Raw genomic sequence first — 57,671 nt, forward strand, 5'->3', positions numbered from 1 at the left:
GGCAGTGTGCTGATGAAAATGATGGCTTATTTCGTGAGCCATGATAAACCGCTCCGCCCAAGGCGACCCCTTGCCCATTTTTTTCATGAAACTATTGCGATAGAGGATGTATTTGTTGTTGTCGCACATTAGGGCTTTGGCATTGGCTGTACACCCTACTTCAATCACATTCTGAATTTTTTCGCCAACCAACTGCGCTAATTCTGTAACTACTTTAGTGGCTTCCTGCGAACTTCCAAATGAATTTGAAATACTGATACATTTACAATCTTCTTGGATTCGAGCTAGTAAAAGGGGATCAGGGTTTTGGCACCATCCGTTAATTGTTAAAAATAACCCTCCCAAAAATAAAGAATAAGGTTTTTCAAAAAATGAGATTTTCATAGGTTAGAGTTTGAAGGTGGAGGTTGATTTCAGGGGGAAATGCGTTTGAGTTGACCACGATCAGGTTCTTTTTCAATCAACTTATAGGAAATAGAATCGCAATCGAGCCGATAGCTCGTGGCTAGAGATACTAATTTGATTTTTTTAGCACTCACTATTTCTGGATCGGGATTGTAGATGCTGAGGACCTTGCTTTTATAAGTATAACTATTAGGTTCGGAGCGAGGATATTCAAACAATTGTAAGGTAATGTTCTCAGAGATAGATTCTTCGCCCTCGTCAAAGGCATTGTTTGGGTCAGGTATAATGGCCTTTTCAATGTTTTTAGTCAAAAGAAGCGTTTCGGTATTGTAGGCATTCCACCATATCCATGTACCAATACCTACCATAATAACCACTGCGATTTGAGCGGCGTATTTGGTGACGAAATATCGAACTCTTTCTATGGCTTTAACCTTAGTAATAACTGTTTGATGGTTATTAATAAAAGATAGCATTTCCGCCCGCATTTCTATTTCTTGAAAGCGATGTTCATAAAAATTCTTAATTCCTAATTGATACTGTACTTGTTGATAAAAATTATCGTCCACTGCCATTCGATGTTCAATTTGAGCATTTTCATCGTCAGAAAGTGTGCCGTCTAGGTAAGCTTCGATTAGGTCGATATTATTTGGTTTCATTGAGATTCCTTTTATCGTTAGATTGTTTTTTTTGAATTCTAGCAAGCTCAATTTCTGCTTTCCTTCTGGCGACCTCTTTTTTTATGTATTCTTTTGTGAATAATGGATTTTGAAACCATTGGCTATTTTTGGAGAGTTTTTCTAAATGGTGTGCTACAAAATCTCGGTAACATTTTCTGAATTTATTTTCTGAGGATTTAGGATTTTGATAACTTAAGTTTTCTCCTACTTTATGGATAATACTGGTTTTTAAATGTAATAAATCTTGGCTATGAATCGGTTCGTTTGCAACAATAATATTAAAAAGTTTGAAGCTGTCACGTAAAAAATCCTCGCATTGTTCACCTTTGGTGTTTTTTAGGGAAGCGTACAAAAAAGAAAAAAAACGACTAAGGTCTGTAGCGTTTACAATTAAGTCCCAACGAAATGCAATATCATGTGATATTTTCTTGTGATGAGTGTTAGGCTTCCGAATCAATTGTTTGACAACAATTTTAGCAATACCATCGATGTAAGTTCTGAGCGTAGAATAGAGCCTAAATTGCCGTTTTTTAATATTGTACAAAAAAATATTAAACACTTGTCTTTTTGCATCGTCTATCAGGTCGTCCCAACTAGCGAAGTCGCCTGGTGAATGACCGTAAGCTTTTTCGAGCTGAGCGTGTATTTCACAAGCGTTATATATATACCTGATAGTTGTACTCAAATGTTCCTCTATGACCTCTATGGGGGGCACTTCTTGAAGCTTCCGAAACCTTCTTAGCAAAGCTTGGTCTAGGGTATATTCTTTAATGGCATCCTCTAGCATGTCTTCATTGAAATAAGGATCTTTTTGGGTCCTTAATACTAGGGCAGCTAAAGTGTCACGAGTAGCTGCTTTGGTTGTTTTGATAGGGAGATTGTGTGCCTCAGCGTAAGATAAGACAATTTCTTTTTGTAAAGATTTGAATTTTTTTGAGGCCACATAGCCCTCTCTAATGGAGGCCAAAAGCTGGGTAAGGGTGACTTGGCTCATAGCATGTGTTGGATAAGAATTGTAGGGAGTTGCAATATCTATAAAAATCTTTTCAGTATATTAGAGGGTCTGAAAAATATACCTAATAAAATATGAAGCAAGTAGCATATCTTCTGGCTTTGATTTTTTTCGTTAGTTCTTGTGATGTCCAAAAAGAAGGTGCAGAACCAATCCCAAAGCCTGCGCCACCGCCAATCGTAGGGCAATGGAAAATGAAAAGCTACAAAGTAGACCCTCCTGTGTTGGGGATTATATCGGATTTGACGGGCGTACTTAATCCATGTATTCTGAAAGTTACGTTTCATTTTCGGGAAGATGGTACTACTACCTTACTCAATGTACCCGCCGATTGCGAAGCTGATTTGGTAGGTATTGATTTGGATAAACAAGGGATTTCGAAATGGGAAATCAAAGACAAAAAACTTATTATTTCGAGTGATGATACTGGGCAAAAAAATGAATATGATTTTGTGGTAGAAGGCACAAAAATGACTTGGACCGAAAAACGAGAATTGCCGATTCCAGTAGAGTGGGGCGGAAATCAGAAAGTGAACACCATTCTCACTTTTGAAAAAATATAGGATTGGCCTTGAATATTAATAAATGGAGATGAGACCAAAAGCACAATAACCCCCTTTTTCAGACCTCAATAAGTACCTCCTTTCAAAGCTCGGAAGCTTAGTCTTCTGAGCTTTTATTATTTTTGTGGCTATGAATCTATCAGCTTACGCTCTTCAATATCGTCAAGACCTTTATCAGCGCTTGATTCCGTTTTGGTTGGAGTTTGGAATAGACCCTGTTTATGGAGGGTATTTTTGTGTAATCTCATCCAAAGGAGAAGTGTGTACTTCTGACAAATGGATAGAGTGGCATGCTAAACAAGCTTGGGCTTTTGGCAAACTATATCAACAATCTTCGGATGCTCAGTACTTAAAGTGTGCTTCGCAAGGGGCAGATTTTTTGTTGCAATATGGTATGGATGCCAAAGAAAACTGGTGGGCAGTAGTTGATTGTATGGGGCATGGCGTGAGTGAAGTTATAGATACCAAAGCAGAAGCAGCAGCGGTGTCGTGTTGGAGTGTATTGTACCAAATCACTCAAGAGGAGATATATGCCGAGAGTGCCAAGAAAACGTTGACCAAAGCGTTTCGTAAACGTGAAAAAAGACTCCAAAAACGAGCCGATGATTTGATGTCGGGTAGGTATCTGAAAAATATCAGTGAGTTGAGTGCTTTGGCGAAAGCATTGGTAAGTGCTAAGCAAATCATCGGTGAAAAAATATTTAAAGAAAAGGCCGAGCAATTATTTCAGGAATTGATGAAGCATTTCTGGGAGCCTCGTGCCGATATTCTTCTTGAAAATGTATTTTCGGAAGGGGGATATTCGGACTGCTTAGAAGGGCGGCATATTCACCCCGGACGAGTGTTTGAGGCTTTTAATGCCTTTTATGAATTGACCAAAATAACCAATAAAAGACGCATCCGACAACAACTAGCTCAGCATGTAGCCTACCTTGCCGAGACCACTTGGGACGAAGCCTATGGGGGGTATTTTGGTTGGTTGGATGTAAAAAGCCTGCCCCCTACTCAACCCGAGGCATATTATAAATATGCTTGGGTGCAGTTGGAAGCCACTACGGCTCTACTGCGCGCTTATCAAGTACTCAATGACCGAACACTTCTCAAACATTGGCAGCGTGCCAATGATTATATGTGGCAGCATTTTGCCGACAACTCCAAGGAAGGGGAGTGGGTGGGGGTATTGAGCCGCCACGGTGAGCCGCTTTTTGGGATGAAAGCTACTCCCGAAAAAAGTGCTTTCTATCCCGTCAAAAATTTGCTCGAAAGTGCCGATTTGTTAGAAATACTTCAGGATATAAATACTCCATGATTTTCTGAAACATATATCCCTAAAAATTTACTTTGCGCTGAGTGTCTAGCAGTTGACTTTTGCCATTTTTTCGTAGCAACACATAGATACTATATTCTCCTGTGGCTACCGATGCCCGATTGAAACCGGCGCTAAAGCCTTTTTCCCAATACCACCCTCTTCTGATGAAAGTTTTGAGTGGTAACGCTTGCTGAGTCCCCGCACACATATAAGTATGAGCCAATGATGATAAGATGACATACGCACCGTCGTCAAAGCTGTGGGTAGGTCTGATGAAATCTTTGGTATAAAGTATCTGTAGATTGTTTCCCACAAAATAGACCGAATCAAGCGCAAAAGTTTGGCCTTGGGTAGGTACAAGGGGAAAGGTAAGCTCACGCTGGAAAAACAAATTAGGTTGATATAGTTTTTGTAAACGTAAAAAATCCTGACCCGTCAAATCAAACATTTTCAGACCCAGCAAATCCTCGTTGTACATAGAATTGAATTCTTGAGCTACGGCCGCACGTCGGTTATTGACCGCAGGAGCAATAGCATAATACAAAACCAACAAGTTGAAAAAAATGCTCGTGGCCACTAAGCTCGGGAATACCCACTTTTTGGGTTTGGACAAATGACTAATTACCAAAAGATAAGCTGATAAGATACCCCAAGTAGGATACATTCGATAGCGTCCTTTAAACATCCCAACAAGTCCGTCGCCTTCCGCTCGCTTGTAGACTACTCCCAAGGCAGACAAGCAGACAAACAGAAATAAAAACAAAGCAAATAGCTCTATTTGATTGAATGACAGGGACTTGTTTTTTTTGAATGAGCCTACAATTTTGGGCGTGATAAACCACAGCATCGTAGCTATTAAGACGGCCCCCCAGCCTACCGACAGCCACATCGTAAGTGAAGTAGGAGCATAAGCATCAAAGTTGACAGACGACCCAATAAAAGCCAAAAAGCAACTCAGAGCATGGAGGTAATTGGAGGGTTGGGTGAGGTCCAGACCACTAGGCGAAGCATGTGCGCGCGTAAGCGCATAAAGGAGCATCGTAAATACAAAACCGCCTAGGGTATAAACCGCTTCGCGCCAGCGCTGAGTAACTAAAAAAAGCAATATGCCAATCAGAAACGTAAGAAGGCCATTGCCATAAGTGAATGTTGCCAACAACGAAAAAAGTAACGCCCAAGAGAGAGACCGTATAGATGATTTAGCATAGAAATAGCCCGCTGCCATCACAAAAAACAACAATCCAAAATTGCCAAGCGAGCTTGTTCCCCAAAATATATTTTCGAATGAATGTACGTTTAATACAATCCAACAGACTGGGATAAAATAAAAAAGTGGTAAGGTGATTTTTTTGAAAATTTGATACACAAACACTAATTGGCTTATCCAAAGTAGATTGCTAATCATCATCAAAGACTTGAAATTGACAGTACCCGTCAGAAAGTAAGACAGCAAAACTACCATACGCGTAAATACAATCCGGTGCTCGGGAAAGCCCACCGTAAGCCAATCGAGCTTTTCGTGCCAAGTGGCAGCGTGTTGCCATTGCTCTACGATTTGGAGTACGTGGATGTCGTCATATGCCACGTAATTGACGTTGAGGGCAATCGCCCCAAAAAACAAAGCATACAGCACCAAAGGCAATAAACAAAGAGCTATGACAAAGTAGCGGTTTTGGAAGAGACGTTCAAAATAAGCCATATATTAAGTTTCTGACCGCTAAAATTAGTAAGTTAGTGGGCGTTTCTTGGTATTAGTCGCCGTAATTGTTCAATTTTGATTCGTAATTTGTTGACTATCAATAAAATGAAATATCTCTCCTACTTACTTGGATTGCTATCTTTTGTTTCTGTGGCACAAAACCCCTACTTATCTCTTCAAAACGACCAACTAAGCCTCACTCCTCAAGGGGCTTCGTTTTTGGCTAAACTCCCCCTGCATTGTATTCATGTAGAATATCCTAACAAAACAGGGCATTCGATAGAAGCCGAAGCAGACGCAAAAATGACGCCCAAAGAATTGCATCCTGCTTTTTATGGGTGTTTGGATTGGCACTCGTCGGTACACGGGCATTGGATGTTGGTGAAGTTGTTGAAGAATTTTAAGAATTTGCCCGAAGAAGCTGAAATTCGGAAGGTATTGGCCGAAAGTTTTGGGGCCGACAAAATGAAAGCCGAAGCCGCTTATTTTACTAAATTCAAGCTCTCTCGTACTTTCGAGCGTACGTATGGCTGGGCATGGCTGTTGAAATTGGACGAAGAACTCTATACTTGGGATGATCCCCAAGCGCGTGAATGGCACCAAAATTTACGCCCTCTGACGGAGCAAATCGTAAATCTCTGGACGGCATTTTTGCCCAAACAAACCTACCCTAATCGTACCGGTGTGCATCCCAATACGGCTTTTGGGCTGGTGTTTGCGTTGGATTATGCTCGTACCGTCAAAAACACAAATTTTGAAAAACAAATAGTAGAGAAAGCCAAGTACTTTTATCTTAACAATACCAACGCCCCCGCTATTCAAGAACCTGATGGCTCAGATTTCTTGTCGCCAAGTTTGGAAGTGGCCGATTTGATGCGGCGTATTTTGCCCCAAGCCGATTTTCTGAAATGGTTCAATGGATTTATGCCAGCGGCAGGTCTCAAAAATATTGCTCAACCGCCCGTGGTGAGCGACCGCAGCGATATGCAGATTATTCACCTCGACGGTTTGTCGCTGAGTAGGGCGTGGTGTATGAAGGGAATTGCTAAGGCATTGCCCAAAAACGACCCGCGTAGAGCACAGTTGCTCAAAAGCGCCCAAAATTTTATCAATCTCACTTTACCCCAAATTGCCAGTGGCGAATACGGCGGAGAGCATTGGCTAGGTTCGTTTGCGGTTTATGCTTTGAGTAAAACCCCTAAGTAGCGCTAATACACAGCTTCATGGTCTATCACCAAATCTTGCTTCTCCCACTTGCCTTGGGAGATGTGAATGGGGTTGAGGTTCATGGCATCGTCAAAAAGATTGGCGTACAATCCTTTGTCTTCTTTGACAAACACCGAATAATAACCTGGAGCTAAGCCAACACAAAAATTTCCCTTTTTATCAGACTTCACTTTTTTGATGAGTTTTGTCTGAATATTTTTATAAAATACCCCTCCTTCGTCTGTCTCGGCTTGTTTTGAAGACGTGAGTTCATAGATATACACCTCTCGCACCACGGGTGTGCCTGTAACCAAACGGCTTGGTGCGTCGGGAGAAGGCATGAGATTGCCGGCTTTCCAAATTACTTTTCCTTTTATACCTTGTTTGAAGCTTTTCTTTTGGGCAGAAGCCTCTATATCTATGGCAAGAAAGGCTACCATAAGTAACAAACAAATTTTGCTCGTAACAACAGTGAGCGTATTTAGAAGGAATAACTGCATTGGAACAAGATTTTAGAAAAAATCCTCGCTTGGGCGAGGATAATGTCTGATATTAACGAAAACTTACAACGAAGATTATACCATCTCCAAAGCATACACCTCCGCCACTTCTTCCAAGATGGCCACGATTTTTTCGTAGGTAGGAGCTTCTACCAACCGCATACGGTAGGGTTTGAAATTAGTGAGTCCTTTGAAATAAGTAGCGTAGTGACGGCGCATCTCAAAAATACCCGTTTTATCGCCTTTCCAGCGGATTGAAAAATCAAGGTGTTTGCGACAGACACGTACGCGCTCGGCCGTGGTAGGAGGGGCCAAATGCTCCCCTGTTTTCATAAAATGCTTGATTTCGTTGAAAATCCACGGGTATCCAATACTCGCTCTTCCAATCATAATACCATCTATACCAAAGCGATTGCGATATTCTAAGGCTTTTTCGGGGCTATCGATGTCGCCATTGCCAAAAATCGGGATTTGAATGCGTGGATTTTCCTTGATTTTGCCAATCAATGTCCAATCAGCCTCTCCTTTGTACATCTGTACACGGGTGCGCCCATGAACAGTAAGTGCCTTGATACCAATGTCTTGTAGGCGTTCGGCTACTTCTTGAATATTTTTGGTGGACTCATCCCAGCCCAAGCGTGTTTTGACCGTCACGGGCAGGTGAGTTGCTTTTACTACGGCTTCGGTCATTCTGACCATTTTCGGAATATCTTGTAACAAAGCCGCCCCAGCCCCTTTGCAAGCGACTTGCTTGACCGGACAGCCGTAGTTGATATCAATCAAATCAGGACTAGCTTTGGTCGCAATTTTGGTGCATTCGCCCATGGTTTCGATGTCACTCCCAAAAAGCTGAATCCCAATGGGGCGCTCGTACTCAAAAATGTCTAATTTTTGTACACTCTTAGCCGCATCTCGAATCAGCCCTTCAGATGATACAAACTCGGTATACATCAAATCGGCCCCGCCTTCTTTACATACTGCCCGAAACGGAGGGTCGGATACATCCTCCATGGGAGCAAGAAGCAATGGAAACTCACTCAGTTCTATATTTCCTATCTTTACCATATGTTGTCAGTTATTTAGCGGCTATGTGTATAGTAGCTAGTTATTTAGTCAAAAAAATAACGGTTAATGGATAACATTTAACAGATAACTAATCTCTGTAATCAATTACAAATTTCGCTCTTTTTTCTTTATCTGTGAAAATAACCTAAATTTGTTCCCTAAAATTCATCCTTCGGAGAATACTTCAAATAATTATACTTTGTAAATCACAAAATAGAATGTCTTATTTATTCACTTCAGAATCTGTATCGGAAGGCCATCCCGACAAAGTAGCTGACCAAATCTCAGACGCTCTCATTGATCACTTCATGGCGTTTGATCCCACCTCAAAAGTAGCATGTGAAACCCTTGTAACGACCGGGCAGGTTGTATTGGCAGGTGAAGTAAATACCAAAACATATCTTGATGTTCAGCAGATAGCCCGCGAAGTAGTGGCTAAGATTGGTTATACCAAAGCTGAGTATATGTTTGAAGCACACTCTTGTGGTGTTCTTTCGGCTATCCATGAGCAATCAGCCGATATCAATCAGGGGGTTGACCGTAAAACCAATGACGATTTTGAAAGCAAAGCCAATGCCCAAGGGGCTGGTGACCAAGGGATGATGTTTGGGTATGCCACGCGCGAAACCGACAACTTCATGCCTTTGGCGCTCGATTTGTCGCACAAGATTTTGGAAGAACTTGCGGCTATTCGTCGCGAAAATAAGCGCATCAAATACCTCCGCCCCGACGCTAAGTCGCAGGTAACTATCGAATACTCTGACACCAATAAGCCTATTCGTATTGATACTATCGTAGTATCGACGCAGCACGATGATTTTGCAGAAGACGAAGCTATGCTTGCTACGATTCGCAAAGACATCATCAGCTACGTAATTCCCCGCGTAAAAGCAAAGTTGAAGCCTTCATTGCGCAAATTGTTTAATGACCAAATCACTTACCATATCAACCCAACTGGCAAATTTGTTATCGGTGGCCCTCACGGAGATACGGGTTTGACAGGCCGTAAAATCATCGTAGATACTTACGGTGGCAAAGGCGCTCACGGTGGTGGTGCTTTCTCAGGTAAAGATCCTTCAAAAGTAGACCGCTCGGCGGCTTATGCTACGCGCCACATCGCCAAAAACTTGGTAGCAGCGGGTGTATGTGATGAGGTGTTGGTACAAGTATCATACGCTATTGGGGTGGCTAAGCCTTGTGGTTTGTACGTAAATACTTACGGAACTGCCAAAGTAAAAGGCGAAAATGGTAAGAAATTGAGCGATGGCGAAATCGCAAAAATCGTAGAAAATGTATTTGACTTACGTCCTTACGCGATTGAGCAGCGTCTTAAACTTCGTAACCCAATTTATTCAGAAACCGCCGCTTATGGTCACATGGGCCGCGAGCCAAAAGTGGTAACCAAAGTATTTGAAAACGCCGGACAACGGGCTGAAGTGGAAGTAGAGCTTTTCACTTGGGAAAAACTTGATTATGTTGACGCCGTAAAAGCTGCGTTTGGCTTGTAATCAGGCTACTCATAGAATAAACATGAGTTACCCCGAATTTAGATGATTCCTAAAAAAACCTTCTGATTTGTATTTGAGTAGGCTCAAACTCTCGAATGTAAACAGAAGGTTTTTCTGTTCTTAATCACGTATCATGGAGGTTATTGTAACTATCTTTTTACAAATTTCCTTTGATTCACTTCTGCGCTTTTGTTTAACTTCTCCCAAGTCTTTTGTTTTTTGGAATTGGTTATCTACAAACTTTCAGCCTCTCTGAGGCAGCAAATAAGGATGTTGTTATGCCAGAATAGCTTCGGAGAAGCTCAATCTTTGTAGTATAAGGTTTTCATCTTTATAATAAGGACTTCGGAGAAGTCAAACATAAACCTTTGTGACTACAAATCTTGAGCTTCTATCTGAGACGTCTTGTATGCTAGTGGTTAAATTTTCCAAGAAAACGCATGTATATATCAACCCAGGGGTCGAAATCATGCCTCCTTTTTGAAGAGCTTTGCATCGGCCCAAAAGGTACCAAAAGGAATCACAGAGGCCAAAAGCGCTAATCCTGTTTTTTTGGTTGACCATTGGTACTCAATTTTACATTGTATCACGGCCAATACATACAATACAAACAAGACGCCATGTGCCATTCCGATGATTTTGTTGGGCTGTGGCATAGCAGCGTAGTATTTCAACGGCATTGTCACAAAAAGGATTAACAAAAATGAAACCCCTTCTATAAAACCAATAATGCGTAGCCGTCCAATTTGAGTTTTGAGTAAATTCGTCATTTTTAGAATATTGTGGTGAAAACGCCTTCTTCAAAGGCACTACAAAGAAAATCAATTTGGGCCTTGTTGGGACGCGTATTCACCAAAAAATTAAGGCGGACCAAATAAAATCCCCGTTACTTCGCGCCAGTTTTTGGCTTTTCGCACATCCCTAGCGATGTCGCGCCATTCATGAAAATTGAGATAAACCACATTCTTAGAGGTCACAGGTTTTGTAAGACCATACACGGGCTTTTCGGTTTCTTCTTGAAATGTCCCAAAAAGTCGATCCCAAATGATGAAGGTTGTTCCGAAGTTTTTATCAAGATAAGCTTCGTTCTTGCCATGATGTACGCGGTGATGCGAGGGAGTCACAAAAATATATTCAAACCAACGGGGTAGTTTGTGAATCACTTCGGTATGTATCCAAAATTGATACAGCAAATCGAGCTGATAGCAAGTAAACGTAATGACAGGATGAATACCAGAAAGCCAAACGGGTAAGAAAAAAATGATTTTTATGTGCTGTGTCCATGAATTACGGAAAGAGGTCGCTAGATTGAGATGCTCTGACGAATGATGCGTGACGTGCGTAGCCCACCAAATCCGCTGCTTGTGAGCAATAAAATGCGCAAAATAATTGCAAACGTCAATCCCTAAATAGGCCAATACCCACGCCCACCACGTATTTGGAATACGCCAAGGGGTGATTTCGTAACAAAATAAACTCAATCCCACAATGAAGGCTTTGAGGAGACCATTGATAACTAAACTTCCAATCCCGATGCCAACCGAGGCTTTTAGGTCTTCGGTATCGTAGTGGTGGTGGTCATCGTGCTTCAGGAGCCAATATTCAATCCCTACACATAAAAAAATCAACGGAGCCGCATACAGCAATATCGGCTGCAAATCTTGTTCAAATTGCTGAGGAGTCATACTAAGAAAAACAAAAATTTTGAAAAAAAATGGTTTTGGAGGGCTGTTAGAAAATCATAAAATCGAACCCAAAATATCAGACATAAATGCGTTCATAAACGGCTTGGTTTTTGACAGAATCGAAGCCAAATAGTTCGATATAAGCTACTTTCGGAATCAAGGCGGTGGAGGCAAGTTGTACAAATACCTTTTGTAAAGAAGCCCTACAACCTTTGATTTGGGTAAATGCAGCCAATTTGCCTTGATGATAATCAAGGGTAATAGGGCGATTTTTGAAGGCATTGAGGGTAATCTCTACGGTGTTAGAGGTAGAATTGGCAGTATGGGTTTTATAACCATAAGCAAGTTGCCATTGGAGATTGGAAAGGTCTTCTTTTTGGCCTTTTTCGGCGTACCTTATCCAATATACGTCAATAGGTTTTTGGAGATTGAGCTTTTTGTCGGCGATCAGGTTGGCATCATAAATCACCGTATTGGCGTTGTTGCTGCGCTGAATATAAAAAAGGCGATTGGCCGACGTAGGCGGTTCGGGAAAGTTGGTTTTGGGCGAACGAGTGTTAAACCCAAAAAAGACAAAACTTGTGAGGACTGTTAAAAAAATGGTTTTCATGGCTGTACAAAGTATGGTTTTTATTGATACTTATGTCTTAATGACAACCCACGCCACGGCTCCCCCTATTGAAATGATAAAAAATTAGGTGACGTCTTTAAAACAAAAGCATTGAATCTGTTCTTTTATAAAAAAAACAAAGTAGCTTGCCTCCTTTCTGAGGGAGCCGAAGAAAGGGGAGAGGCTGACAGAAAGAATGACACCTTTTTTGTAAAAAGAATGTTGTGAATAAGTAATGTTGGACACGCATATTAAAAGATGACGATTGAAAATAAACTCACTCAAGTAGCTTTAAGGCCCGAAGCGGGCTGGCAGGCGGCACAAGAGTTGGGGTGGGCGGCGGTTTTGTGGCGGTTGCCCCGAGCCAAAGAAAAACAGCTCATCATCAATTTTAACCCAGAGTTGACCCAAACTAAGATTGTGCTAGAGGATTTACCGGCGGGTTTTGCGGTAAGTCCTTTTCTGAATTTAGAAGGCAATGATTCGTTTTTTATAGAAGCCGATTTGTATTTTCGTTTTGGGGTTTCCGATGAAGTATTAGCGGAGCAAAGCAGCCGCCCCCTTACCGACCCCCAAAGGGCAACTTGGGAAAACCGCGCTCATTTGGTTGATTTGACTCCTCATCATGAAGTTCACCCTTTGGTGCATCGTACCCACAGCGATGTGGCCTCATCTTCATATATTCAGTCGGTACAAGAGGCCGTAGCGGCTATCGAAGCAGGAAGTCTTAAAAAAGTGGTTCTTTCTCGTACCAAAGAAATAGAACTACCCACAGGGCTTTCGTATGTGCAGTTGTTTGAACGCTTAAACCAAAAATATCCCAACGCTTTTGTGTCGTTGGTATATTTACCTCACCTCGACCAAGTATGGCTCGGCGCTACGCCCGAAACACTCGTTAGTGTAGACAAAGAGGGTATTTTCCGAACGGTGGCTTTGGCCGGAACTCAGTCTGCTTTTGATGGAAATGGGCAGTTGATGTCGCCTAAAAAAGCACCTTGGACCCAAAAAGAAATCGAAGAACAAGCCCTGGTGAGTCGGTACATTATCTCTTGTTTTAAAAAAATCAGGGTTCGAGAATACGTAGAAGAAGGCCCCAAAACGATAATAGCGGGCAATTTGATGCACTTGTGTAGTGAGTACGCCGTAGATACCAAAGAAATCAACTTTCCCGAAATAGGCACCGTCATGCTTGAATTGTTGCATCCCACGTCAGCCGTGTGTGGAATGCCCAAACAGGCGGCCTTGGACTTTATTCAAAAGCACGAAAACTACGATAGAGCTTTTTACAGTGGTTTTTTGGGGCCGGTAAATGTCGAAAAAGAAACAAATTTGTTTGTCAATTTGCGTTGTATGAAAATACAGCAAGGGATTGCCACTCTGTATGCGGGCGGAGGAATTACGGAAGACTCCGACCCCCAAAAAGAATGGCAAGAGACCGAACTCAAATGCCATACCATGCTGTCGGTATTGGCCGAAACCTAAAACAATCACCGCTTTTTTGGCGTTTTATGAGTAATTTTGCCAAGGAAATTCTGAAACTGTAAACCATCATCTGATTCATGCTAACGCTCAACGACACCGTATCGCTCCAAGACGCGATAAAGTCGTATCAATATGCCAACTCGCTTACCGAGTATTCGCGTCGTAAAACCATCACCGTCAACATTGGGGGAGTGCCTATGGGGTCTGATTATCCTATACGAGTACAATCCATGACTACCGTCGATACGATGAATACGGAAGGCTCCGTAGAGCAGGTGATTCGGATGGTAGAATCGGGCTGCGAATATGTACGTATCACGGCACCGAGTGTCAAAGAAGCCCAAAATTTAGAAAATATCCGTAAAGAACTGCGCGTGAGAGGCTACACCGTACCTTTGGTGGCTGATATTCACTTTACGCCCAATGCTGCCGAATTGGCCGCGCGAATTGTAGAAAAAGTACGTATCAATCCAGGGAATTATGCTGATAAAAAACGTTTTGAATTGATAGAATACACCGAGGACGAATACCAACGGGAATTAGAAAGAATCCGCGAAAAATTCATTCCTCTTATCAAAATATGTAAAGAATACGGCACTGCCATGCGGATTGGTACCAATCATGGTTCGCTTTCAGATCGTATCATGAGCCGCTACGGCGATTCACCGCTTGGGATGGTGGAGTCGGCACTGGAATTTTTACGAATTTGTGAAGAATTTAACTATCATGAAGTGGTGCTTTCGATGAAATCAAGCAATCCCGTAGTGATGGTGGAAGCTTATCGATTGCTGGTCAATAGGCTCGATGCCGAAGGGCTTCAACCCTATCCTCTGCATTTGGGCGTAACCGAGGCCGGAGAAGGCGAAGATGGCCGTATCAAGTCGGCAGTAGGAATCGGGACCTTGCTCGAAGATGGCTTGGGCGATACAGTGCGTGTATCCCTTACCGAAGATCCCGAATTTGAAGCGCCTGTGGCTAGGGCACTCATCGACCGCTATACGCACCGTTCGGAACAATCAACACCGATTCAAGCAGTGAGTGGCTCGCCTATCAATCCTTTTCAATATAGCCGCCGCAAAACCCAGGAAGTATATAATTTGGGCGGTAGCAATGTACCAAGAGTTATTGCAGATTTTTCCCAAATCAACATTGACAAGTACGAAGATTTGCGGAGTATAGGGCATTATTATTTGCCCGTACCCGACAAGTGGAAAATGAATGACTTGGGGGTTGATTTTATTTATACTGCCCAGCAACCCGCGCCTTTTATGCTCCCAATGGGCCTCAAAGAAATCGTGGATTATGAAGTGTGGCTCTCTTTGAAAGACCAAGACAATAAATTTCCTTTGTTGACTTGGGCACAATGGCAAAACAAAACCACGGTAAGTTCTAAACTCAATTTTGTGGCGCTAAATGCTACTCAATTGGACGACATACAGGATTTGAAGGCAGAAAATGTAGTGGTACTTCTTCGTACCGACAATGCCCACGCTATGCCAGCGTTGAGACGGTTTATGTTTGAATTGACTACGAAAGGCGTCGATTGTCCTGTGGTGATTCATCGTTCCTACGATACCGCTCAAGCTGACGAACTTTCTCTTTTTGCGGCTACCGATTGTGGAGGATTGTTGGTCGATGGTTTTGGGGATGGTATCATGCTATCGGCTCAGGTAGAAGCCTCGCTTGATACGGAATCAAAACTCCAAATGGCGTCCCAGCAAAACAGCATTGGCTTCGGTATCTTACAGGCGGCTCGTACGCGTATGTCAAAAACCGAATACATTTCGTGTCCTTCGTGTGGACGTACCTTGTTTGATTTGCAGGAAACGACCGCCATGATTCGGAAGCGTACCGACCACCTCAAAGGCGTAAAAATTGGAATCATGGGCTGTATCGTGAATGGCCCTGGCGAAATGGCCGACGCTGATTATGGCTATGTAGGTATTGGGAAAGATAAAATTTCACTGTACCGAGGTCAACAAGTGGTCAAAAAATCGGTAACTGCCGACAAAGCCGTAGATGAACTCATAGCCCTTATCAAAGAAGACGATAAGTGGTTTGAGCCCGAAGAAATAGAGGCTTTCTGATAAATGATAGAGAGTTTTGAATAAGTAGTAGTACAACATAAGACTTTGCCGTCTGCCGTTGTCGTAAGCTTTAAGTGGAAGATTATCAACTTGGGAAGTCGATTTTTGGGCAAAAACTTAAACAACAAAACAATTTTTGTGATGAAACGCTTGATTCAATTTTTTCAACTTAGTGAAGTCTTCGGATATTTTGTCCGGGTATTTCAAAAACCCGACCCTTCGCGGCCCAATACATCCTATTTGAGAATGATGCACGGTATCAACCGTATCTCTATCATCATGTTTTTGTTTTGTATTGGGGTGATGTTATACCGATTTTTTACCCGATAAAAATGAACATTGAAACTTTTCAGGCGTATTGTTTGGCCAAAGCAGGAGTGACCGAGGAGTTTCCTTTTGGGGAAGAGACAATGGTCTATAAGGTAATGGGCAAAATATTTGCGCTCACTTCACTTGATACTAGTCCGTTTAGTATCAATCTGAAATGTGATCCTGAGAAGGCTTTGCTTCTTCGTGAAGAATATGACTGTGTGAGACCGGGGTATCATATGAACAAAAAACATTGGAATACGATCATCGTGGATGGCTCCGTAAAATCAGGCGTCATTGCCGAATGGATTGACCATTCTTACGAGTTAGTGGTGCTATCGCTTCCCAAAAAAATACGTGAAGAGTTGATAAAACAAAAGTAGAAGGCATCAGCTGATACCCCCGAAATCCCCTTCTCTTTTAGGATGATATGAATATCAAAACGACCCGCGATTCACTGCTTTCGCAACTAGCCCAAATACGCCAAACTTACGATGAAAAGTTGGCTCCTTTGAGCGAGCAACAGCTCCTTTGGAAACCCTCACCTGACCGATGGGGGATTCTGGAATGTTTGGCTCATCTCAATATGGCTAGTCAGTATTATGTAAGACAGCTTCAACTAAAATGGGAACAAAATTCAACTGCTGGTACCCAAACTAGTGAGTTTGAGATGAGCATAAATGGAAAGTTGATTTTGCGTTTTTTGGACCCTAAATCTAGCGTAAAGATTCCTGCTCCAAGCATGTTTAAGCCCAAACCTTATCATTTGGATGTGCCCAAAGTGAAACAGACATTTGTTGAGGTTCTGGAAGATTTTTCAAATTTTATCGAAAAATCGGATCGTATAGATTGGAATCTTAGGGTGCTTTCTCCTTTTAGTACGTGGCTAAAATTTCGCCTAGGAGACGTTTTGATTTTTGTTACGGCTCATCTTCAACGGCACCTCAATCAAGCTCTAAAAGTCATGCAAGAGCCTGCCTTTGCAAAGGTGTTATAATAGCCCCAAAAAGCCCATTTTTAGGCTGTTATGCCCTTTTTTTTGAAAAATGTTAGATTTTTTTTTGAATTCTAATTCTTTGTTAATTGTCTGATTATCAGTGAATTGGACTTTTTGGTATATTTGTCTTTTATAAAATTGCACTATTTTCATTAATTTTTTACTTTTTTCTGTTGCGTTTAAAAGTAGAATTACTAAATTTCGGCTAAATGACGCTATTTTTGGCGTTTTTGGAAACATTTTAAAAACCAAAATTTGTAAATTATTATGGCAAAATTTGATGAAGTCAAAAACTTGATAATGAGTCTAGAAGGGGACTTTGATAAGTTTTATAACAAAGGCAATCAAGCAGCCGGCACTCGTGTTCGTAAAGGAATGCAAGACCTTAAAAATTTGGCTCAAGCGATTCGTGCAGAAATACAAAATACCAAAAACACTAAAGAATAAGGAATCGGCTCACTGAAAACACCGAACATCAACAAAGAGGGGACCTAACAGCTAGTTAAGTCCCCTCTCTTGGTTTAAGCACTAAACGTTTGGGCGATTTTCATAGCTACTGCCATATCTCCTTCTATCTTCAATTGACCCGACATAAAGGCGGTCATGGGATGAAGCTCGCCGCTTAAAAGAGCCAAAGCATCGGCTGTAGAAATATCGAAAGTGCAATCGGCTTCCCCGTCTTGGGTACTTACCACATTGGGCACTTGCTTAGCATCTACTAAAATAACACCATCTTCAGTAACAAATTTGATGGAGGCGTCGAGGCCACTATCCGAGCCGACAAGGGTTGTGATTTTTTCAGTGAGGGATTGGAAGCTCATGCTGAAAGTTGGTTTTTAGATTGAAAAATACGAATTTGGGAGGCAAGTTAGGAGTCTTATTTGTCAATAATTAAAAACCAAACCTATTTTTATGAAAAAAAACATCTTTACTTTATTTTTCCTTTTTAGTACCGTCTTCTGCATCGCTCAAAAGAAAGTCATCCAAACAGACCAAGCACCTGCTCCGATTGGGCCTTATAGCCAAGCGGTAGAGGCCAACGGGATGGTTTTTGTGGCGGGGCAAATTGGCCTCAATCCCCAAACTCGACAGCTAGTAGCGGGTGGAGTAGAGGCAGAAGCTGCCCAAATAATGGACAATATCAAAGCCATTTTGAAGGCTGCTAACCTTAGCTTAGCCGATATTGTAAATACGACTATCTATGTCAAAGATTTAGCTCACTTTTCCAAAATCAACGAAATTTATGGAAAGTACTTTGAAGGTAATTTTCCTGCTCGTGCTACCATTGGGGTTGATAATCTGCCAGGAGGGGCTGCCCTCGAAATTGCGGTGGTGGCCGTAAGAGGCCCCCGCAAAAAATAACAAACAAATCTAGTATTAAAATTGTTGATTGTAAAGTGTTGATAATCAATTCGTAATGTGGTTGGTTGTCAATGATGTCTTTCTCCAATTTTCCTTTTTTTGAGTTTTTACTAAAAATTTAGTTAAATAATTTGGAAAACTAATATTTTAGTTTTTACTTTGAATCGTATTACTACCTATCACAAACCACTATGAGAGAATTAACAAAAGCCGAAGAAGAAATCATGCAAATCCTGTGGGATTTGGGAAAAGGCGTAGTATGGGATGTCATTGAGCATTTGCCCGAACCTAAGCCTGCTTACAATACAGTCTCTACATTCATCAGGATACTGGAGCAAAAAGGGTTTATTGATCACCGAGCTATCAGTGGTAAAACCTACGAATATTTCCCAATTGTGACCAAGGAGGATTATCGTGCGTACGAAGCCAACAAGCTCGTTAACAATTATTTCTCAGGTTCTTTGAAGGAATTGGTTTCGTTTTTTGTACAAGACAACAATTTGAGCCTTAAAGATGCCGACGAGATTATAAAAATGTTACAAAATAAAGATTAGCAAAAAAGAGCTGTGGGCTCATACCCACAGCTCTCTATACTCCCTAAACCTCCCGACTAATATCCATGGAACACTTAACCTATCTTTTAAAAGTAAGTGGAGGCATGATTGCCCTCTATACAGTGTATTGGCTTGTATTGCGCAAGCATACTTATTTTAGTTTCAATCGATTTTATCTATTAGCAGCCTTGTTGTTGTCGTTTGGAGCACCTTGGGTGACTTTCACCGAAGAAGTAAAAATAAAATCCAGTAGTACACCTATCTATTTAGATCCTGAGCTAATGACCGAGGTAGTTCCTCAGGCAGAGCCTGTTATATCGACCGAAGCAGTGCTGTTAGGCCTGTATGTGATAGGGTTATTAGTGATGTTGGGGAGACTAGGATACCGATTGTGGCATTTGAGCAGGCTCATCAATGAGGGGTATAAACAACGTATAGGGGGCTATGTACTCGTCAAAAATACAGCGGCTGATGTTTCCTCTTTTTCGTTCCTCAATTACTTGGTCATTGCCGAAAAGGATTCGTCGGCCTATGCTGATGTGATTTTGAGACATGAGCTAGTACATATCAAACAACGACATAGCTGGGATTTACTTTTGATAGAAGTCGTACAGGCATTGTGTTGGTTTAATCCGATATTGATTTACTACAAACGTTCGCTCAAAGAAATTCACGAGTTTATTGCGGATGAGCTTGCTACCGAAGGCGACCGCTTTGGCTATGCAAGGAGGCTGGCGAGTTATGCGCTAGGTGTGCCGCCTCAAGTATTGACCAACAACTTTTTTGATGTATCACAACTTAAAAATAGAATAGCCATGTTGACCAAAAATCGTAGTTCGAGATGGGTACTAGGAAGATATCTTCTGGCAGTACCAGTAGCAGGAGTGTTGATTTCGATGGTTGCCGCTCGCTCGGTAGAAGTGATTGAGATTAAGCCAGATGTAGTCGAAATTTCTAACCAAGGGGTGATGACGGTCAAAGGGACCGTTGTGGATGCTAGAGATGGCAAAGGCATACCCGGCGCGAGTGTCATATTGAATGGAAGCGAAAGAGGCACTAGCACCGATAGCAAAGGAGCCTTTGTGTTTAGTGATATACCTACTAATGCCGAGCTTTTGGTGGAGTTTATTGGATTTAAAACGCGAGTGATTCCGGTGGCGGGCAAAGCCAATACCACCAAGATAATGAAGATAGCACTTTATGAAGGCCCCAATTTAAAAAATATGCCTGTCACCAAAAAAGAGGCTACTCTTCCGCCGCCACCTGAACTTTTAAAAAATGGAGACAAGGTGTATAGTGTAGTACAGCAAAGTCCAGAGTTTGTAGGGGGCATGAAAGCCCTAGGCCCATACATCCAAGCTAACATGAAATACCCTGCACCCGCAAAGCGTGCCTATGTAAGTGGAAAAGTATTTATCAGTTTTGTAGTGCTCAAAGATGGGTCATTTACCGATATAAGGGTGATAAAAGGGATTGGATTTGGATGTGATGAAGAGGCGCTACGTTTGGTAAAAACCATGCCGGCTTGGAAGCCTGGAATGCAAGACGGCAAGCCTGTCAATGTAAGATACAATTTGCCCATTCATTTTGAATTGGATAAGAAATCGGCACAAAATGAAACAAACGACGAGGCAAACCTCCGTGGCAAGGAAGTAAAAATACAATTGGCACATGCATCCAATCCTAATGAAGAACCTTTGATGTTGCTAGATGGGGTACCTTTTAAAAAAGGAGTAGAAGCCTTGAATCCAGATGATATAGAATCGATTGAGGTAGTGAAAAACGACGCGGCGGTTCGTATCTATGGGGCAGAGGCAAAATATGGGGTTGTAAGAATCATTTCTAAAAAAGCGGCTGCCAAAAATGACGACAAGAATCTTACTCTTAGACTTACAGACCCTTCTGCTTCAAATTTTTTAGGTCTTCATACCGATGATTTACCCTATTTTTTGGTAGATGATAAAGAATCTTCGCAAGAAGAGGTTCGCAAAATGGGGCCTAACAAAATAGAAAGTATCAATGTACTAAAAGGAGAAGGGGCAATAAAAAAATACGGTGATAAAGGTAAAAATGGTGTTTTGGAGATAAAAACCAAGAAGTAAAAGCCTGAAAACATAAATTAATTGTTAGCTTGAGACGAAACCCGAGAGATTTTCAATATCTGACGGGTTTTTTGTTTTATTTTGCGAGATAAAGATTTTCAACGTCTGTTAAAACTTGACAAGCCTTAGGGGTATTGGCCTAACACTTGTCAAGTTTCGCAATCTAATTTTGTTTGACCATAAAATGATTGAAACCCGCGCTTACGCCCGTGCAGGGCTACTAGGAAACCCTTCCGACGGTTATTTTGGAAAGACCATCTCTATTTCTGTTCGTAACTTTGGAGCTTCGATTACTTTACACGAATCGCCCGAGCTACAGATTGAGCCGCAAGTCCAAGATTCACACATTTTCAAAAATATATTTCATCTGCGCGATACCATCAGCACGTTAGGGTACCACGGTGGAATTCCTCTCATAAAAGCGGCTATCAAAAAATTTGTGGAGTATTGCGAAAAAGAAGGCATTCGGCTTTCCAACCAAAACTTCACGGTGCGCTATCGTACTACTATTCCACGGCAGGTGGGTTTGGCGGGGTCAAGTGCCATTGTGGTAGCTACTTTGCGAGCGCTGATGCAATTTTATAAAGTGGAAATTCCTTTGCCGATTTTGCCGACGTTGGCCTTGAAAGCCGAAGTAGAGGAGCTAGGAATCACGGCTGGGCTGCAAGACAGAGTCATTCAGTGTTATGAAGGCTGTGTGTACATGGATTTTTCAAGGGATTTGATAGAAAGCCAAGGGTATGGGTATTATGAATCCATTGATCCTCGTTTGTTGCCTAAGTTGTATATTGCTTATAAAACCGATTTGAGTAAAGTATCGGGAAAAGTTCTTAATACCATTCGTCAGCGGTGGGAGCAAGGTGACCCTCATGTAGTAGGTACGCTGCAAAGCATCGCCAATGTAGCAGGTGAAGGGCGCGAGGTTATCAAAAACCAAGATTATGAAAAATTGCATGATTTGGTAAATCAAAACTTCAACTTTAGAGGCCACATCATGACGATTACGGAGCGCAATCAGGCCATGATTGATACTGCACGTGCTTGTGGTGCGTCGGCTTCATTTACAGGCTCTGGGGGGTCGATTATCGGCACATACCGCGACGAAGAAATGCTCAATCGTCTTTTTGTAGAACTCAAAAAACAAAACGCGCGCGTCATAAAGCCATTTATTGTTTAAACTGTTGGGGGGAAAAAGTTGTTTGTAAGAAGACAGACACTTATAGTTTTTCCGATGACTAGCATCCCCACTTCTCGTATTTTTGACGACAATTTTTTATCACCTTATCGCCAACAAGGCGACCCTGCGGCCGATAGGGTGATTGCCCAATTAGCACAAGACCAAGGCCGGGAAGGATTGGGGCGTTTTATGCGTTATTTGGGCGATTTTCAGGACTTATCGACTAGCCAATGGCCGGCTTATGTAAAGCAGTTTTTTGAGGAACACCAAAAACTCCCGGCGTTTGCCGACAGTAGGCAAATGCAGCAGGCGTTAGCTTTTTTCTGGAAATACGATCAACAAATTGCCCTCCTATTAGGTTGCTATTCGCTGCCGTATTGTTATGCAGCGGCAGAAGGGGCGCAAGTGCTTTGGCTTTCACAGCGTATCAAAAACGACACTTTTAAGCGTCTTGAAGAAACGGGTGAGTTTGTATTTGGTATCATGCAAGAGCGTGATTGGCCCAATGCCCGTAATCTTACCAAAATCCTCAAGATTCGCTTGATGCACGCCGTAGTACGTTATTTTACGTTTCATTCTGGACAATGGGATAATGCTTGGGGTATGCCTGTGAATCAAGAAGATATGGCAGGTACAAATCTGGCGTTTTCGTACATTGTCATCAAAGGTCTGCGCAAACTAGGGATTTTAATCTCTGTGGCAGACGAAGAAGCGTATCTTCATTTTTGGAATGTAGTGGGGTGTTTGTTAGGATTGGAGGCGCAATTATTACCACAGCATTTGAGAGAAGCCTACCATCTCGACCGCGCCATCGCCAAGCGGCAGTTTAGAGCTTCGGAAGCAGGCACGGGACTGACCAAGGCATTGATGGAAGTGTTGCGTCAGCAAGCGCCTACAGAAGTTTTGCGAAACTTGCCTGTAGCACAAATGCGCTTTTTGTTGGGCCCCTCTGTGGCTGATTTACTGGAGGTTCCCTCATTCTCGTGGGAGGAAAAGGTGGTGAAAATTACTACTGTTGTTCCTATTTTTAATAATTTAGTACGTAGTAATAAATCACCATCGGCGGTACTTACAAAGTATCAGCGTCGATGATTTTGTTTGCCATCCGAGATTGTTTATCTTTGAATAATGGCTATTGATATATTCCAAAAATTCATAATCACCACTACCATCTTTTAGTGTCAACGTTCCACCAAAAAGCAGTTTACTAGCTTGAGCGGTTTTTTCAGCCGATAGGGTCTAGTTGTTTTTAGTAAACTGACGAAGTTTAAATCTCAAAAAGCTATGAAAATCAGAACAACTTGTCTCCTTGTATTTGTATTATTAGCAGATATTGCAATAGCTTCACCTCGCGATTCATTGTGGACAAAAATCTACCGCAAAAGTTTTCCTACTTATGACGAAGAACTGATATTTCATGATAAAAAAAGGCGTTTTGCCACCTTCAGGACTTTCGATAAGTCGGGGATGCTGATGACCGAAACCAATTTCAAAGATTACCCAGAAGGCATAAGGCAAGGGTTTTCGAAAGGGTTTTATTCAAATGGGCAGCTTTACTGGATTGCCGATTATCGCAACAATGAGCTATTTGGAGAGTTTAGGGTATACTATGAAGACGGAAGCCTCAAACGTCGAGAGATTCATCGCTCAGGGATGCGAAAAGCGGGGTATTGCTATGACCGTTCAGGAGAAGAAATACCGTTTTTTGAGTTTTTTCGCGAACCTCAGTTTCCGGGGGGGGACTATGCTTTGCAATCCTACATTCGTAAGAAGCTAAAAGGAGTGAACATTGGTACCCAAAATGAGTTTTATGCCTTGGATTTATTGATTCAAGCCGATAGTGTAGCGGTACTCAACCGGTTTGGAAGTACTCAACTGCTCTCAGTGAGGCACCTGACGGAGCTGATTCGAGATATGCCCAAGTGGAGTCCTGCGTACTTTGACGAAGTGCCGCACGACAAAACATACTCGGTCAATTTGGTTTTTCGTAATGGTAGTGTTTACATAGCCAATATACTACCTGATTTGGGTGGGGTTTATCGTAAAAAATTCCACGCACCAGAAGTGCCCTCAAGCAGTCCACCTATTCCGGGTCGACGCCGATAAAAAAGGGGCTGTCTCAAAAGTAACAGGGCACAAAATATTCTTTGGTTTTAACCTCATCCCAACCCTTCTCCTGCCAGGAGAAGGGCTTTTAAAGTCCCCATCTCCAGAAAGGAGAGGGGGATTTAGGGGACGGTCGGCCGCTGCCGTGAGGTTGAATAGGCACAAAAGAAAATTTGGTAACAAAGACTTTTGAGACAGCCCCTTTCATATCAATACTCCTATGATTCGGCGCGCTCGGCCAATACCTCAGCTAAAGGACGAAATCCTTCGGGTACTTTTTGTACTTCTTCTTCTGGTGAATAAGGATATACATCCAAGATAGGCGTAAGATTTACATCCGTAAGTTCATACGGTACAAGCATCGTAGCTAGGCTTTTTTCGATGCGTTCGATGGCTTGTTTGGGGCTATCGGCATTGATAAGCATGTAGCTAACAATTTTTTTCTCTTTGCCTTTGGTTTCGTCGATAGATACATAAAACATCTTGCATTTAAACCATTTTTCTCCGCCTTCTTCTTCAAAGTGAAATACATCGGAGAGTTTCATGCGAGTAAGGCTACTGATTTGAAAGTCGGGGGTATTGTCGGCTACGATTCGATATAGGCGAGCCTCCGCATCGGTATATGATACGGCGTCGATTAAATAAGCCTCCGAAATGGTTTTGAGGGCGCCGTTTTCTTGTTCTTGTTGATATTTGATTTTTCCTAAGTACCAGCTTGGCATTTTGATAGATGGATTGGGTGACGTAATCTTTTTGAAAATAGAGCTTGTTTTCTGACTCAAAAGGGTCTTGCAAAGATAGAGGAATTTTGGAGCGAGAGCTTCCAAAATAATCGAATGAGTAGGAGAGTTGCTGAAAATGAGTATTGGGTTATTTCTCCTTTCACGGTCATTTACTTGCTTTCGAGAAGAGCTATCAGCCCTCCAAAGCCGTGCTTTCGACAATTTTCAGGTGCAATTTATGCCTGTTCGTCGCATCTTGGGGTGAGATGCCTATTTCATATACCCAATGGTTTTAATTTTGGACACCCACACACTCCCAATAGTGCAATCAACGAATGAACAGAAAATGAAAACTAGGGGGAATACTTAATATAATTGCTTAACTGAGTGCCCATTAGTCGTTAAAAAGTTGGTATTATTTTTATATTTGATGCGGTTTATTGGGAAATATTGAAAATTAAATTTTGGCGACACTTGAAATAAGAAGGATATAATGTAATCTTTAACTATTGTTCGCTTCATCAGCTTATACTTTTCTTAACCTAACTTATATGCACTTCCAACATCTATTTAAACCTTTGTTAGTCTCATGTGTTGCGTTGTCGGTAGCTTCTTCTTTGCAGGCGCAAAAAATCGATGAGACCTATAATCAAAAAATCAAAGAGTACACTACCGACACCCGTTTTTTGCCTTCTTCGGTGCTCAATCTTGCCGATGACCCCAAGGTGTCTTCTCCTCTCAAACATTTTGGTAGTATCATTGGCGCACCGGGGGTATTGCATCACACTACGGAGATTTACGGCTATTTTCAGAAATTATCGCAGGTTTCGCCCTTCCTCAAAATCAGCCAAGTAGGCACGAGCGAAGAAGGCCGCCCGATTCAGCTAGTGACTATTGGCAATGAAGATGCTATCAAACGAGTGGCGCACTATCAAAAGCAATTGGCTTTACTAGCCGACCCTCGCAAAACAACTGCTCAAGATTTGGAGAAAATTTTGGGTGACAGTAAGCCGGTGTATTATATCAATTGTGGGCTTCACTCTCCCGAAATGGGCTCTCCCGAAATGGTGATGGAATTGGCCTACCGACTCATCACCGGGCAATCTGACGAAATCAAAGCGATTCGTAACAATATCATTCTCATTATCAATCCCGTATCGGAGCCAGATGGCTGGGACAAACAAGTGGATTGGTATAATCGATACACCAAAAATCGCACAAACTTTGAAGACGGGTTTCCGAGAGTGCCGTACTGGGGCAAATACACCTACCACGACAACAACCGCGACGGGTTGCAGATGTCGCAAGCCCTGACCAAAGCCATGTACAAGATTTATTTTGACTGGCATCCTACGGTTATGTTGGACTTACACGAGTCCGTGCCGTTGTTGTATATTTCAACGGGTACAGGACCTTACAACGAATCTATCGACCCCATTACTATCGGCGAATGGCAAGTCATGGCCAATCACGAAATGACCGCCCTTGCTTCGCAAGGATTGCCGGGAGTATTTACGTGGGCATTTTATGACGGATGGAATCCCGGCTATGCTTTTTGGATTGCCAACAACCACAATTCCGTAGGCCGTTTTTATGAAACATTCGGCAACGCAGGGGCTACTACTTATGTGCGTGATTTATCGACTCAGAAGTATTCGGGCGATCCCGTTACGAGCAAAGAATGGTACCGCCCTGATCCTGCGACCGAAAAAGTAAATTGGTCGTATCGCAACAACATCAATTATATGCAAGCGGGGGTATTGGCAGGATTGTCGTATGCGGCAAACAACAAAAGAGTGTTGTTGACCAACTTTTACCAAAAAGGACTCAATGCTATCAAAAAAGGCAAAGAAGAATCGCCCAAGGCCTTTGTGATTCCCCAAAAACAAAGCGACCCTGCGATGGCGGCTTATTTGGTGAATCAATTGCGCGGCCAAGGTATTGAAGTCCACAAAGCCGAAAGCGGTAAAAACCAAGGAGATTATGTGGTAATGTTGGAACAGCCTTATCGCAATTTGGCGGTATCGTTGTTGACCAAACAAAACTACCCTAAAGAAGCTAAATTTCCGCCTTATGATGATATTGCATGGACTTTGGGCTACCTCAATGGCGTAGACGTAAAAGCGCAGGATACGCTTACTTTCTCGGTTTCAGACCTTAAGCTCCTTACCGAAGATGCCAAATACATAGGAAAAGTGGACGGAGAAGCCACCAACTATGTCATCAATTATAAAGCTCAGAATACAGTTTTGCCAGCACTTTATTGGCTGAAGAATCAAGGTAAGTCTACTAAAATCAGTGTTTTGGAAACCAAAACAGCAGTGGCTGGAGTCAAAGATACGTTGGGCGCAGGCTCTATTGTATTGCAAGGACTTGCTGCCGAAGATGCAAAAAAAATAGCGTCGCAGTTTGGGATAGATTTATGGCCCGTCACCACACTCCCCTCTACCAAACAGCATGAATTGACCTTACCCAAGGTAGCGATTTATCATAGCTGGTTCAATACCCAAGACGAAGGATGGGTAAGATTTACTTTTGAGCAACGTGGCATTCCTTACACTTCTATTCACAAAGACGACCTCAAGGCGGGTAATTTGAAACAAAAATTTGACGTGATTGTCGTGCCTAAGATGAGAGGCTCGGCAAGTGATTTTATTCACGAAATTGATAAAAAATTTGGCCCGCTTCCTTACACAAAAACCGCTGAATATCCTTCGCATGGTATCCCTTATGCTACCGACGACATGACGGGTGGCCCGGGCTTTGATGGCCTTGATAAGCTCAAACAATTTGTGGAAGCAGGAGGCGTATTAGTACCTTTGGAAAATTCGGCAACTATGATAGCCGAAACGGGTATTACGCGTGATTTGGAAAAAACAGAAGCGGCGGGATTGTTTCATCCAGGGTCGATTGTACAGGCCAAAGCCCGCCAAACCGATAGCCCGATTTTGTACGGCTACCCAGAGGTGTTTCCGATTTTTAGAGGTATTGCGCCCATTTTACAGACCAAAAAGCATAATCGTAATATGATGGTGCTTCAGTATGGCACCAAGCCGCTCAAAGATGAAGAAGAATACAAAGGCCCTATCATGGGGCTTCCTGATAAAAAGGTAGAAAAAGAAACAAAAAAAGCCACTCCCAAAAAAGAAGAGCCTTATGTATTGTCGGGAATGGTAAAAAATGAGCAGACCATTATTGGTCATGGCGGAATTTTCAACGTGCCAGTAGGAGCAGGGCGAATCGTGGCTTTTACTTTCAATCCGCTACACCGCTATATCAATCATCACGATGCCCCTATGGTATGGAACGTGTTGATGCACTGGAATCATTTGGGAATGGGTGCTACCGAAAAATAAGATAAAACGCCTCCATTGGTTATCGCTTGTTGCTAATCAATGGAGGCTTCATTTATAAAATCGTATACCTATGAAAAAAATCTACTATACTCTTTCATTGGGATTGTGGGCTTTGTCGCTGCAAGCTCAGGTGATTGACGAAGCCTACAACCAAAAAATAAAAGAGTTTACGACCGATACCAAATTCTTGCCTTCGTCGGTATTGAATCTTCCTATTGATGCAAAAGTGCCTTCGCCGCTCAAGCACTTCGGTGCTATCATTGGAGCAGAAGGGGTACTGCATCGTACTTCCGAAATTTATGGGTATTTCCAAAAATTGACCGAAACCTCGCCGCATATTACCATGCAACAAGCAGGTATAAGTGAAGAAGGACGCCCGATGAATCTGATAGCGATTGGTAGCAAAGAAACCCTCAAAAAACTTGAACATTATAAAAAACAACTAGCTCTCCTAGCCGACCCACGCAAGCTAGTAGGGCAAGATGTGAGTAAAATTTTGGTGGATTCGAAGGTGGTTTATTATCTCAACGGAGGTATGCACTCTCCTGAGATGGGCTCTCCCGAAATGCTGATGGAACTGGCCTATCGGTTGGTAACAAGCCAAGCACCTGATATCAAGGCCATTCGTGAAAATATCATCGTACTCATCAATCCCGTCTCCGAACCCGACGGCTGGGACAAGCAAGTAGAGTGGTATTATCGCTATTCTAAAGCTCGTAAGTCTTATGATGATGGCTTCCCAAAATCGCCACCGTATTGGGGTAAATATACCTACCACGACAACAACCGCGATGGTCTTCAGATATCGCAAGCTATTACCAAAACCATTTATAAAATCTACTACGATTGGCACCCGATTGCAATGCTCGACTTGCACGAATCGGTGCCTTTGCTGTATATATCTACTGGTACAGGGCCGTACAACGAAACCATCGACCCTATCACTATCGGCGAATGGCAAGTCATGGCCGACCATGATATGACTTCCCTTGCGACTCAAGGTTTGCCAGGGGCGTTCAATTGGGCATTTTATGATGGATGGTATCCAGGATACGGTATTTGGGTGGCCAACAATCACAACTCTATCGGGCGTTTTTATGAGACTTTTGGCAATGCAGGTGCCAATACTTATTTGCGCGATTTGTCAAACCAAAAATACGCGGGCGATGCGGTCACGAGCAAAGAATGGTATCGGCCCTATCCAGCTACCGAAAAAGTGAATTGGTCTTTTCGTAACAACATCAACTATATGCAGGCGGGGGTGATAGCCTCTTTGTCTTATGCGGCTACCAACGGTCAGTTGTTGTTGAAAAACTTTTATCAAAAAAGTCTTAACAATATCAAAAAAGGCATAGAAGAAACGCCACGGGCTTTTGTAATCCCTAAAAACCAACGCGACCCTGCAATGGCAGCTTATTTGGTAAATCAGCTTCGGGGGCAAGGCATCGAAATTCACAAAGCTGAATCAGGAGCTAATCAGGGTGATTATGTGGTTTTGTTAAACCAACCTTACCGCAATTTGGCGGTGTCGTTGTTGACCAAACAAAACTATCCTAAAGAAGCGAAGTTTCCACCTTACGACGATATTGCTTGGATGCTGGGGTACTTGTATGGGGTTACGGTGACTCCGCAAGATACCATAAAATACCAACTAAGTGACCTTAAAATGGTAGCCAACGACGTGAAATACGTGGGCGAAATCAAAGGAGAAGGAGGTAATTATGTGCTTCCTTACAAAGCTCAAAATACGGTATTACCTGCGATTTATTGGCTTTATTCTCAAAATAAAGACGCCAAAGCGGTAGTGTTAGACGCCAAAGCTACCGTCGAAGGATTGAAAGATACCCTCGCGGCGGGAAGTATCGTATTCAAAGGAATCACGGCTGAGCAAGCCAAGCAACTGACGGCTCAGTTTGGGTTTGATTTACAATTGTCCAAAACGCTCCCTACTGTCAAACAGCACGAAATCGTCGCCCCTCGCGTGGCTATTTATCATAGCTGGTACAATACCCAAGATGAAGGCTGGGCGCGTTATACCTTTGAGCAGCGGGGTATTCCTTATACGTCTATTCACAAAGACATGTTGAAAGCTGGGGATTTGAGGAAAAAATTTGACGTTATTTTAATGCCTCGAATGCGTGGCGGAGTGAGTGATTTTATCCACGAAATTGACCCCAAATTTGGCCCTCTTGCTTACACCAAAACCAACGAATTTCCTTCACATGGCACGCCTGACTCAACACCGGATATGACTGGTGGGCCAGGTTTTGAGGGGGTAGAGCAGCTCAAAAAATTTGTGGAAGCAGGAGGTGTTCTGATTACTCTCGACAATACCTCTATGATGATAGCCGAAGCAGGAATAGCGCGCGATTTGAAAGTCTATAACGCGCCTACGCTTTTTCATCCGGGGTCGGTGGTGCAGGTCAAGGCCCGTCAAAAAGAGCATCCGATTCTGTACGGCTATCCTGAGGTATTTTATCTTTTTAAAGGTATGGGGCCTTTGTTGCAAACCGAAAAAAGAGACCGCGACATGATGCTCCTTCAATATGGGACTAAGCTCCTCAAAGAAGATGAAGAGTATAAAGGGCCTATCATGGGGATGCCCGACAAAAAAGTAGTGAAAACACCCGACAATCAGACTCCTAAAAAAGAAGACCCCTATGTACTATCGGGTATGGTGCGCAACGAACAAACGATTATCGGTCATGGGGGAATTTTTAACGTACCCGTCGGACAAGGCCGTGTGATTGCCTTTACGTTTGACCCTCTGCATCGTTTTCTAAATCACCACGATGCGCCGCTACTTTGGAATGCAATTATCAATTGGAATCATCTTTAATTTTTTTTCATACACTTCTTTATTTCAACTATGCTTAAAAACTTTCTTCAATCACTTCTTATCATGTTGCTGTTGGGTATTACGGTGGCATGGTCCCAAACGATACCTTCTCCCAAAGAACATTTTGGGTTTAACATTGGTGACGATTATCAACTTTCTAATTACACTCAAACAGAAGCTTATTTTAAAAAATTGGCGGCTTCGGATAGGGCAAAATTAGTTGATATTGGAATGACCGAAGAAGGTCGTCACCAATATATGTTGATCGTGTCATCGCCCGAAAATCTCAAAAAATTGGCTCGCTATCAAGAAATTTCGACCAAGATGGCACGTGCCGAAGGTATCAGCGAAGCGCAAGCACGGGCTTTGGCCAACGAAGGTAAGGCAGTCGTATGGATTGACGGAGGGCTTCACTCCACAGAGACCGTAGCTACAATGCAGCTCATCGAAACGGCATGGCAACTCATAAGCCGCAAAGACCCCGAAAATATGCGGATTCTTGACAATGTAGTGGTGCTACTTACCCATGCCAACCCCGACGGACACGAATTGGTGGGGAATTGGTATATGCGCAACCCTACACCCGAAAAGCGTTCGCTTGATCAGCTGCCTCGTTTGTATCAAAAATACGTAGGCCACGACAACAACCGCGACTTTTTTATGTTGCATATGAAAGAGTCACAAAATATTGGTCGTCAGTTGTTTGTAGAATGGATTCCGCAGATTATGTACAACCACCACCAACGTGGGCCTGCGGGTTCGATTTTGGCTGGGCCACCTTACCGCGACCCTTTCAATTATGTATTTCATCCATTGATGATTACGGGCATTGACGCGGTAGGGGCAGCGATGGTCAATCGCCTCATTTCCGAAGATAAGCCAGGTTTTACTCGCCTTAATGGTTCGGTTTTTTCTACTTGGTACAATGGTGGTTTGCGTACCACTACGCACTTCCACAACATGATTGGGCTTTTGACCGAAATCATCGGCGGCCCTACTCCCGAAAATGTGCCGCTTGTCCCCAACCGCTTGATTCCAAATGGAGCCACCCCTTTTCCCGTAACCCCCCAAAAATGGCACTTCAAGCAATCAATCGACTATTCGTTGTCGCTCAACTATGCTGTATTGGACTATGCTGCTCGCCACAGCGACGAGTTGCTATACAATATTTATCACATGGGTAGAAATTCGATTGAACGTGGTAGTACAGATTACTGGACGCTTTCTCCCAAAAAAGTAGATGCTATCACAGCTGCTCAAAAAAGTGATAGAAGTTCTAAGCCCGATTCGGCCAATGCCGCCAACGACCCACTTGGATTTAGAGGAGGTATACCCGTAAAATACTATGATGCGGTATTGAAAGACAAAAACCTTCGTGATGCACGTGGGTATATTATTCCTTCTACTCAACGTGACTTTCCTACGGCGGTTAAGTTTGTGAATGCTTTGATTAAAACAGGTATCTTAGTACATAAAGCTACGGCTGAGTTTAGTGTAGGTGGCAAAACTTACCCTGCGGGTTCGTATATCGTCAAAACCGCACAGGCGTTTCGTCCACATGTATTGGATATGTTTGAACCGCAAGATCACCCCAACGATTTTCCTTATCCGGGTGGGCCTCCTACGCGTCCATATGATGCTGCTGGATGGACTCTTGCCTATCAAATGGGTGTAGAATTTGACCGTGTTTTAGACGGGTTTGATGGGCCTTTCCAAGCCGTTCCGTACGGAGAAGTACAATCACCTGCTGGAAAAATAGAGAGTGCGGCGCCGGGTGGATATACTTTGAGTGCCCAAGCGAACAATTCTTTCATTGTGGTCAACGAGTTGTTGAGTGCGGGAGTAGAAGTATACCGCTTACCGCAAGGATTGGCCGGCAAGTCGTCGGTAGAAGCAGGGGCATTTTACGTAGCTGCTTCAGCCAAAGCCAAGCCTATTTTAGAAAAAGCCGCCAAAGAATTGGGTCTCGAAGTAAGTGGGGTTGCTAAACGCCCAACGAGCGGATTGGCCAAAGTGGCACCGCTAAAAATTGCCCTTTGGGACAACTACGGAGGCTCTATGCCGTCGGGTTGGGTACGTTGGCTGATGGAGCAGTATAAGTTTCCGATGCAAGTAGTGTACGCCCAAGATATTGATGCGGGTGATTTACGCAAAAAATTTGATGTAATCATTTTTGTAACGCGCGCAATTCCTGCCGCCGGAGGTGGCCGCGACAACGATATCTACAGCATTTATTCTAGTCGGGAACCCAAGACAGAAGATATTCCAGCTGAGTATCATCGTTGGTTAGGACGTATTACTGCCAACAAATCTATTCCGCAGATAAAGAAATTTTTAGAGGAAGGCGGTAAAGTAGTGACCATCGGAAGTAGCACCAATTTGGCATATCATTTGGGCTTACCCGTAAAAAGTGCTCTCAACGAAATGACCAACGCAGGCGTAGAGCGTCCACTGCCAGCCGAAAAATATTATATTCCTGGAAGTGTTTTGCGGGTCACTCTTGATTCTACGCAAGCAGCTACTTGGGGAATGTCTGCGCAAACGGATGTTTACTTCGATTCGAGTCCCGTCTTCAAGCTTGCACCAGCGGCAGTAGCCAAAGGGCAAGTAAAGCCTTTAGCGTGGTTTTCGACTGCCAAACCCCTTCGTAGTGGTTGGGCGTGGGGGCAGGCCTACATTCAGGATGGCGTAGCGGCCTTTGAAGCACCCGTAGGCGCTGGCAAGCTCTATGCTTTTGGACCCGAGATTACGTTCCGAACCCAAGCGCAAGGAACGTTTAAACTACTCTTTAATCAACTTTATTCCGTAGCTAATTTCTAGCGCTATCTTAGTTTAACCTCGCTGCCGCACCAAGTAGTATTTGCTGCTTGGTGCGGTGTTTTTTTAGGGGCTTATTCAAAATACTTTTTGTTCATCCCAAAAGCTTTCCCTGAAGATAGTGATATACCTTCACTTACTCCTTGACCATTTTTATTGATGTAAAATAGCGAGTTACTTGACTTCCTTTTTTGTTATTAATTATCTTTGGAATCCTATATGGTACCCTTTTGTTGTTAAAAGGGTTAGTTTTTAGGAAACTAACTCTTTTGAAATGACTGTTTTATAGTACCCAACGTTAAAAAACTCTTACCCTATTGTAATGAAAATACTCTTCTTTGTTGTTTGCTGTTTTTGTTCTTTCATTGCACTTAGCCAAGAGGTTGTTCTCACTCCCACTACAAAATCTTTAAATATTACTGACCAAATTGCGGTGTTTGAAGATAAAAATGCCTCTCTTTCGTTTCCGCAAGTCCAGCAGCAGGTATTCACGCCTTTTTCCCAAAGATCTATTCTTATCCCCTTTTCTGATGAAGCCTTTTGGGTAAAGTTTAAGGTTAAAAATACGCATCCCGCCCAAGACGATTGGATATTGGATTGGAGCAATTTTTTTGCCGAATATGTTTCGTTTTTTGTGCAACAAAAAGACGGCTCTTTTCGGGAAATAAAAAAAGGAGCGCTGGTACCTCGTGGCAATGCTCAGAGAGATAACCCTTACATAACCTTCAAAATTGGATATAGAGAAGAAAAGGTTTTTTATGTTAAAATATTGAGTCAAAGGGGGTTGTATGGAAGATTTACGATGCTGACGCCCGCATCCATGGCAGCAGAGCAGATTGATGATGCCAAGTCAGGAAGTTTTATGAATGGCCTCATTGTTTTGAGACTCGTCTATGTACTGCTCTTGGCGGCATTTGTGGTCAAAGAGTTGGCTTTCAGGCGTTATTCTATCCTGCTTATCATGAAGTCGTTTGCCTATTGGGGGTTTGTGGGCGTTCTTGGGGGCTTTTTTACCGACAATGTCACTACGTCTCTGACCATCAATTTCCTTAGTTATCATGTCTTGCCCATTGGTCAGGTTTTGGCGGCTACGGCTATTTTACCGATAGCTCGTTTTCCTTCGTTTGTAAGTCATGCTTTCAAAATAGTGGTGGCGGTTACGCTTGTGTTGGCGTTGGGTATCATATTTGATTATCGGTGGTATTGGCTCAAAGCAAGTACTTACTTAATCATCAGTACTCAATTAAGTATTTTCGGTTTATATATTGTGGCCGTATGGCGAAAATACCCCCTTAATTGGTACTATTCGGTACCGTTTTTGTTGGGAATTGGAAGCTACATTTTTATCCAGATGCGGCTCGTAAGTTGGGTCAATTTTGGGTGGATTTTTGCTTTTGCCAACTTCTGTTTTATCTCCGAGATCTTTGTGTTTGGCGTGTTTTTGAGTCGGATTATTCAAAATTATGAAAAGGAGTGTTTGATATCCCAAAAAGAATTGCGCTTCAATCAAGAGCAAGCCTCACGACTCAAAGAACTCGATGAGCTCAAGACCAATTTTTTTACCAATATATCTCACGAGTTTAGGACGCCTCTTACGCTATTGATCGGGCCGCTTGCTGATTTTCAGAAAAAATACCCCGGCGAGAAGTTGGTGGAAATAATGCAGCGTAATATTATGCGTTTGCAGTCATTGATAAATCAACTGCTCGATTTGTCAAAATTAGAAGCAGGCAAACTGCAAGCTGAAATACAAAAAGGAGATTTAGCACTTCATCTACGGCACTTGTTTGGGTCTTTTGAATCATTGGCTCAAAGTCGGAATATTATTTTTCATTACGAACAAACCTATACCCACGAAGAGGCGTATTTTGATGCAGACAAAATCGAAAAAATCGTAACCAATTTACTTTCCAATGCTTTTAAGTTTACGCCCCAAAATGGTCGTGTTCATGTAAGAGTACAAACTACCTTAGAAGAACTCAAAATCGTGGTGCATGATTTTGGAATTGGAATTGCGCCCGAAAGACTTCCTCATATTTTTGATCGTTTTTATCAGGTCGACAATTCGGCGGGGCGTCATTATGAAGGAACAGGCATTGGGTTGGCTTTGGTCAAAGAGCTCATCGAAGTGCTGAAAGGAAACGTAAATGTAGAAAGTGTAGTAGGCAAAGAAACGATCTTTACCGTCAATATCCCTATTGGCAGAATGACTTGGGAGAGCCAAATCATTGACCATGATTATCTAGAAATAATACCCCCTCTGCCAGCAGTAGTACACAATAGCAATGAAGTAGAAAGTGTCACTGAGGGGCAGTTGCCGATTGTGCTTTTGGTAGAAGACAATCCTGATTTGCGAGTTTATATGCGTGCCATTTTCGAAAATCAATATCAAATCATCGAAGCTATTGACGGACAACAAGGACTCGAAAAAGCCCTCGAGTATATTCCAGATTTGGTGATTTGTGACTTGATGATGCCGCGCCTCGATGGCCTAGGGCTTTGTAAAGCACTACGCTCTGATATTCGCACTAGTCATGTCCCGATCATCATGCTTACGGCCAAATCTACCATGCAAGATCGGCTAGAAGGGCTAGAGCTAGGGGCGGACGATTATCTGACCAAGCCTTTTAATCGTGACGAGATGGAAGTTAGGGTACAAAATCTTATCCGCCAACGCGAAGTACTGCGCCAAAAGTATGGACAACAAATAGTCGAAAGCATGGCTCAGGTAAGAGAAAAGCCCGTATTGTCTCTCAATGAGCAGTTTTTGCAAAAAGCGGTGGCAGTAGTGGAAGAACACCTGAGCGATAGTAATTTTGATGTTGAGCTTTTTTGTAAAGCTATGAATATGAGTCGCAGCAATATGCACCGCAAACTCCGTGCTTTGACCAGTCAATCAGCAACGGAGTTTATCCGTTGGATCCGGTTAGAGCGAGCTGCCGAGCTTCTCAAACGCCGCACCGGAACCGTCTCCGATATTGCTTTTCAGGTGGGTTTTGAAAGTTTGCCTTACTTTTCAAAGAGCTTTCAAGAACAGTTCGGAATACCACCTTCTGAGTACAGATAATGTGTAATGAATCACTTAATGTTCATTATAGACAACTTTTGATAGGTGTTTATGAAAATATATTTCTACTGGGTTTTGGTTTTTTTGGGGATTACTCTTGAGGCTGCTGCGCAGTCGAGCAATGTCGTGAGTGACCAAATTTCCCAAGTGAATATCTCTGAAAACTCAGAAGTATTTCAGGATGTAAGTAAAAGAATGTCTTTTGAGGAAGTTGTCAAACAAAATTTTGTACCTCATCATCATAAGTTATATCAATATTCTTTTTCGTCAAATGTTTTTTGGTTTCGGTTTCGGATAAACAACAAAAGTAGCCTTGACCACTGGTATTTTTTGTGGAGCGATGCCCTCAATGACCACGTAGATGTGTATGTTCCGACTGCCAAAGGGACTTACCGAGTTTTGAGAGGAGGAATGCTCGCACTTCCTTCCGATAAAGCATACAAAGGGCTTTTTCCTTTATTTAATTTAGGCGTTTTGCCTCAAGATAGCACCCAAGTTTACTATTTAAGACTCCAAGCAAGCGAGCCTATCAATAGTCAGTTGACTTTGCTTACGCATCAGGCTTTTATTGATCGTATGCCTACTACGCTAGCTATGGTATGGTTAGTGATAGGGATTCAACTGTTGCGTGTTTTGTACAATATCATTCTGGCTCGTTATATCCGTAATACTTCTTTTAGGTGGTATAGTTTCCATACGATTATCGTAACACTTTCTGTATTAGGGTCTTTTGGGGTGACGGCTAGTATTTTTAGTGAAATGCCTCAGTTGGCAGCTTTTCTAAATTCGGCATTTTATCAACTGATGCCTGCTACTTACACTCTTTTTATTTATTCACTGCTCAATGTCCCCCAAAACTATCCACGACTAAAAGGTGCCTTTTTCTTACTCGTCAGTTGTAGTATTTTGCAAGTGGCGGCGCATTTGATAGTACCACGGATGTACTTACTGATTTTCAACAATTACTTGTTTTTATTGACCGAATTTTTTCTGATTGGTATTTCGTTGTATTCACTGGCTAAGCGTTTGCCGGTAAATTTTTACCTTTTGATACCTTGTTTTTTTACGCTGGTACCGTTTATATTTCTCAATCTGCGCGCTTTGGGGGTGATTCATTATGATTGGATTTACCCTATGATATACATCACCAATTTTCTCGAAATATTGGCTTTGGCTTTGGTATTGGGAAAAATCATTGAGGCTACAGACCGCGAAAAACTCAAAACCGAAAAAGCACTTTTGGCCGAGAAATTAGAGGCTGAAAAATTGCACGAATTAGATGTTTTGAAGAGTCGATTTTTTACCAATATTTCTCACGAATTCCGAACCCCTCTGACGCTTTTGGTAGGTCCTCTCAATGATTTTCGTAAAAAATACCCCTCCGAACGCATTATCCCTTCTATGCTTCGCAATGTAGAAAGGCTCCAAACCCTCATCAGCCAACTGCTAGATTTGGCCAAGCTTGAATCAAAACAATTGAAAGTAGAAATGCAGCAGGGTGACATAAGCTTCTTTTTTCGGTATCTTTTTTCTTCTTTTGAATCCTTGGCCCACAATCGCCAAATTATTTATAGTTACCAACAGTCGCACGCTAGTTTTGAAGGGTATTTTGATGCTGATAAAGTCGAAAAAATTGTCACCAACTTACTTTCCAATGCCTTTAAATTTACTCCTACGGGAGGTCGAATTGAGGCTTTTGTAATGTTTGACAATCAGCATTTTGTTTTACAAATTTCGGATAGCGGTATTGGAATAGAGCAATCCCAAATTCCGCGAATTTTTGAAAGGTTTTATCAGGCAGATGAAGGAGCAGGCAGGAAATATGAAGGCTCGGGTGTAGGGCTGGCCTTGGTGAAGGAGCAGGTAGAAGTACTCAAGGGCAATATCTCGGTGGTGAGCGAACTCGGAAAAGGCACTTCTTTTAAAATAACTATACCGATAGATTTTGAAACTTGGAAAAACAACGTCATAGATTCAGAAATACGTCCTGAACTGATACTTCGCTCGCGTTTGGTAGAAGATAGAGAAGAAACATTCAATCAACCCAAATCCAAAAGTAGCACCCTGCCGTTGTTGCTGGTAGTAGAAGATAATCCTGATTTGCAACTATATATTTCCTTGATTTTTGAAAAGAAATTTCAGATAGAGGGTGTCCTCAACGGCAAAGAAGGACTCGAAAAAGCCTTTGAAATGATACCTGATCTGGTGATTTGTGATCTGATGATGCCTTATCTTGACGGAATTAGCTTTTGTAAAGAGCTTAAAGCAGATACGAGAACCAATCACATACCCGTAGTGATGCTTACTGCCAAAGCCACCCTCGAAGACCGCTTGGAAGGATTTGAATCGGGCGCTGACGAATACCTCACCAAACCATTTAATCGGGAAGAACTGGAGAAAAGAGTCGAAAATTTGGTAAAACAAAGAGATTTGTTGCAGCAAAAGTATAGTCTTCAGTTAGGTAGCGAGACAGCTATGGCTGACCTTACGTCAAAAGCAACGGTAGAATCATTGTTTTTACAAAAAGCCGTCGAAGTCGTAGAACGTCATCTAGGGGATAGTAAATTTGATGTGGAGCAGTTTTGTAGAGAGATGGGGATGAGCCGAACCAACATGCACCGTAAAATGAAGGCCCTCACTCAGCAATCCACGACGGAATTTATCAGACTAATAAGACTTAAAAAAGCGGCACAGATTTTTCGTGAAAGTGGAGGACGAGTATCGGATGTGGCGATGTTGGTGGGATTTGAAAGCCTGTCTTATTTCTCTAAGTCGTTTCAGGAGCAGTTTGGAATATCTCCTTCTGAGTATATTATTCAACATCATTCGTGAAACCCCTAACCCCGGCAACGTTTAAACCCCGGCAACGTTTTGAACGTTGCCGGGGTTCGCGGATTTAAAGCAGCTCCGTCGGGTCAATCAAACGATGCTTGATGGCAAATAGCACCAAGCCTGCCGAATTGCGCGCTCCTGTTTTTTCAAGTAAGTTGTTGCGGTGACCATCTACTGTTCTGACACTTATAAACAATTCATCTGCAATCTCTTGCGCTGTTTTCTGTTTACAGATTAAGGTCAAAACTTCGGTTTCGCGCGAGGTCAGTGTGGAGGGAAGATTATCGGTTAGCAATATCTTTTGTCTTTTGCTATTCATCCGATTTTTCATGGCATTGAGAAAAGCTTCGTTGAAATAAAAGTCTTTTTCAATGACAGTATGAATGGCGCGTTCTACTTCTTCGGGTTCTACATTTTTAAAAAGATAGGCATTGACGCCCAACTCCATCAAGTGAGTCACGAAGCGGTCTTCGCCATAAACCGATAAGATAATGATTTTGACGGAAGGGTAGTCCGTATGTAAAATTTTGGTAGTCTCAATGCCATTGAGTTCGGGCATCGATAAGTCGAGCAAAACCACATCGGGCAAAGGAGTGCAGGTAGCAAAGGCATCGATTAAAATTTTGCCATTGTCGGCTTCCAATACCACGCTAATGTTTTCGAAGGTATTCACAATCGAAGCCATCCCTTTTCGAAAGAGCACTTGGTCGTCGGCGATGGCAACTCGGATAGAAGACATAAAAAAATGCGGATTTAAGAGGAGGCCAAAGGTACTCGTACTGTTACGCTAGTACCTTGGTTGGGTTGAGTGATGTATTGTAGGGTACCATCAAACATGCGGGTTCGGGTTTCGATATTTTTCAACCCCAAACTTTTTTTCTGATAGGCTTCTTCGTAGTCAAAGCCCCGGCCGTTGTCGGTATAGTGCAGGCAGAGCTCATTGTCTACGGGTTCTATTACAATCTCGATTTGGGTAGCTTCGGCGTATTTGATGCTATTGTTGAGAAGCTCTTGTACCAGTCTATACATCATTAGGTTGAGGGTAGAGTGCGCTTGAGGAATATCTTTGACGCTCCAGTTGATGTCTGCCTCAGTGAGTTCTAGGCTTTTTTCGCACAGACCTTCGATGGCATAGCTAAGTCCAAATTCTTCTAGTCCACTCGGCAGAAGATCGTTGGAGATTCTTCTGACGCTATCGATGGTATTGTCGATGAGGCTTTTGTATTTATCGGCTAGGTCTGATATTTCGGGCGCTGACTTGGATTTGAGGTGCATTTGGCCTACCAAAAGCCGCATCGCCGAAAGTGCCGCCCCGATTTCGTCGTGTAGGTCACGCGCGAGTCTTTTTCTTTCGGACTCTATGCCCTCTATCGTACTGTTGATGAGTTCTTGCTGGTATTTCAATTCCATTTTTTTAAAGGTTAGTTCTTGTCTAAACAATCGTTTTTGGTACAAAATCATGAAAACCACTACGCACCCCACCAACAGCAACATCACGAAAGTCCCACCGAAAATAGCAAGGTATAAATCTATTTCAGACGAGGACTGTACCATAAACCAATTCCAATAAAAATATGTAAAAGGGCAAAAACACAAGCATGTAAGCCCCAAGACATGTAATTAAAAGCTTTGTTTTCGTTGAGAATGGCATTGCTTAGAATAAACAGCACGAGACTTCCTGCAAAATAGAACAGAAATCCGGTATTTATCCAAAAAATGGGACATTTTTCTGGTCGTTTAGTATTTAATTCGATGAGCATCTTGTAGAAATACATCATCGAAAAAACAATAACCAAAACACATTCAAGCCCTCTAGCGTATGTATTGAACTCGGTGAGTTTTTGAAAAAAAGTAGAACTGACAACCGCAAAAACCGTAAAAAATACCATCAGCGAAGGTACTAGCCAGCGTGGATAAAACCTCCCAAATAGTGCATGATAAAACAAAGCAATGATATTGAGTTCAAAAACGGTATAGAAATGTATCAAGATGAGGTTGTTGCCAAGGGCTTTTGTCAAAAAATAAGCCAAAATCTGCGCCAACACACTCAGCCCTAAAAACGCAACGATATACCAAAGGGCTTGTTTAAGGAAACGAAACCGTACAAGGGCAATGGTAATAGGCAGCGCTAAGAAAAAAGGACTGTAATACAACATCCACATCAAGAACCCTTCTATCATAGCTTTGTTTTTCGCGGTAATCTGCAGATTTTTAGTTAACTGATTTGTTGTTGAATTCTATTCAATCAACTGATATTCAAAGTTTTTGTGTAGTTATTGGCAAGGAATGTCGCTATCGCCTTCAATGAAAAGTGGACTTTTAGGGTCGCAAATGGGAGGGCAGGGGCGAGTTACGTCAAATAGTTCGAAATTATATTTTTCCATGCGTTCTTCCTTCCAATTATATACCTCTTGCTCGCCAATCAAATCCACGATTATATGTTTTTCGTCTTCTTTGGCATGAGGGTCAATCGTACCCTTACGAGCAGCACTTGCAAATACCAAGCAAGCTTCTTGGCCGGTTGGAGATTCGGGGTTTGGTTTTACGCCTATGTACACCCTCGCAAATTCTGTATCGGTCTGGGCAAGCAACTCCACAAAATCGGCGCGACGTACTACAAACCCTCTCATTTCGGCTGGTTTAAATTGCTTTTTTTGGTCTTCTGGAAGGTTGATCCACGCACTTACCCAATCTTGAGCGTCTGCCAAATCTACTACTACTGATTTCCACTCATCTACTAGATTTGAAGGTGTGTTTTCTTGTGCCATAATTTCAATAAAAGATTAGAGTTTTTTAAAGTGTTGAAAACTAATATATTAAATATAAAATAGGATAAAGTGTTTCCCATCGCAGCTTTTGGGGCAGCTCTATCGAGCTGTAATTTATATATAAATACACAAAGCTAAAGGGCTTAGATAGGATTTTAATAGGTAAAAATGCCTGTTTTTGGATACAGGTAAAAATACGGGCAAAGCATACGCATAAGTGCGTGATTTTAAAAATAGGTATTTAAGCGGGTAGAATTCAACGCCACATTTGACAATTTTGCCCTGCTCAATAAGAGCATTGCTCAACGTTATGAAAATTATTATCTAAACCACTACCGTAAATGAGACGGCTTTCAAAGTCGTCTCTTCATTTCCATAGTACAATACACACTAAAAGGAGTTTGGCTGCGGCCTGATTTTGGGAAATGGAACATTGGGGTTAAAGAATGCAACATGGGCGTTAACGAGAGCACTGCTTGAGACGTAGGTTTGTATCATAATTTTAACTTTAGTTGAAAATGTTATGAAAAGTTTAATCTCAGCAGTTATTATGAGTTGGCTCGCACCGTCGCCTACTCAAGCGCAAGAACTTGCTTTGGTGAACAAACCCACCAAACAAGCAAGTGTAGCTCACTACACTCCTGTAGTGTCTCCTGCCCATTCAAATCCCGACTTGTCGTCCCAAGCCGCAGGATATACTCCTTGGCTACGAGATTTTTCGGAACACATGGCCAAGTATATGGTTTATCCTAGCCGCGGACGCGCTTATGACATCAGCGGGAAGATGTATGTCAAAATCGGTATTACGCCGCAAGGGGGAGTCAAAGTAGTAGGTTTTTTGAACTCTTTGGGGGAAGATTTTGAGGAGGCGATTAGAGAGGCTATTGCCCACATTCCCCAAGATATCATAAAACCTTTGGGGTTCAACATGGCCACCTCCTTACGCGTAGTAGTACCAGTGAGTTTTAAAAGTTCTCCCTTCAAGGAATAAGAATATTGTATTATTTCTAGTTGGGAATATAACATAGTTGAGATTTGGAACATTTGAGTAAAGAAATGACACATTAGAGTTAATGTTTTTTGGTGTTTGGCACATTAGAGTAAAAGAATGGGACATGCTTGCTAACACTTTTTTTGTGGTGACTGTACTTTTGGGTAGGTTTTGTGCAAGCACTCCAAACACTAAACACAGAGCTTTACTCAACGTTATAAATTCTTTTTAAACCCTTTTCGCTATCTTCTAGCAATGATGTATTTATTGATACCAATCACCCTAGTTGGAATTGGCTATTGGGTTGCTACCGCCAAAAGTCCCAACAAAGAAATGTATGCTCCAGAAGAGTACCTCAGGAGACTGAGGAATCCCCCCAAGTCCTAAGTTTTGAAACTTAGTGGGGGTCGGTAAAATACATTGACCTTTTAACTTTTTCAGAAAATGATCTTTTCTTCTACAAGAATATTTTGCTTGTGGGGGTTGCTGTTTGCAGTAAATTTACTGTATGCCTCTCCCTACAATACAAAGCGTGTAACTAACAAAAAACATGTTGCCGCTTCCGCTGCTGATACGCTATATATATGGACAGGAGCAGTCAATACCGACTGGAACAACCAAAACAACTGGCTCGTAGATGGTAGCGTCCCCGCCGCGCCTCCTACATTTGGTTCGACTCAAGGAAAATACACTAAGATTCCAGCCTTGAGCAACAACAACTATCCCGAAATCAATAGCTCATCTGGGGCGCGCGCTTTGCTCATAGAGGAGGATGCCAAAGTCACTATCCTTAGCGGTGGGACACTAAAAGTAGTAGGCAGCGCTACGGATGGTGTGCAGAACTATGGCCTTATTACCAACAACGGAAGCATGGAAGTAGATTCGGCTTACAACGATGGAGTACTCAACTATGCAGGGGCGTCGATTGTCAATACCGCTACTTTCACCATTAACAATGGGTTGGGCAATCGCCTCGAAAATTATGGATATATCACCAACAGCGGCACTTTTGAGGTAGCAGGTGGAATCGAAGCTTCTTTTATAAATCACCCCAATGCGAGGCTTATCAATACCCAAAGCTTTACGTCAAGGGGCGGAGCAAATGGTGCCCTTGAAAATTCGGGAAAAATTGATAATTATGAGCAATTCAGCTTAGTAGGGGGGTATTTGGGTACCGTATGTATTAATTTGGACACATTATATAACCATACTGGAGGAACTTTTTCGATAAATGGAGGAAGGCAAAGCCTTCTTGATAATGGGAAATATATCAAAAATGAGGGGACGATGAATATTAGTAGAACAGGAAATACGGATGCTAATGTGTATGCTATTATCAACCGTGAAGGGGCTAGTATCTACAATACCCTAAGTGCCACATTGACAAATAGTTCTTTTACTCAAGCGGGTTTTGAAAACAGTGGTTATATCAAAAATGAAGGTACGTGGACACTTAGGGATATGGGAGGGTCGGCTCAACTTTTAAAAAATACAAGCCAAGGCGAAATTCGCAACGAGGGTAGTTGGGTCGTTTCAAATACTAGTGGAAATAGTGTTAGAAATGAGGGGAAAATTTCAAATGGACCCTCTTCTAGTCTGTCTTTGAGTGATATGTCAACTAATCAATCTATTCGTAACTATGGTACATTTTTGAGCGAAGCAGGATGTCATTTAACTATGTCTGGTATGGGGTCTTCATCAATCATAAATTATGAAGGTGCTACTTTTTGTAATGAATGTAGCACAACGGTTGGTTCCCTATCAGGACCTGTTTTTGAAAATTATGGGCGTATGAAGCATACAAAAGGTAGTGTAACAATAGAGAGTGCGTTGAGCTCGCTGCTTCGCAATGAGGGCTATTGCTATTTGAATATAGAAATTAATAATCCCGATGGGAGTGGGATGAGTACTGTTATAGCTAATACTGACTCCCTGATTCTAGGCCCAGATACGTACATAAATTTTACAAACTCAGCAAGAACATTGCGAATATTAAATAATTACTCTACGGGCTATGTATATAGTGAGGCGCGGATAGAAGTGTTTGATCAGATGAATACAGCTATCCAAAATGACGGTAAGATGATTTTGGCTGCTTCATCTCACATCAAAACTGTTGCTCTCGGAGCACCTATCACTAATGGCGGCGAACTTCTAAATCAAGGGACCATTTTGTTGGATAAGGCCATGACAGGTTTTTCCAATACGGGTACTTTCACCAATGAAGGCCATATCAACGTTAATCGATTTGGAAGTTATTCATTAAATAATACCGGAACTTTTACGAATAAAGGTCATTTCGAAACGGGCAATTCTACTAAAGGTATCTTCAACGACGGCGGAATCATCGAAAACCAAAACGTGATGGAAATAGATTCGGTTTTTGAGAATGCTATTTCCCAACAAGGGGCAAACAGCACTTTTACCAATACCACTACGGGTAAAATTTACATTGATTTTGTATTCCAAAATGGTATCAAAAATGACGCTGGTTCTTTTGTCAACAATGGCGAAATCTACGTAGCTCAATCAGATACAGTTGCTTTGGCAGGAGTCGAAAACAGTGGGACTTTTGAAAACAATAAACTGATACGTATCGGAGGAACTGGTAAAATAGGAATGGGCATCAAAAACTTGGGTACTTTCAACAACAAAGCCCAAAGTAGTCTTTATCTAAAAAGCGCAACGGGTTTGGGAATAGAAAATCAAGGTGGCGCTTTCGACAATCAAGCCTGTGCGTATATAGAATCAGAACAGGCAATCGTCAACACCTCTGGTACTTTCACCAATGGTGGAATCATTCGCAAACTCAATGACGCCATCGTACAGGCTAGTAGCATCGGCACCAATACGGGGAACGTCGTCAACGAAGATTCTGATACTTTTACATTTGCGGGAAGCAATGCGCCACTCCTAGTATCTATCAGCAGTAGCGATGATGCACTGTGTATCAATAGCAGTCGAACACTTACGGCCACTCCATCAGGAGGTAGCTTTAGCATCACAGGGCCTGGTACTTTGGTGGACAATCAACTGACGGCCACAGGTGCAGGAACTATCCAAATCACCTACACCTTTGTAAGTGCCGAAGGATGTCAGTTTCCGCCTATACAGCAAACAATAGAAGTCCCCGCTTTGCCCATCATCACCAATGTAGCAGTGACACAGCCCAATTGTGGCACTACGGGTAGTATTGTGGTCACGGCCACTGGTACGGGTACTATCGAATATAGCAAAGACAACGGAGCGAATTGGCAAGCTTCTTCAACTTTTAGCAATCTCAGCGGAGGAAGTTATCAGGTCAAAGCAAGGTTTGTTGGAGAAGAGGTATGTATTGTAAGCTATGTTAGCAATCCAGTAGTCCTTCAAAATAGTGGTAGTTTGAGCATTTTTAATGTCACAGGCGGAGGAATAATATGTGCTGGAAGTGGAGGTAATGCTCCGGGCGCAGCGGTGGTACTTAGTGGCTCGCAAGTGGGAGTCAACTATCAACTAAAGCGGGGCGCTACCAATGTAGGAAATGCTGTAGCAGGGACGGGTAATATATTGGTGTTTTCAAATCAGACCGTTGCAGGAGAGTACTCGGTAGTAGCGATGAGCCCAGGAGGAGAATGTATGGAAACCATGAACAATTCCGTAACTATATCTACAGGTACTACACCTACTACTTACACCTTAACAGGAGGCGGGAGCTATTGTGCAGGTGGAGCAGGCGTAGCAATAGGTATGAGCAACTCGCAAGCGGGTGTCAACTATCAGCTGCGACGTAGCAATGCCAATATTGGGAGTCCTGTAGCAGGTAGTGGCAGTGCCATTTCTTTCGGTAATCAAACCTTGGCTGGGACTTATACCGTGGTAGCAACGCAAGTGAGCTCAGGCTGTACCCGTAATATGAGCGGCTCTAAGAGTGTGATTGTTTCCAATTGTGCAGGACGAGAAGGCATAGCCGATTGGTCAAATCAAGATAGCTTTTTTGAGGGGAAAAATTGGGCAGTGGTGTCTCCCAATCCTGTTGCAAATCAAAACCTCATGCTAGAGCTAAGAGGGGTAGCAGGTCAGTTGGTGAAATGGCAATTGGTGAGTCTGCAAGGGAATGTTCTCAAACAGCACCAAATGCAAGTGCCGTCTAACTTACACCGTCAGGAAATCAATGTCAGTACTTATAGCGTAGGAACTTATGTGTTGAAGGTAGAGACCGAAACACAGAAAGCCAATCTTAAAGTACTTAAGATAGAATAATATGCTTGAGAACCATGATGTAAGCAAAATGGAGGATGTTCATATCCTCCATTTTCTTTCTTAGATTCTCAATGAGTACGTGTTTTTTTTGAATAACTTATTTAACTCAAGCATGGATAGATACGCACAGCTACAACTTTCGATTTTAGGAACAAAATCTGCTTTTGTCAAGATACAATGGCCTACTCGTTTTGGGGTATTGGTTTGTTGGGTATTGGCGACTTGCTTAGGGATTTTATATCCTTTTACGGTAGGAATGCTACTTTTTAGTATTGGTTTTATCAACTATGTATTGCTGTTAAGTTTTAGGATAAACAATAATTTTTTAGCTAAAACGAAAACGACTTCCAATATCTACGAAACTTCTCTTATTGAATGGCCGAGTTTTTCGATTATAGTTCCTTTAAAAAACGAATCCGCAGTAATTGAGGGGACTTTTCGGGCGATTCATGCCTTGACATATCCCACCCACCTCAAAGAAGTCATTGTAGTGGTGGAAGAGACGGACGCTGTCACTCAAGAAAGCCTACGTAAACTCACTTTGCCGTCTTATTTCCATGTTTTGTATATCCCAGAGCTACCGCCTTATACCAAAGGGAGGGCTTTGGTACATGCGTTGAAAATAGCTACGGGCGAGTATGTGACGGTCTATGATGCCGAAAGCCGCCCCGAACCTTCCCAACTTCAAAAAGCGGCATTTGCTTTTGCTAATACCCAAGAAGAACTATGTTTACAAGCTAAAATCCATATATCAAATCCTAATACAAGTTGGGTAAGTCGTCAGTTTGCAGGAGAATACTACGAATGGTATGAGCGCCACATGCAAGAGTTGTCATCGCAAAAGCTGCCGTTTGGATTAGGTGGGAATTCTTTTTTTGTTTCAAAAACCAATCTCGAAAAAGCAGGTGCTTGGGATCCTTTCAATGTCACAGAAGATGCAGAATTGAGTGTTAGACTTGTACAAAACAACGTAAAAATCACGCTTTTGGAGAGTGTCACCACAGAGTCATGTCCTGATAAAATAAACGACTGGATTAATCAACGTACACGCTGGAACAAGGGACTCTTTATCACTCAGTTGGTACATCTAAAAAGTAGTTGGCGTCAGGGCGGTTTTGGACTAGAAGGCTGGTTGAGTTTTTGGGTACCTATGATGAGTGCCGCTATGGTGCCATTTTTTAATATTTACATTCCTTTGTACTTAGGGCTAAGCGATATACCTTATCCATTGCTTATTTTGATGAATGTGAGTTTGTGGATTTTGTTGGCGTTTAGCTTGGGTTGTTCTTGGATTATTAATTTGAAATCGTATAGTCAATTAAGTATTCAAAAATCAAATTTTGGGGTGTTTTTTGATGCTATTCGGTATTTGTTTTTGCATTTTGCGGCTGGTTTTAAATCGTATGTGGAGTACTTTTTTGCCCCTATGCATTGGCATAAAACGATACACAACGAACTGCCCCCACCAACACCTTCTCAGGAAGAGATTTCTCCTCAGAAGGTATTGGTATCAACCTAAATAGGTATTTAAGGCAACTTGGGGTGTTTTTTATGCCAAGTGGTAGCATCTTGATATACCTTGGCTACGCCCAAAAGCTTGGCTTCGGCGTAGAGTTGAGAAGTAAACGTAATACTAGTGGGCATTCCGTTTTTGTTGAATCCATTGGGCAGACATACACTTGGATGGCCCGATAGATTGGTATAGGTCAAGTTGCCTCCTGCATACGTAGGAGTGATATACACTTCCAATTTTTCTTTCTTCAAAATTTGGTATAAATCTTGAATCATCTTGGTTCGGACGCGTTGGGCCTGTACATACTCTACGGCCGGAATAAACCGCGCCGACCGAAACTCATTGGGCCAGGCATTTTTGATTTGACGTACCATTTGATCATCTTTGTTGGTGAGGGTAAGTTCGTCAAAAGCTGCGCCTCCTTCTACGCCAATGGCAATTGTCAAGTCTCCCAAAGGATAGGAGGGAAGCTCAAAAGCTACCAATTCGGCACCCAATTCGCGGAGTTTCGAGAGAGTTAGGGAATCATTGGCACGGTTGGGGTAATTTGACTCAAACGCTTTTTTGAGATAGCCAATCCGCATTCCTTTGAGGGTTTTGAGAGGTTCATAGTTAAAGGGCAAATCCCTCACCGTAGCATCATATCCATCTGGCCCTTTGATGGCATCAAAAACCAAAGCACAGTCTTCGACCGAGCGCGTCATTGGGCCAATTTTGTCCATACTCCAGCTCAGGGCCATTGCTCCGTAGCGACTTACGCGTCCAAAAGTAGGGCGCAATCCGGTGACGCCATTGACGGTAGAAGGAGAGACAATCGACCCTAATGTTTCGGTCCCGATGGCAAAGGGCAAACAGCCCGCTGCCACTGCCGAACCCGACCCCGCCGAAGAACCACTTGCCCCTGTTTGGGTATTCCAAGGGTTGCGAGTCATTCCTCCAAACCATACATCGCCCCATGCAAATTCCCCAACCGACATTTTGGCCACTAACACCGCTCCTGCTTTTTCGAGCCGCTGAATCACCGTGGCGTCGTAGGGCAATTGTTGGTTTTTGTAAATATTAGAACCCCAAGTGGTAGGATATCCTTTTTTTGCCAGCAAATCTTTGGCACCGTACGGAATCCCATGCAAGGGACCTCGATATTTCCCCGCTTTGATTTCGGCGTCAGCTTGGGCGGCTTGCTGCATGGCAAGGTCTTCGGTCAAAGTGACGACATTGAGCAACGTAGGGCTATATTTTTTGAGCCTGCTAATAAAAAATTGGGCCAATTGGACCGAGGAAATTTGTTTGGTTCGAATCAGCGCTCCCAATTCGGCAACTGTATAAAAAGCCAAACTGTCGCGATTGGGGGGTAAAGTTACTTTTCCTAAAGTGCTGGCTTGAAAAGGTTTTTTTGTTTTTTCAAACTCAAAACCAACCGGAACGGGGTCAAAAAGCAGAGCGGGGGCAATGTCGTTGGTAAGGGATATTTTGCGAACTCGCTCAAAACCTTTGAGTTGGTCGTTGAGGTTGTCGAGCATAGAATCTCGTTCGGCAGCCGAAAATTCTATTCCAAACACCTTAGAAGCATAATTAACAATGTCGGCAGTGATGGGGTTTTCGGCGGGGCGGTAGGCGGTTCCGAGCAAAAAGCTGGCAGCACAAACACAAAGAACCCCCAAAGAAAGTAAAAGTTTTCTCATTGATTTTTAGGTTGATGATAAAGTAGAACTAACAATAGTAACGATTAAAGCCAGAATGGTGTTTGCAATTTAGTACAAATCTGTATATTTGCAGCCCAATTCGCTCAAAATGCACCCGTAGTTCAATGGATAGAATTATGGTTTCCGGTACCATCGATAGGGGTTCGAGTCCCTTCGGGTGCACACTATATTAATTTAAGTTATTGATTTTGAGTCAGTTGTCGAATGTGGTCATTTGTAGGTGACGCCTCAGGTGACGTTTTTTGTTTCTTCACTGTGGTTATTGTCCAATTTTACCTCATAAGGTGTTCCCTCCCAACGTTTCAATAGCTCCTTTTTTTCGTCTGATAATCTAATTACATCACTAGGAGCAAACAAACTATTTTCGTTTTGAAGTTTGATTAAACGATTTCGTAGGTTATTAGCGGGGTTGGTATGTTTATTTCTGACATTGTGCGCTGCGTAGTAGGCAGCATCGTGTTTGGTTCGTTTGCGTTTGTTGGTTCGGTGCTGATTAGTTACAGCTGCCAGTAGTTCGGCATCGTTTCTCAATGCCGTTTCCCCTAAAAAAACACTGCCTCTCCTTTGGCCTGAAATATCGGCCATGCTGACTTTACAAATGGCTGTTTGGGTTTGCCCCGTTTGTAGCAAATTTACATTTAAGGTAAAGGGTAAATTTGCTACACTTTCAGTTTTTGAGCCTGTATCTTTTGGGTTCTGCAAGTCGGTAAATTTGCTACACTTTCCGTTCGTTAATTTGACCCATTTATCAGCAATAAGTAGGGAAACTGTTTGTTGCCAATGTTCCGCATTGGGATGATTTTCAATCAAGGAACGAAAGGCAGACAAACGCCTGTCATATTCAGTTCGAGCGCGGTCATATTCGGTTTTGCCCGTAAAATCTTCTCGTTGCGGTCTTACCCATGTTTTAGGATTGCGTCCAGTGTTTAAAAGTTCTCTTTGGGTCTGTTTCAGCGTTTGGGCTGTTATTTGGGGTTCGTCAAAAAGTATTTCGTCAAAATACCCCTTTAGAATCGCTCCTAAACGCTCATAGTTTGATGTGTTAGTCAAGTTTCCCAACGTTTTGATTGAAACGCCCTTAGTGTCTAAGAACTGCATTTTTAATACTTTTATCTCAAACCGTAGGAGGTTTTTAGTTTGGCGGTATTGGGTGCCTTTGTCGTAGATTTTTAAGATAAAATGCTCGTGCTGACATTGGTAATAATTGATACCTTCATCGACGATTTTTATAAATGGCCTTCCTTTGTGGCAAATGAGCCGTTCTAAGAACTTTTTTGGCGCAAAGGGTGTACAGACATTTACCCCAAACTCAATATTGTTTAAATGGCTGTTTTCGCTGATTCGGAACCGTTCCCGTAGTTCGTTGATTGTGACTGCTAATTGGTCGACTCCAAAGTCGTTATAGTTGTGGGCTCCTTTGTTGGCGTATTTGTGCAAACTTCCCTGAATGTTTACAAAGTTGCCTTTGATGGTAAATCGCAAATTGGCGTATTCGGCCGTTTGGCTTTCAATGGCTCCTGTTCTTTCGGGGACGTGTAATTGCCAGTATAGCAAAGGATTTTGTTTCAATGCTTCAACGTCGGTCAGGGCATTAAGTATCTTGATTCCGTCAAACATAGGGTTTTTTATATCTTTGTGTTCACTACACGGATTTATTCGCGTTAGTCGAACATGATTGAACACAAAGGCCGCGCGGTGGATCCGTACGGCCTTTTTTGTAGTTTAAAATCATCTTTGAGTTATCCCGGTTCGTTTTCGTCAGGCCATGTATAAAGTTCGCTCAGTGTAAATTCGGGATCTTCAACAGCTTCCATGTCAGGTAGTAGCGTGAACTCAATATCATCGGCAAACTTCATTTGCTCTGTCTTAAAATCTTCGTTTTGTGTTGGCTCTTTCGGGTTCATGTTGGTAAACGGGTTAGAGTAAATACATCAAATCATCAATGCCACCGTATCGCCTGGTCAGTCCATCGAAAAACCATAGGGTTAAAATCTCCGAATTGTCCGAAAACCGAAACAGACTAAAGTTTTCTACGAATGAGCCGCGAAAACGGCCAAATGTCCGGAAACTACCTGTATAGATGTTGGAACGGTTGGTTTCACGGAGACCTGTAAACCACCGCCAACCGCGTTTTAAATCCTGTTCTTTGGGTAGGCGGTCGCGGCCGTGGATAATCATTGAGGCTTTGATGTGATCTGATTGGCGTTCCTCTACTTTCAATTCGTTGGGCAACTTAGATGCGGTTGGCGGTGCCGATGTGAGTTTATACCAGCCCGTAGCGCGGTCGAGCGTGTAGATCAGTTTCTTGTGATTCATCAGGCCACCCGTTTTTTGTGTTTGATCTGTTTTGCTGTTTCGATCGTAGCCAGTATTTCATCGCGGCGGTACCGCACCCTACTGTTTACAATAACTTTTTTAGGGATGATACCTGCCTTATCCCATTCGTGAAGGGTGACCAACGAAATGCGGTACAGTTTGGCCGTTTCTTTGCGGGTTAGGTACTCGGGTAGATCGTGCTTGGGGGTGGGAGGGGTGAAGTTGGCCAGTTCTTCCTTAACGGCCTCTCGGAAAATAGATTTTAATTCGGCTCGTGCCTCTGCATCGAAAGGCATCAGTAATGTTTGTGTAGCTATCATTTTGCATCATTCGGGGAATGTTCTGCCCGATTTGAATGCAAAGGAGTAAGAAAGGTAGTAGGGATAAAAAGGAGAAAATATCCTTTTCTCATTCTCTATATTGTAGACGAAGTTTGGTAAATTCTGACTTGATTTTTAGTTCTTCATTAGGGTAATGATGCAATAGAAATACTTCCGCTATATCTATGTGTTTTGCAAACTTTACGTTTGTTGTCTTTAAATATGAATGAAGGGTTTCAATGTTGTGTTTTCCGCCAAATCTATCCATTGCCCATTGTGCGGCCATCGTAACACTGTCTTTTGCCTCATTAGTAGAGGTGCCATTGAAGGGAAATTCTTTTACTTTACCCAAACGTCCCAAAACAAAAATTGCCAGAAAAAAGGCCGCGCACGTTTGAAGTTGGGGGTGTTTTTGCGTTTCCTTAGTTGTTAAGCTATTGATAGCTAGTTTGTAATAGTCGGCATACAGTTGTTCTCTAATTTGGTCAAACTCACATGACATTAGTTCCTTTTCATAATGTTCTATTGTGATTAAGTTATCGGGGTTATATTCTATAATATACCTCAATTCCTCCTGTTCTGTCAAAAGATTGTCAGCATTTCTTTGATGTTCAATCCATTTATTTTTAATATCTATAAGTACTAGGTCTTTGTTGTGTCCGGCATTGATTCGTGCCTCTATATCAAACAGATACTGTTGATACAATACCCCTGAGTATAAATACAAAAATGATTCATAGGGTGTCTTATACTTGTCTTTTTTTGGAGGCAATACTGAAATTTCGCCTGTTTCGATATTTATCCTAATTGCACTAGGGAATGCATGAGCCTTAACAATATCACCAAAGACAGATCGGATTTTATTAGCTGCATCCCTAACCAAATCATTGATTGATTCTTGTGTCATTTCACCAGATGTTAGTCGAACAATTGTTGTTATCAATCAAAGAGAGGTAAGTACCTCTCTCTATTTCTTAGTTTTGACCCGATTGAGTATAAAAAGGTGCATGAGCCTTTAAGGTTGATTGCCAATATTCTCTCGAAAAAGGAGAAATTCGACACTTCTTGTGTATACAATAGCTTCGTTGTAATCTTCTTTATGAAAAAGTGAAGACTTTAAATGACTGATAAAGTTAGGCCACCATTGAGAATCATTGTTGCCATGCTCTTTGCGGTAGTCTAAATATTCTGTTCTTGTGAATTGATGCAACATATTTGTTGATAGATTGATTAACATTGCGTCCATGTGGTCTAAAAGTTTAATATGAAATATTACGTTTGATTGGGTATTGAATGATAATAGTGAATATTACAAAAGGGGTTTTAGGTCATTTTGTTTCACCCTTATACGTGCGCGTGTAGCTGAAATAAATGTGTCAAAGGGAGCATTTACACAAAATGGATAGCATAATAACATGGTTTTGTGTTATTGATAGCTATGCCGCGTTTTGGGTTGATATGTTAGAACTGTTATTTCGTTGTTTTAGATATTGATTAAATTCTTCAATAGCAGCATCAACAGGGGTCAGTGTCTCCAAAAATGTATTGAGTCTTTCACCTACTAATACTTTTACCTGCTGACGTTGTTCTTCATTAAAGGTTTGGAGTTTAGCCGCAAATTCGGCCTTTATTTGAGCGCGTTCTGTCTCATTTGTAGCCTTCTCAATTTGGGTATAGTACTCATTTACAAAAGTTTCCATGGTTTATAGTTTTGAAAGTTCTTCGTTGATTTTCTTTAGTGTTTCTCGGTACTGGATTGCCTTTTTAATCAGAAATACAAATTGTTCGTCATTGGACGTTGGCAGGTATTCAACAATTTGTTGGTCAGTGGCTTCTAATGCGGTTTCAATGTATCTTTTTAGTTCTAAAAGGTATTGCTCGTAGGATTGCGGCATCAGTTAGCAATTTTAAATACGCTTTGTTTTTCCTGTGTAAAAAATGGATGTTCGGCCATTCGATAGGCAACTTCCTCGTTTGATACCCTGATGTATTTCATAAATGATGTTTCGGTACGATGGCCTGTCAAACGCATAATATCAAGGGTAGGCACCCCTTGTAAGTAGGCATTAGTGGCAAATGAGCGTCGGGCGGTGTGGGTTGTAACCAGTTCCCATTTGTGTAGCGTCTTGGTTACTTTCAATCCTCCTTTGGTTTGGCTCATGGTTACTTTTTCGGTGAGTTCGGCCAATTGCGCTATTTGCTTCAAATAATCATTCATCCTTTGATTGGTCAGAACGCGCGGCGGTATGCCGTTGTATTTGGTCAGTATGGACCGTATTTGGGGATTTAGGGGAACGAACACGGGTTTGTCTGTCTTCTGCATATTGATACGCACAAATTGCCCTTCATTGATGATGTTTTCGGGCCGTAGCAGGTTGAGGTCAGAAAAACGTAAACCTGTGTAACAGCCGATAACGAACACGTCACGAACGCGGTCAAGGCCGGTACGGTCGGAAAGGTCAAGATTGTAAATGCGTTGGATTTCGTCGAGCGTGAGGTAAATGTTTTCCACTTCTTCCAGTGGTTTTACAAAATCTTCATCCTGAAAAATTGTGTTGGTGTGCATCCCGTCTTTCATGGACTGACGCATAAAGACCTTAATGTTTTTGATAATATCCCCGGTGGTATTGGTAGCCTTGCCTTTTTTGTTGAGGTAGGAAATAAACTTTTTGTGAAAGTGGAGGTCTATTTTATCAAAGTCCACTGTAAACTTGGTTTCTTTCTCGAACGCCTTAAGGTGATTGAGTGCCTTACGGTAGTTTTTGGTCGAACTTTCTGAGTAGCGTTTGCCTGATCGCGGAATGGTTCTTTCTCCGTTGGCACACTCTTCAATAAACTTCTCTATCCACGGGATGAAGGAAAGTTTTTCGGGCTGTTTGGCCACTTTGCGCGGTTTATCACGGTTAAATACTTTGTCGAGTTCAGCGCGGTAAAATGCCTGTGTCGGTTCAATGTTTTCGGCCTTTACCCGTGAATTGATACGCTCAATAGTGTCGGCCATGCGGTTGAGGTGCGTTTCAATTTCTTTCAGTTCGTTTTTACGGTCTCGGCTGAAATTTTTAGTTGAGGTTGTTGGGCGTTGGGTCTTTGCGTCCCAATGTTCAGGTGAAAGGAATTGACCCGTAGAGTAAACCAAACGGGGGGTGCAGCTTCGGCAAATAAGGAGAACGAGCGTTGAGTTCTTAGAAACGGCCTCTTTGAGCACAAAACGTGCTGAATTTGTAATGACTTTTCCCATGATTTCCTGCGTTAATCGAACAGGAACAAAGATAGTGTAAATTCTTTCAGGTGACGCATTAGGTGACGAATTTATTTGATTTATACTTACTATTTAGTGTTAATATCAGTAAGATAAATAGCTAAATAACTGATAATCAGTGGTTTTTTATTTTAGTGAAGTAAGGGAGATTAAAATGTTCGAGTCCCTTCGGGTGCACAAAAAGAAATATAACATACAAAAAATGCCTTAGAAACGAATCTAAGGCATTTTTTGTATGATTTCGTAGCACCACGCACCACGGTAAACCCAAAAATGTTTCAGTAATGACGGTCACTCCTGAACTCAATAACCGCCCTAATCAAGGATGGATTGCATTCAAATACGCATTACCCACAATCGTAAATTAAAGCGCATTGCGTTGGAGTATGCATTCCAATGCGGCCAATGAAGGTGCTAGAAGCGCAACAGGAAGCCTTGCGTAGCCAAATTCAGATCTTCTAAAAGCAACTTGCAATCTACGCTCAAGCAAGTTTAAGGAGTTTTTGAAACA

At 42.3% G+C, this 57,671-nt stretch carries 49 protein-coding genes and 1 tRNA gene (1 of these 50 only partly in view); 25 read left to right on the forward strand and 25 right to left on the reverse strand.

The annotated features are described in order from the left end of the window. The 3 genes in view from G563_RS0111320 to G563_RS0111330 are tightly spaced (at most 29 nt apart) and all read right to left on the reverse strand, a layout consistent with a single transcriptional unit that may run on beyond the window. On the reverse strand, positions 1 to 384 hold the start of the coding sequence (locus G563_RS0111320; protein ID WP_028665419.1) for a M48 family metalloprotease. Its footprint begins 1,128 nt before the window's first position; the window shows 384 of its 1,512 coding nt (coding positions 1-384); its start codon is at positions 382 to 384; its stop codon lies beyond the left edge, outside the window. A gap of 29 nt (positions 385 to 413) precedes the next feature. After that, a complete protein-coding gene (locus tag G563_RS0111325) occupies positions 414 to 1,064 on the reverse strand; it encodes a zf-HC2 domain-containing protein (RefSeq protein ID WP_028665420.1) in 651 nt (216 codons plus the stop codon). Then, positions 1,051 to 2,052 carry a hypothetical protein gene (locus G563_RS0111330; protein WP_157585254.1) on the reverse strand — a complete coding sequence of 334 codons (1,002 nt, stop codon included), beginning with the start codon at positions 2,050 to 2,052 and terminating at the stop codon, positions 1,051 to 1,053. The genes G563_RS0111325 and G563_RS0111330 overlap by 14 nt, the downstream gene beginning before the upstream one ends. A 119-nt stretch (positions 2,053 to 2,171) precedes the next feature. Here G563_RS0111330 and G563_RS0111335 point away from each other — a divergent pair, with 119 nt between their 5' ends. Together G563_RS0111335 and G563_RS0111340 are read left to right on the forward strand one after the other, a co-directional pair. Beyond that, entirely contained in the window at positions 2,172 to 2,660 is a 489-nt protein-coding gene (locus G563_RS0111335) for a lipocalin-like domain-containing protein (RefSeq protein ID WP_028665422.1), read from the forward strand. A 130-nt stretch (positions 2,661 to 2,790) separates the two neighbouring features. After that, on the forward strand, positions 2,791 to 3,969 hold the full coding sequence (locus tag G563_RS0111340) for an AGE family epimerase/isomerase (protein ID WP_028665423.1): 1,179 nt from the start codon (positions 2,791 to 2,793) through the stop codon (positions 3,967 to 3,969). Positions 3,970 to 3,988: 19 nt separating this feature from the next. On the opposite strand, the gene G563_RS0111345 is transcribed toward G563_RS0111340, so the two are convergent. Next, positions 3,989 to 5,668 (reverse strand): hypothetical protein, encoded by a 1,680-nt coding sequence (locus G563_RS0111345; RefSeq protein WP_028665424.1) that lies wholly within the window; start codon positions 5,666 to 5,668, stop codon positions 3,989 to 3,991. 105 nt (positions 5,669 to 5,773) lie between these two features. On the opposite strand from G563_RS0111345, the gene G563_RS0111350 reads away from it, so the two are divergent. Beyond that, positions 5,774 to 6,874, forward strand: a complete 1,101-nt coding sequence (locus G563_RS0111350) for a DUF2891 domain-containing protein (RefSeq protein ID WP_028665425.1) — start codon at positions 5,774 to 5,776, stop codon at positions 6,872 to 6,874. 2 nt (positions 6,875 to 6,876) lie between these two features. Here G563_RS0111350 and G563_RS0111355 read toward each other — a convergent pair whose 3' ends face one another. Both G563_RS0111355 and dusB read right to left on the reverse strand, forming a co-directional pair. After that, entirely contained in the window at positions 6,877 to 7,314 is a 438-nt protein-coding gene (locus G563_RS0111355) for a hypothetical protein (RefSeq protein ID WP_037326553.1), read from the reverse strand. A 135-nt stretch (positions 7,315 to 7,449) separates the two neighbouring features. Beyond that, positions 7,450 to 8,439 (reverse strand): tRNA dihydrouridine synthase DusB, encoded by a 990-nt coding sequence (gene dusB, locus G563_RS0111360; RefSeq protein ID WP_028665427.1) that lies wholly within the window; start codon positions 8,437 to 8,439, stop codon positions 7,450 to 7,452. A gap of 218 nt (positions 8,440 to 8,657) precedes the next feature. On the opposite strand from dusB, the gene metK reads away from it, so the two are divergent. Beyond that, complete coding sequence (gene metK / locus G563_RS0111365; protein WP_028665428.1) at positions 8,658 to 9,947, forward strand: methionine adenosyltransferase; 1,290 nt, start codon at positions 8,658 to 8,660, stop codon at positions 9,945 to 9,947. Between the two features lie 467 nt (positions 9,948 to 10,414). Here metK and G563_RS0111370 read toward each other — a convergent pair whose 3' ends face one another. From G563_RS0111370 to G563_RS0111380, 3 genes are all read right to left on the reverse strand, one after another. After that, entirely contained in the window at positions 10,415 to 10,717 is a 303-nt protein-coding gene (locus tag G563_RS0111370; protein ID WP_028665429.1) for a DUF3817 domain-containing protein, read from the reverse strand. Between the two features lie 90 nt (positions 10,718 to 10,807). After that, positions 10,808 to 11,632 (reverse strand): sterol desaturase family protein, encoded by an 825-nt coding sequence (locus tag G563_RS0111375; protein WP_028665430.1) that lies wholly within the window; start codon positions 11,630 to 11,632, stop codon positions 10,808 to 10,810. A 76-nt stretch (positions 11,633 to 11,708) separates the two neighbouring features. After that, positions 11,709 to 12,242, reverse strand: coding sequence for a DUF4833 domain-containing protein (locus G563_RS0111380; protein ID WP_028665431.1), 534 nt, complete (start codon positions 12,240 to 12,242; stop codon positions 11,709 to 11,711). Positions 12,243 to 12,500: 258 nt separating this feature from the next. Here G563_RS0111380 and G563_RS0111390 point away from each other — a divergent pair, with 258 nt between their 5' ends. The 6 genes from G563_RS0111390 to G563_RS0111420 all read left to right on the forward strand — a co-directional run bounded on the left by G563_RS0111390 (position 12,501) and on the right by G563_RS0111420 (position 17,564). Continuing rightward, positions 12,501 to 13,724: a chorismate-binding protein gene (locus G563_RS0111390; protein ID WP_028665432.1), complete on the forward strand. Its 1,224-nt coding sequence runs from the start codon at positions 12,501 to 12,503 to the stop codon at positions 13,722 to 13,724. Between the two features lie 77 nt (positions 13,725 to 13,801). After that, positions 13,802 to 15,811 carry a (E)-4-hydroxy-3-methylbut-2-enyl-diphosphate synthase gene (ispG, locus tag G563_RS0111395; RefSeq protein ID WP_028665433.1) on the forward strand — a complete coding sequence of 670 codons (2,010 nt, stop codon included), beginning with the start codon at positions 13,802 to 13,804 and terminating at the stop codon, positions 15,809 to 15,811. A gap of 141 nt (positions 15,812 to 15,952) precedes the next feature. Continuing rightward, positions 15,953 to 16,141, forward strand: a complete 189-nt coding sequence (locus tag G563_RS0111400; protein WP_028665434.1) for a DUF6728 family protein — start codon at positions 15,953 to 15,955, stop codon at positions 16,139 to 16,141. 2 nt (positions 16,142 to 16,143) lie between these two features. Next, a complete protein-coding gene (locus tag G563_RS0111405; RefSeq protein WP_028665435.1) occupies positions 16,144 to 16,503 on the forward strand; it encodes an MmcQ/YjbR family DNA-binding protein in 360 nt (119 codons plus the stop codon). A 47-nt stretch (positions 16,504 to 16,550) separates the two neighbouring features. Continuing rightward, complete coding sequence (locus tag G563_RS0111410) at positions 16,551 to 17,117, forward strand: DinB family protein (RefSeq protein ID WP_028665436.1); 567 nt, start codon at positions 16,551 to 16,553, stop codon at positions 17,115 to 17,117. A 267-nt stretch (positions 17,118 to 17,384) separates the two neighbouring features. Further along, positions 17,385 to 17,564, forward strand: coding sequence for a BF3379 family histone-like protein (locus G563_RS0111420; RefSeq protein WP_028665438.1), 180 nt, complete (start codon positions 17,385 to 17,387; stop codon positions 17,562 to 17,564). 74 nt (positions 17,565 to 17,638) lie between these two features. On the opposite strand, the gene G563_RS0111425 is transcribed toward G563_RS0111420, so the two are convergent. Then, positions 17,639 to 17,938 (reverse strand): SCP2 sterol-binding domain-containing protein, encoded by a 300-nt coding sequence (locus G563_RS0111425; RefSeq protein ID WP_028665439.1) that lies wholly within the window; start codon positions 17,936 to 17,938, stop codon positions 17,639 to 17,641. A gap of 91 nt (positions 17,939 to 18,029) precedes the next feature. Here G563_RS0111425 and G563_RS0111430 point away from each other — a divergent pair, with 91 nt between their 5' ends. From G563_RS0111430 to G563_RS0111455, 6 genes are all read left to right on the forward strand, one after another. Beyond that, positions 18,030 to 18,479 carry a RidA family protein gene (locus G563_RS0111430; RefSeq protein ID WP_051210915.1) on the forward strand — a complete coding sequence of 150 codons (450 nt, stop codon included), beginning with the start codon at positions 18,030 to 18,032 and terminating at the stop codon, positions 18,477 to 18,479. Positions 18,480 to 18,670: 191 nt separating this feature from the next. Continuing rightward, a complete protein-coding gene (locus tag G563_RS0111435) occupies positions 18,671 to 19,033 on the forward strand; it encodes a BlaI/MecI/CopY family transcriptional regulator (protein ID WP_028665441.1) in 363 nt (120 codons plus the stop codon). A gap of 65 nt (positions 19,034 to 19,098) precedes the next feature. Continuing rightward, a complete protein-coding gene (locus G563_RS0111440; protein WP_084650837.1) occupies positions 19,099 to 21,135 on the forward strand; it encodes a TonB family protein in 2,037 nt (678 codons plus the stop codon). Between the two features lie 184 nt (positions 21,136 to 21,319). Then, complete coding sequence (locus G563_RS0111445; protein ID WP_028665443.1) at positions 21,320 to 22,312, forward strand: mevalonate kinase family protein; 993 nt, start codon at positions 21,320 to 21,322, stop codon at positions 22,310 to 22,312. A 54-nt stretch (positions 22,313 to 22,366) separates the two neighbouring features. Beyond that, on the forward strand, positions 22,367 to 23,404 hold the full coding sequence (locus G563_RS34440) for an oxygenase MpaB family protein (RefSeq protein ID WP_037326557.1): 1,038 nt from the start codon (positions 22,367 to 22,369) through the stop codon (positions 23,402 to 23,404). Between the two features lie 192 nt (positions 23,405 to 23,596). Then, positions 23,597 to 24,418 carry a toxin-antitoxin system YwqK family antitoxin gene (locus tag G563_RS0111455; protein WP_028665444.1) on the forward strand — a complete coding sequence of 274 codons (822 nt, stop codon included), beginning with the start codon at positions 23,597 to 23,599 and terminating at the stop codon, positions 24,416 to 24,418. A gap of 218 nt (positions 24,419 to 24,636) precedes the next feature. On the opposite strand, the gene G563_RS0111460 is transcribed toward G563_RS0111455, so the two are convergent. Then, entirely contained in the window at positions 24,637 to 25,140 is a 504-nt protein-coding gene (locus tag G563_RS0111460; protein WP_028665445.1) for a DUF4494 domain-containing protein, read from the reverse strand. A 551-nt stretch (positions 25,141 to 25,691) separates the two neighbouring features. On the opposite strand from G563_RS0111460, the gene G563_RS34445 reads away from it, so the two are divergent. From G563_RS34445 to G563_RS36935, 5 genes are all read left to right on the forward strand, one after another. After that, positions 25,692 to 28,496, forward strand: coding sequence for a M14 family zinc carboxypeptidase (locus tag G563_RS34445; RefSeq protein ID WP_037326560.1), 2,805 nt, complete (start codon positions 25,692 to 25,694; stop codon positions 28,494 to 28,496). Positions 28,497 to 28,566: 70 nt separating this feature from the next. Then, the gene (locus G563_RS0111470; RefSeq protein WP_028665446.1) at positions 28,567 to 31,335 is read left to right on the forward strand and encodes a M14 family zinc carboxypeptidase; all 2,769 of its coding nucleotides are present in this window, start codon (positions 28,567 to 28,569) and stop codon (positions 31,333 to 31,335) included. 63 nt (positions 31,336 to 31,398) lie between these two features. Continuing rightward, positions 31,399 to 34,155 carry a M14 family metallopeptidase gene (locus tag G563_RS0111475; RefSeq protein ID WP_374754499.1) on the forward strand — a complete coding sequence of 919 codons (2,757 nt, stop codon included), beginning with the start codon at positions 31,399 to 31,401 and terminating at the stop codon, positions 34,153 to 34,155. A 319-nt stretch (positions 34,156 to 34,474) separates the two neighbouring features. Further along, positions 34,475 to 37,219, forward strand: coding sequence for a response regulator (locus G563_RS36930; RefSeq protein WP_051210916.1), 2,745 nt, complete (start codon positions 34,475 to 34,477; stop codon positions 37,217 to 37,219). A gap of 51 nt (positions 37,220 to 37,270) precedes the next feature. After that, complete coding sequence (locus G563_RS36935; RefSeq protein WP_051210917.1) at positions 37,271 to 40,051, forward strand: ATP-binding protein; 2,781 nt, start codon at positions 37,271 to 37,273, stop codon at positions 40,049 to 40,051. A gap of 64 nt (positions 40,052 to 40,115) precedes the next feature. Here the strand turns inward: G563_RS36935 and G563_RS0111490 are convergent, their stop codons facing one another. The 4 genes from G563_RS0111490 to G563_RS0111505 form a co-directional block, all read right to left on the reverse strand. Further along, entirely contained in the window at positions 40,116 to 40,790 is a 675-nt protein-coding gene (locus G563_RS0111490; protein WP_028665448.1) for a response regulator transcription factor, read from the reverse strand. Positions 40,791 to 40,804: 14 nt separating this feature from the next. After that, the gene (locus tag G563_RS0111495; protein WP_229598488.1) at positions 40,805 to 41,461 is read right to left on the reverse strand and encodes a sensor histidine kinase; all 657 of its coding nucleotides are present in this window, start codon (positions 41,459 to 41,461) and stop codon (positions 40,805 to 40,807) included. Between the two features lie 119 nt (positions 41,462 to 41,580). After that, positions 41,581 to 42,231 carry a hypothetical protein gene (locus G563_RS0111500; RefSeq protein WP_229598489.1) on the reverse strand — a complete coding sequence of 217 codons (651 nt, stop codon included), beginning with the start codon at positions 42,229 to 42,231 and terminating at the stop codon, positions 41,581 to 41,583. Between the two features lie 93 nt (positions 42,232 to 42,324). Further along, on the reverse strand, positions 42,325 to 42,819 hold the full coding sequence (locus tag G563_RS0111505) for a hypothetical protein (protein WP_028665451.1): 495 nt from the start codon (positions 42,817 to 42,819) through the stop codon (positions 42,325 to 42,327). A 523-nt stretch (positions 42,820 to 43,342) separates the two neighbouring features. Here G563_RS0111505 and G563_RS0111510 point away from each other — a divergent pair. The 3 genes from G563_RS0111510 (at position 43,343) to G563_RS0111525 (ending at position 49,568) form a co-directional block, all read left to right on the forward strand. Next, positions 43,343 to 43,810 carry an energy transducer TonB gene (locus tag G563_RS0111510; protein ID WP_028665452.1) on the forward strand — a complete coding sequence of 156 codons (468 nt, stop codon included), beginning with the start codon at positions 43,343 to 43,345 and terminating at the stop codon, positions 43,808 to 43,810. A 444-nt stretch (positions 43,811 to 44,254) separates the two neighbouring features. Beyond that, complete coding sequence (locus tag G563_RS0111520) at positions 44,255 to 48,049, forward strand: T9SS type A sorting domain-containing protein (RefSeq protein WP_028665453.1); 3,795 nt, start codon at positions 44,255 to 44,257, stop codon at positions 48,047 to 48,049. Between the two features lie 112 nt (positions 48,050 to 48,161). After that, a complete protein-coding gene (locus tag G563_RS0111525; RefSeq protein ID WP_028665454.1) occupies positions 48,162 to 49,568 on the forward strand; it encodes a glycosyltransferase in 1,407 nt (468 codons plus the stop codon). An 8-nt stretch (positions 49,569 to 49,576) separates the two neighbouring features. Here the strand turns inward: G563_RS0111525 and G563_RS0111530 are convergent, their stop codons facing one another. Then, positions 49,577 to 51,244 carry an amidase gene (locus G563_RS0111530; protein WP_028665455.1) on the reverse strand — a complete coding sequence of 556 codons (1,668 nt, stop codon included), beginning with the start codon at positions 51,242 to 51,244 and terminating at the stop codon, positions 49,577 to 49,579. Between the two features lie 111 nt (positions 51,245 to 51,355). On the opposite strand from G563_RS0111530, the gene G563_RS0111535 reads away from it, so the two are divergent. Next, positions 51,356 to 51,427, forward strand: a tRNA-Arg gene (locus G563_RS0111535). A gap of 66 nt (positions 51,428 to 51,493) precedes the next feature. Here the strand turns inward: G563_RS0111535 and G563_RS0111540 are convergent. The 9 genes from G563_RS0111540 to G563_RS34460 form a co-directional block, all read right to left on the reverse strand. Then, positions 51,494 to 52,882, reverse strand: coding sequence for a hypothetical protein (locus tag G563_RS0111540; protein ID WP_028665456.1), 1,389 nt, complete (start codon positions 52,880 to 52,882; stop codon positions 51,494 to 51,496). 122 nt (positions 52,883 to 53,004) lie between these two features. Beyond that, entirely contained in the window at positions 53,005 to 53,169 is a 165-nt protein-coding gene (locus G563_RS38010; protein WP_157585258.1) for a hypothetical protein, read from the reverse strand. 13 nt (positions 53,170 to 53,182) lie between these two features. Next, on the reverse strand, positions 53,183 to 53,581 hold the full coding sequence (locus tag G563_RS0111550) for a hypothetical protein (protein WP_028665457.1): 399 nt from the start codon (positions 53,579 to 53,581) through the stop codon (positions 53,183 to 53,185). Further along, a complete protein-coding gene (locus G563_RS0111555) occupies positions 53,581 to 53,901 on the reverse strand; it encodes a helix-turn-helix transcriptional regulator (protein WP_157585260.1) in 321 nt (106 codons plus the stop codon). Before G563_RS0111555 ends, G563_RS0111550 begins: the two co-directional genes overlap by 1 nt. Before the next feature lie 88 nt (positions 53,902 to 53,989). Further along, a complete protein-coding gene (locus tag G563_RS0111560) occupies positions 53,990 to 54,808 on the reverse strand; it encodes a hypothetical protein (protein ID WP_028665459.1) in 819 nt (272 codons plus the stop codon). 108 nt (positions 54,809 to 54,916) lie between these two features. After that, positions 54,917 to 55,114 carry a hypothetical protein gene (locus tag G563_RS0111565; RefSeq protein ID WP_157585262.1) on the reverse strand — a complete coding sequence of 66 codons (198 nt, stop codon included), beginning with the start codon at positions 55,112 to 55,114 and terminating at the stop codon, positions 54,917 to 54,919. A gap of 223 nt (positions 55,115 to 55,337) precedes the next feature. After that, positions 55,338 to 55,601, reverse strand: coding sequence for a hypothetical protein (locus G563_RS0111570; RefSeq protein WP_028665461.1), 264 nt, complete (start codon positions 55,599 to 55,601; stop codon positions 55,338 to 55,340). 3 nt (positions 55,602 to 55,604) lie between these two features. Further along, positions 55,605 to 55,796: a hypothetical protein gene (locus tag G563_RS0111575; RefSeq protein ID WP_028665462.1), complete on the reverse strand. Its 192-nt coding sequence runs from the start codon at positions 55,794 to 55,796 to the stop codon at positions 55,605 to 55,607. Beyond that, positions 55,796 to 57,139 (reverse strand): site-specific integrase, encoded by a 1,344-nt coding sequence (locus tag G563_RS34460; protein WP_051210919.1) that lies wholly within the window; start codon positions 57,137 to 57,139, stop codon positions 55,796 to 55,798. Before G563_RS34460 ends, G563_RS0111575 begins: the two co-directional genes overlap by 1 nt. Positions 57,140 to 57,671: the final 532 nt, after the last annotated feature.

The sequence above is a fragment of the Runella zeae DSM 19591 genome, assembly GCF_000423565.1.
In the GTDB taxonomy this organism is placed as follows: Bacteria; Bacteroidota; Bacteroidia; order Cytophagales; family Spirosomataceae; genus Runella; species Runella zeae.

What these genes read in the sequence shown, in the direction of transcription:
- G563_RS0111370 (WP_028665429.1), bottom strand. Translation starts at nt 10,717, where the DNA reads ATGACGAATTTACTCAAAACTCAAATTGGACGGCTACGCATTATTGGT.
- G563_RS0111500 (WP_229598489.1), bottom strand. Translation starts at nt 42,231, where the DNA reads ATGATAGAAGGGTTCTTGATGTGGATGTTGTATTACAGTCCTTTTTTC.
- metK (WP_028665428.1), top strand. Translation starts at nt 8,658, where the DNA reads ATGTCTTATTTATTCACTTCAGAATCTGTATCGGAAGGCCATCCCGAC.
- G563_RS0111560 (WP_028665459.1), bottom strand. Translation starts at nt 54,808, where the DNA reads ATGACACAAGAATCAATCAATGATTTGGTTAGGGATGCAGCTAATAAA.
- G563_RS0111375 (WP_028665430.1), bottom strand. Translation starts at nt 11,632, where the DNA reads ATGACTCCTCAGCAATTTGAACAAGATTTGCAGCCGATATTGCTGTAT.
- G563_RS0111470 (WP_028665446.1), top strand. Translation starts at nt 28,567, where the DNA reads ATGAAAAAAATCTACTATACTCTTTCATTGGGATTGTGGGCTTTGTCG.
- dusB (WP_028665427.1), bottom strand. Translation starts at nt 8,439, where the DNA reads ATGGTAAAGATAGGAAATATAGAACTGAGTGAGTTTCCATTGCTTCTT.
- G563_RS0111575 (WP_028665462.1), bottom strand. Translation starts at nt 55,796, where the DNA reads ATGCCGCAATCCTACGAGCAATACCTTTTAGAACTAAAAAGATACATT.
- G563_RS0111490 (WP_028665448.1), bottom strand. Translation starts at nt 40,790, where the DNA reads ATGTCTTCTATCCGAGTTGCCATCGCCGACGACCAAGTGCTCTTTCGA.
- G563_RS0111550 (WP_028665457.1), bottom strand. Translation starts at nt 53,581, where the DNA reads ATGAATCACAAGAAACTGATCTACACGCTCGACCGCGCTACGGGCTGG.
- G563_RS0111400 (WP_028665434.1), top strand. Translation starts at nt 15,953, where the DNA reads ATGAAACGCTTGATTCAATTTTTTCAACTTAGTGAAGTCTTCGGATAT.
- G563_RS0111405 (WP_028665435.1), top strand. Translation starts at nt 16,144, where the DNA reads ATGAACATTGAAACTTTTCAGGCGTATTGTTTGGCCAAAGCAGGAGTG.
- ispG (WP_028665433.1), top strand. Translation starts at nt 13,802, where the DNA reads ATGCTAACGCTCAACGACACCGTATCGCTCCAAGACGCGATAAAGTCG.
- G563_RS0111340 (WP_028665423.1), top strand. Translation starts at nt 2,791, where the DNA reads ATGAATCTATCAGCTTACGCTCTTCAATATCGTCAAGACCTTTATCAG.
- G563_RS0111520 (WP_028665453.1), top strand. Translation starts at nt 44,255, where the DNA reads ATGATCTTTTCTTCTACAAGAATATTTTGCTTGTGGGGGTTGCTGTTT.
- G563_RS0111435 (WP_028665441.1), top strand. Translation starts at nt 18,671, where the DNA reads ATGAGAGAATTAACAAAAGCCGAAGAAGAAATCATGCAAATCCTGTGG.
- G563_RS0111355 (WP_037326553.1), bottom strand. Translation starts at nt 7,314, where the DNA reads ATGGTAGCCTTTCTTGCCATAGATATAGAGGCTTCTGCCCAAAAGAAA.
- G563_RS0111475 (WP_374754499.1), top strand. Translation starts at nt 31,399, where the DNA reads ATGTTGCTGTTGGGTATTACGGTGGCATGGTCCCAAACGATACCTTCT.
- G563_RS0111540 (WP_028665456.1), bottom strand. Translation starts at nt 52,882, where the DNA reads ATGTTTGACGGAATCAAGATACTTAATGCCCTGACCGACGTTGAAGCA.
- G563_RS0111350 (WP_028665425.1), top strand. Translation starts at nt 5,774, where the DNA reads ATGAAATATCTCTCCTACTTACTTGGATTGCTATCTTTTGTTTCTGTG.
- G563_RS0111510 (WP_028665452.1), top strand. Translation starts at nt 43,343, where the DNA reads ATGAAAAGTTTAATCTCAGCAGTTATTATGAGTTGGCTCGCACCGTCG.
- G563_RS36930 (WP_051210916.1), top strand. Translation starts at nt 34,475, where the DNA reads ATGAAAATACTCTTCTTTGTTGTTTGCTGTTTTTGTTCTTTCATTGCA.
- G563_RS0111505 (WP_028665451.1), bottom strand. Translation starts at nt 42,819, where the DNA reads ATGGCACAAGAAAACACACCTTCAAATCTAGTAGATGAGTGGAAATCA.
- G563_RS0111390 (WP_028665432.1), top strand. Translation starts at nt 12,501, where the DNA reads ATGACGATTGAAAATAAACTCACTCAAGTAGCTTTAAGGCCCGAAGCG.
- G563_RS34440 (WP_037326557.1), top strand. Translation starts at nt 22,367, where the DNA reads ATGACTAGCATCCCCACTTCTCGTATTTTTGACGACAATTTTTTATCA.
- G563_RS34460 (WP_051210919.1), bottom strand. Translation starts at nt 57,139, where the DNA reads ATGGGAAAAGTCATTACAAATTCAGCACGTTTTGTGCTCAAAGAGGCC.
- G563_RS0111495 (WP_229598488.1), bottom strand. Translation starts at nt 41,461, where the DNA reads ATGGAATTGAAATACCAGCAAGAACTCATCAACAGTACGATAGAGGGC.
- G563_RS0111335 (WP_028665422.1), top strand. Translation starts at nt 2,172, where the DNA reads ATGAAGCAAGTAGCATATCTTCTGGCTTTGATTTTTTTCGTTAGTTCT.
- G563_RS0111555 (WP_157585260.1), bottom strand. Translation starts at nt 53,901, where the DNA reads ATGATAGCTACACAAACATTACTGATGCCTTTCGATGCAGAGGCACGA.
- G563_RS0111460 (WP_028665445.1), bottom strand. Translation starts at nt 25,140, where the DNA reads ATGCCAAGCTGGTACTTAGGAAAAATCAAATATCAACAAGAACAAGAA.
- G563_RS0111440 (WP_084650837.1), top strand. Translation starts at nt 19,099, where the DNA reads ATGGAACACTTAACCTATCTTTTAAAAGTAAGTGGAGGCATGATTGCC.
- G563_RS0111325 (WP_028665420.1), bottom strand. Translation starts at nt 1,064, where the DNA reads ATGAAACCAAATAATATCGACCTAATCGAAGCTTACCTAGACGGCACA.
- G563_RS34445 (WP_037326560.1), top strand. Translation starts at nt 25,692, where the DNA reads ATGCACTTCCAACATCTATTTAAACCTTTGTTAGTCTCATGTGTTGCG.
- G563_RS0111410 (WP_028665436.1), top strand. Translation starts at nt 16,551, where the DNA reads ATGAATATCAAAACGACCCGCGATTCACTGCTTTCGCAACTAGCCCAA.
- G563_RS0111425 (WP_028665439.1), bottom strand. Translation starts at nt 17,938, where the DNA reads ATGAGCTTCCAATCCCTCACTGAAAAAATCACAACCCTTGTCGGCTCG.
- G563_RS0111570 (WP_028665461.1), bottom strand. Translation starts at nt 55,601, where the DNA reads ATGGAAACTTTTGTAAATGAGTACTATACCCAAATTGAGAAGGCTACA.
- G563_RS0111530 (WP_028665455.1), bottom strand. Translation starts at nt 51,244, where the DNA reads ATGAGAAAACTTTTACTTTCTTTGGGGGTTCTTTGTGTTTGTGCTGCC.
- G563_RS0111420 (WP_028665438.1), top strand. Translation starts at nt 17,385, where the DNA reads ATGGCAAAATTTGATGAAGTCAAAAACTTGATAATGAGTCTAGAAGGG.
- G563_RS0111380 (WP_028665431.1), bottom strand. Translation starts at nt 12,242, where the DNA reads ATGAAAACCATTTTTTTAACAGTCCTCACAAGTTTTGTCTTTTTTGGG.
- G563_RS36935 (WP_051210917.1), top strand. Translation starts at nt 37,271, where the DNA reads ATGAAAATATATTTCTACTGGGTTTTGGTTTTTTTGGGGATTACTCTT.
- G563_RS0111455 (WP_028665444.1), top strand. Translation starts at nt 23,597, where the DNA reads ATGAAAATCAGAACAACTTGTCTCCTTGTATTTGTATTATTAGCAGAT.
- G563_RS38010 (WP_157585258.1), bottom strand. Translation starts at nt 53,169, where the DNA reads ATGAACCCGAAAGAGCCAACACAAAACGAAGATTTTAAGACAGAGCAA.
- G563_RS0111565 (WP_157585262.1), bottom strand. Translation starts at nt 55,114, where the DNA reads ATGTTGCATCAATTCACAAGAACAGAATATTTAGACTACCGCAAAGAG.
- G563_RS0111525 (WP_028665454.1), top strand. Translation starts at nt 48,162, where the DNA reads ATGGATAGATACGCACAGCTACAACTTTCGATTTTAGGAACAAAATCT.
- G563_RS0111345 (WP_028665424.1), bottom strand. Translation starts at nt 5,668, where the DNA reads ATGGCTTATTTTGAACGTCTCTTCCAAAACCGCTACTTTGTCATAGCT.
- G563_RS0111430 (WP_051210915.1), top strand. Translation starts at nt 18,030, where the DNA reads ATGAAAAAAAACATCTTTACTTTATTTTTCCTTTTTAGTACCGTCTTC.
- G563_RS0111445 (WP_028665443.1), top strand. Translation starts at nt 21,320, where the DNA reads ATGATTGAAACCCGCGCTTACGCCCGTGCAGGGCTACTAGGAAACCCT.